This window comes from Mucilaginibacter mali (assembly GCF_013283875.1).
In the GTDB taxonomy this organism is placed as follows: domain Bacteria; phylum Bacteroidota; class Bacteroidia; order Sphingobacteriales; family Sphingobacteriaceae; genus Mucilaginibacter; species Mucilaginibacter mali.
Map to the genome: position 1 here is coordinate 1,609,651 of NZ_CP054139.1, position 57,671 is coordinate 1,667,321.

Annotated in this window: 41 protein-coding genes (2 of these 41 only partly in view); 29 read left to right on the forward strand and 12 right to left on the reverse strand. The window is 47.3% G+C overall.

Features of this window, described 5'->3' with window-relative positions; all coding sequences use genetic code 11:
* The 4 genes from HQ865_RS06920 to HQ865_RS06935 form a co-directional block, all read right to left on the reverse strand.
* Positions 1–3,664: the 5' portion of a beta-propeller fold lactonase family protein gene (locus HQ865_RS06920; RefSeq protein WP_173414189.1), read on the reverse strand. Its footprint begins 275 nt before the window's first position; 3,664 of the gene's 3,939 nt are visible here — the first part of the coding sequence; it begins with the start codon at positions 3,662–3,664; its stop codon lies beyond the left edge, outside the window.
* A gap of 206 nt (positions 3,665–3,870) precedes the next feature.
* A complete protein-coding gene (locus HQ865_RS06925) occupies positions 3,871–5,043 on the reverse strand; it encodes a DUF418 domain-containing protein (RefSeq protein WP_173414190.1) in 1,173 nt (390 codons plus the stop codon).
* Between the two features lie 190 nt (positions 5,044–5,233).
* Positions 5,234–5,773 carry a hypothetical protein gene (locus HQ865_RS06930; protein ID WP_173414191.1) on the reverse strand — a complete coding sequence of 180 codons (540 nt, stop codon included), beginning with the start codon at positions 5,771–5,773 and terminating at the stop codon, positions 5,234–5,236.
* Between the two features lie 99 nt (positions 5,774–5,872).
* Positions 5,873–6,550: a hypothetical protein gene (locus HQ865_RS06935; protein ID WP_173414192.1), complete on the reverse strand. Its 678-nt coding sequence runs from the start codon at positions 6,548–6,550 to the stop codon at positions 5,873–5,875.
* Positions 6,551–6,734: 184 nt separating this feature from the next.
* Here HQ865_RS06935 and HQ865_RS06940 point away from each other — a divergent pair, with 184 nt between their 5' ends.
* The 5 genes from HQ865_RS06940 to HQ865_RS06960 all read left to right on the forward strand — a co-directional run bounded on the left by HQ865_RS06940 (position 6,735) and on the right by HQ865_RS06960 (position 12,077).
* The gene (locus tag HQ865_RS06940; protein ID WP_173414193.1) at positions 6,735–7,961 is read left to right on the forward strand and encodes an NADP-dependent isocitrate dehydrogenase; all 1,227 of its coding nucleotides are present in this window, start codon (positions 6,735–6,737) and stop codon (positions 7,959–7,961) included.
* Positions 7,962–8,050: 89 nt separating this feature from the next.
* Complete coding sequence (locus tag HQ865_RS06945) at positions 8,051–9,577, forward strand: IS1182 family transposase (RefSeq protein ID WP_173413881.1); 1,527 nt, start codon at positions 8,051–8,053, stop codon at positions 9,575–9,577.
* A gap of 453 nt (positions 9,578–10,030) precedes the next feature.
* Positions 10,031–10,486, forward strand: coding sequence for a hypothetical protein (locus tag HQ865_RS06950; protein ID WP_173414194.1), 456 nt, complete (start codon positions 10,031–10,033; stop codon positions 10,484–10,486).
* Between the two features lies 1 nt (position 10,487).
* Entirely contained in the window at positions 10,488–11,003 is a 516-nt protein-coding gene (locus HQ865_RS06955) for a hypothetical protein (RefSeq protein WP_173414195.1), read from the forward strand.
* A 93-nt stretch (positions 11,004–11,096) separates the two neighbouring features.
* Complete coding sequence (locus HQ865_RS06960; protein WP_173414196.1) at positions 11,097–12,077, forward strand: type I phosphomannose isomerase catalytic subunit; 981 nt, start codon at positions 11,097–11,099, stop codon at positions 12,075–12,077.
* A gap of 150 nt (positions 12,078–12,227) precedes the next feature.
* Here HQ865_RS06960 and mnmD read toward each other — a convergent pair whose 3' ends face one another.
* Both mnmD and HQ865_RS06970 read right to left on the reverse strand, forming a co-directional pair.
* Entirely contained in the window at positions 12,228–12,959 is a 732-nt protein-coding gene (gene mnmD / locus HQ865_RS06965; RefSeq protein ID WP_173414197.1) for a tRNA (5-methylaminomethyl-2-thiouridine)(34)-methyltransferase MnmD, read from the reverse strand.
* A gap of 224 nt (positions 12,960–13,183) precedes the next feature.
* On the reverse strand, positions 13,184–14,527 hold the full coding sequence (locus HQ865_RS06970) for an MBL fold metallo-hydrolase (protein ID WP_173414198.1): 1,344 nt from the start codon (positions 14,525–14,527) through the stop codon (positions 13,184–13,186).
* Between the two features lie 307 nt (positions 14,528–14,834).
* On the opposite strand from HQ865_RS06970, the gene HQ865_RS06975 reads away from it, so the two are divergent.
* The gene (locus tag HQ865_RS06975; RefSeq protein WP_173414199.1) at positions 14,835–16,259 is read left to right on the forward strand and encodes a DUF3943 domain-containing protein; all 1,425 of its coding nucleotides are present in this window, start codon (positions 14,835–14,837) and stop codon (positions 16,257–16,259) included.
* 277 nt (positions 16,260–16,536) lie between these two features.
* Here the strand turns inward: HQ865_RS06975 and HQ865_RS06980 are convergent, their stop codons facing one another.
* Together HQ865_RS06980 and HQ865_RS06985 are read right to left on the reverse strand one after the other, a co-directional pair.
* Positions 16,537–17,871, reverse strand: coding sequence for an SGNH/GDSL hydrolase family protein (locus HQ865_RS06980; protein WP_173414200.1), 1,335 nt, complete (start codon positions 17,869–17,871; stop codon positions 16,537–16,539).
* A 20-nt stretch (positions 17,872–17,891) separates the two neighbouring features.
* Entirely contained in the window at positions 17,892–19,115 is a 1,224-nt protein-coding gene (locus HQ865_RS06985) for an OmpP1/FadL family transporter (RefSeq protein WP_173414201.1), read from the reverse strand.
* Positions 19,116–19,417: 302 nt separating this feature from the next.
* On the opposite strand from HQ865_RS06985, the gene HQ865_RS06990 reads away from it, so the two are divergent.
* Positions 19,418–20,302: a helix-turn-helix domain-containing protein gene (locus tag HQ865_RS06990; RefSeq protein ID WP_173414202.1), complete on the forward strand. Its 885-nt coding sequence runs from the start codon at positions 19,418–19,420 to the stop codon at positions 20,300–20,302.
* A gap of 5 nt (positions 20,303–20,307) precedes the next feature.
* On the forward strand, positions 20,308–20,787 hold the full coding sequence (locus tag HQ865_RS06995) for a hypothetical protein (protein WP_173414203.1): 480 nt from the start codon (positions 20,308–20,310) through the stop codon (positions 20,785–20,787).
* A 400-nt stretch (positions 20,788–21,187) separates the two neighbouring features.
* Here the strand turns inward: HQ865_RS06995 and HQ865_RS07000 are convergent, their stop codons facing one another.
* The gene (locus tag HQ865_RS07000) at positions 21,188–21,958 is read right to left on the reverse strand and encodes a heparin lyase I family protein (RefSeq protein ID WP_173414204.1); all 771 of its coding nucleotides are present in this window, start codon (positions 21,956–21,958) and stop codon (positions 21,188–21,190) included.
* A gap of 238 nt (positions 21,959–22,196) precedes the next feature.
* Here HQ865_RS07000 and HQ865_RS07005 point away from each other — a divergent pair, with 238 nt between their 5' ends.
* The 13 genes from HQ865_RS07005 (at position 22,197) to HQ865_RS07065 (ending at position 39,549) form a co-directional block, all read left to right on the forward strand.
* On the forward strand, positions 22,197–23,222 hold the full coding sequence (locus HQ865_RS07005; protein WP_173414205.1) for a LacI family DNA-binding transcriptional regulator: 1,026 nt from the start codon (positions 22,197–22,199) through the stop codon (positions 23,220–23,222).
* A gap of 634 nt (positions 23,223–23,856) precedes the next feature.
* Positions 23,857–25,653: an acyl-CoA dehydrogenase family protein gene (locus tag HQ865_RS07010; RefSeq protein ID WP_173414206.1), complete on the forward strand. Its 1,797-nt coding sequence runs from the start codon at positions 23,857–23,859 to the stop codon at positions 25,651–25,653.
* Positions 25,654–26,120: 467 nt separating this feature from the next.
* Positions 26,121–26,864 (forward strand): electron transfer flavoprotein subunit beta/FixA family protein, encoded by a 744-nt coding sequence (locus tag HQ865_RS07015; RefSeq protein ID WP_173414207.1) that lies wholly within the window; start codon positions 26,121–26,123, stop codon positions 26,862–26,864.
* A 105-nt stretch (positions 26,865–26,969) separates the two neighbouring features.
* Positions 26,970–27,947: an electron transfer flavoprotein subunit alpha/FixB family protein gene (locus HQ865_RS07020; protein ID WP_173414208.1), complete on the forward strand. Its 978-nt coding sequence runs from the start codon at positions 26,970–26,972 to the stop codon at positions 27,945–27,947.
* A gap of 7 nt (positions 27,948–27,954) precedes the next feature.
* Entirely contained in the window at positions 27,955–28,407 is a 453-nt protein-coding gene (locus HQ865_RS07025) for an acyl-CoA thioesterase (RefSeq protein WP_173414209.1), read from the forward strand.
* A gap of 43 nt (positions 28,408–28,450) precedes the next feature.
* The gene (locus HQ865_RS07030) at positions 28,451–28,717 is read left to right on the forward strand and encodes an acyl-CoA-binding protein (protein ID WP_173414210.1); all 267 of its coding nucleotides are present in this window, start codon (positions 28,451–28,453) and stop codon (positions 28,715–28,717) included.
* A 268-nt stretch (positions 28,718–28,985) separates the two neighbouring features.
* Positions 28,986–29,435, forward strand: coding sequence for a DUF2147 domain-containing protein (locus HQ865_RS07035; RefSeq protein ID WP_173414211.1), 450 nt, complete (start codon positions 28,986–28,988; stop codon positions 29,433–29,435).
* Between the two features lie 183 nt (positions 29,436–29,618).
* A complete protein-coding gene (locus HQ865_RS07040) occupies positions 29,619–31,997 on the forward strand; it encodes a 3-hydroxyacyl-CoA dehydrogenase/enoyl-CoA hydratase family protein (RefSeq protein WP_173414212.1) in 2,379 nt (792 codons plus the stop codon).
* A gap of 100 nt (positions 31,998–32,097) precedes the next feature.
* Positions 32,098–33,273, forward strand: coding sequence for an acetyl-CoA C-acyltransferase (locus HQ865_RS07045; protein ID WP_173414213.1), 1,176 nt, complete (start codon positions 32,098–32,100; stop codon positions 33,271–33,273).
* A 90-nt stretch (positions 33,274–33,363) separates the two neighbouring features.
* The gene (locus tag HQ865_RS07050; protein ID WP_173414214.1) at positions 33,364–35,187 is read left to right on the forward strand and encodes an AMP-dependent synthetase/ligase; all 1,824 of its coding nucleotides are present in this window, start codon (positions 33,364–33,366) and stop codon (positions 35,185–35,187) included.
* Positions 35,187–35,954: an enoyl-CoA hydratase/isomerase family protein gene (locus HQ865_RS07055; protein ID WP_173414215.1), complete on the forward strand. Its 768-nt coding sequence runs from the start codon at positions 35,187–35,189 to the stop codon at positions 35,952–35,954. Before HQ865_RS07050 ends, HQ865_RS07055 begins: the two co-directional genes overlap by 1 nt.
* 13 nt (positions 35,955–35,967) lie before the next feature.
* Positions 35,968–36,840: an SDR family oxidoreductase gene (locus HQ865_RS07060; protein ID WP_237073762.1), complete on the forward strand. Its 873-nt coding sequence runs from the start codon at positions 35,968–35,970 to the stop codon at positions 36,838–36,840.
* A 42-nt stretch (positions 36,841–36,882) separates the two neighbouring features.
* Complete coding sequence (locus HQ865_RS07065; protein WP_173414216.1) at positions 36,883–39,549, forward strand: alpha-L-rhamnosidase; 2,667 nt, start codon at positions 36,883–36,885, stop codon at positions 39,547–39,549.
* A 2-nt stretch (positions 39,550–39,551) separates the two neighbouring features.
* Here HQ865_RS07065 and HQ865_RS07070 read toward each other — a convergent pair whose 3' ends face one another.
* The 3 genes from HQ865_RS07070 to HQ865_RS07080 all read right to left on the reverse strand — a co-directional run bounded on the left by HQ865_RS07070 (position 39,552) and on the right by HQ865_RS07080 (position 45,451).
* A complete protein-coding gene (locus HQ865_RS07070; RefSeq protein WP_237073763.1) occupies positions 39,552–40,721 on the reverse strand; it encodes a serine hydrolase domain-containing protein in 1,170 nt (389 codons plus the stop codon).
* 88 nt (positions 40,722–40,809) lie between these two features.
* Positions 40,810–42,441 (reverse strand): RagB/SusD family nutrient uptake outer membrane protein, encoded by a 1,632-nt coding sequence (locus tag HQ865_RS07075; protein ID WP_173414217.1) that lies wholly within the window; start codon positions 42,439–42,441, stop codon positions 40,810–40,812.
* A gap of 19 nt (positions 42,442–42,460) precedes the next feature.
* Positions 42,461–45,451, reverse strand: a complete 2,991-nt coding sequence (locus HQ865_RS07080) for a SusC/RagA family TonB-linked outer membrane protein (protein WP_173414218.1) — start codon at positions 45,449–45,451, stop codon at positions 42,461–42,463.
* 370 nt (positions 45,452–45,821) lie between these two features.
* Between HQ865_RS07080 and HQ865_RS07085 the strand changes: the two genes are divergently transcribed.
* From HQ865_RS07085 to HQ865_RS07120, 8 genes are all read left to right on the forward strand, one after another.
* The gene (locus HQ865_RS07085; protein WP_173414219.1) at positions 45,822–49,895 is read left to right on the forward strand and encodes a hybrid sensor histidine kinase/response regulator transcription factor; all 4,074 of its coding nucleotides are present in this window, start codon (positions 45,822–45,824) and stop codon (positions 49,893–49,895) included.
* Positions 49,896–50,036: 141 nt separating this feature from the next.
* Positions 50,037–51,374, forward strand: coding sequence for a BNR repeat-containing protein (locus HQ865_RS07090; RefSeq protein ID WP_237073764.1), 1,338 nt, complete (start codon positions 50,037–50,039; stop codon positions 51,372–51,374).
* 18 nt (positions 51,375–51,392) lie between these two features.
* Complete coding sequence (locus HQ865_RS07095; protein ID WP_173414220.1) at positions 51,393–52,502, forward strand: glycoside hydrolase family 43 protein; 1,110 nt, start codon at positions 51,393–51,395, stop codon at positions 52,500–52,502.
* 1 nt (position 52,503) lies between these two features.
* Positions 52,504–54,351: a glycoside hydrolase family 2 protein gene (locus HQ865_RS07100; protein WP_173414221.1), complete on the forward strand. Its 1,848-nt coding sequence runs from the start codon at positions 52,504–52,506 to the stop codon at positions 54,349–54,351.
* A 7-nt stretch (positions 54,352–54,358) separates the two neighbouring features.
* Positions 54,359–56,191: a glycoside hydrolase family 35 protein gene (locus tag HQ865_RS07105; RefSeq protein ID WP_202020457.1), complete on the forward strand. Its 1,833-nt coding sequence runs from the start codon at positions 54,359–54,361 to the stop codon at positions 56,189–56,191.
* A gap of 8 nt (positions 56,192–56,199) precedes the next feature.
* On the forward strand, positions 56,200–57,027 hold the full coding sequence (locus HQ865_RS07110; RefSeq protein WP_173414222.1) for a glycoside hydrolase family 16 protein: 828 nt from the start codon (positions 56,200–56,202) through the stop codon (positions 57,025–57,027).
* Positions 57,028–57,108: 81 nt separating this feature from the next.
* Positions 57,109–57,522 (forward strand): c-type cytochrome, encoded by a 414-nt coding sequence (locus HQ865_RS07115; protein WP_173414223.1) that lies wholly within the window; start codon positions 57,109–57,111, stop codon positions 57,520–57,522.
* A 59-nt stretch (positions 57,523–57,581) separates the two neighbouring features.
* Positions 57,582–57,671, forward strand: partial view of a GNAT family N-acetyltransferase gene (locus HQ865_RS07120; RefSeq protein WP_173414224.1) — the beginning only. Its footprint extends 423 nt past the window's final position; 90 of the gene's 513 nt are visible here — the first part of the coding sequence; the start codon lies at positions 57,582–57,584; the stop codon falls past the right edge of the window.

Genomic DNA, 57,671 nt, shown 5'->3' on the forward strand with positions numbered 1-57,671 from the left:
CATCAAGCACCGTGAGTGATCCGGGTTTGGTGTCGATGGCGTAATTATCGGCCGCGCCGCCGCTAACGGTAATAGGGTAAGTGCCCGGGGCCGATGTTTTGATGGCCGTGGTGCTGATGCTGGGCAGGGCGGTTAAAACAGTTTCGTCCTCGCCATTTACAAAGCCGGCATAGGTGGCGGTCAGCACCGGGTTATCTGTTCCGTATTTGCGCTGCTGATCGTCGGCGGTAATGGTGAGCGGGGCTTTGTCTACCGTGCTTTTGGCGGTGGCGATGAAGGCATCGGGCACGTTGGTGCTGGTGAGCAGCACATCGCCCGCGTAATTATTGCCCACGGGCGTGGTAGCCGCCAGCCTGATGTAAATCGTGGTAGATGGGATTGCACCTGGCCCGCCTATCTGCGCGGTACTGCCATAAGTGTTTCTGTCGGTACTGACCTCGAAACCGGTGGGCGGGATCACTTTTATGGCCTCGGTCATATCGGTAGCCGATACGCTGAAACTAATCTCCGCCGAAGGTGTACCATAAGTAGTGCGGAGCGCGGTGAGCGTACCCGTTGGGAAAATATGCTGCACGGCCGGTTTTACGGTGATAGTAAACTGTGCGCTGTTACCCACGCAACCTGTGCCGGCCACAATAAAATCGCCAAAGGAAACGGGTGAACCAAGTAATGGAATAGTAGTATTCAGGCTGTTATCGGCTGTGTTAATTACCATTACGCTGTTCGAACCATAATTGGCTACATAAACCAGCTTACCATCGGGACTAACGGAAATACCCTCGGGTTTGCTGCCGGCACCGGTAGGCACTGTTTTGATAATGCTCCTGTCGGATGTACGGATAATAGATACACTGTTGGAGCCAAAGTTGGTTACATAAAGTATACTGCCATCCTTGTTAATAGCTATGCCTGTAGGATTAGTTCCAATCTGTATATCGTCTATTTTTCTCTGCTCAACGGTACTGATCACCGAAACCGACGCGCTGTTATAATTGGTTACATAAACATAGTTACCATCGGGGCTAACCGCAATATACTGGGGGCTGCTGCCTACCGTTACAGAATATATTACTTGTTTTGAAGCCGCGCTGGCCACAGATACGGTATTATTTTTGTTAGCCACATAAACCCAACTACCATCGGGGCTTACCGCTACGCCAAGTGGGTTTTGCTGTACTATAATACTACCCAATATACCGTGACTGTTGGCATCTATTACCAAAACAGTGTTAGAGTTGCCGTTTGTTACGTATAAAGTGCTTCCATCGGGACTTAAGGCTAAACCAGAGGGGTTGCTGCCGACAGGGATACCGCCAGTTGCTTTATTAGCCGCCGTATTTATAATGGATACTGTGCCGGAATTTTGATTAGCAACAAAAACGGTAGTGCCATCGGGGCTTACTACCGTAGCGTAGGGCTTTTGCCCTACACGTATGGTATTTACTTTTTTCCCGGTAAGCGTATTAATAACCGCTACGCTGTCCAGATTCCACATAGCTACATAGGCCAGCGGGTCGTTATGCGGCGTTACGGTAATGGTGGCTACGGCATCTGTGCTGCCTTTGTTAATGGTTTTAAAGGCGGCGATATTGCCGTCGCCGCTGGCGGGCAGACCGATTGAGGGATCGCTATTGGTCCAGCTATATGATGTACCTGTCCCGGTAAAATTAACGGCGGCAGTATTTTGCCCTGCAAAACGACTTTGCGGGGCAACATCATCTACCTTAGGCGGGGCGGCAACCACACCGTTTACAGCTACCTGCAATGGAGTAGCTCCGGCCGACTGTACATCTACCTGGCCCGAGATTAGTCCTTTGGCCGATGCTGCGGAACGCACAAAAATGGTGGTGCTGGTCACCGTTTCGCCGGTGGGGCTTAGGCTGATGGCGTTGCTGAAACCGCTGTTCGCGTCGCGCGATATTTCAAAACTTGCCGGGGCGGTGAGGTTGATATTGCCGGTAAGCAAAGTGCCAGATACCGTAAACTGCTGCAATTTGGGATTGGCCGAGGCGTTACCCTCGCAGGCTGTAATAGTGCCGCCTGCCACACTGGCAATAACATAGGGGATAGCTGGGGTAACCGTGCCGGTAATTTTTATTTCCTGATTAGCTGCGCCAGCGCTTTTTAAGGTGATGGTGCCGCTCAGCGGGCCTACGGGGTTACCAGCTGCTATGCGGATATAAAGGTGCACAGGTGGTGGTGTCCCGCCATTGCCGATGACGATAGGCACCGATGTGTAAGTGATATCATCCAAACTCATTTCGAAACCCGATGGCGGTGTAAAGGTAGCCGCTATACCCTCGGTCAAATTAACGCCCGAAATATCAACATAAGTTGATTTGGAGGGGATATTTGCCGGTGTGCTTAACACATCGGGAGTGCCATCAACCACAATAGTTGGCGGGGTAGGGTTAATGGTGAAGGTGTAGGTGATAGGCGTACTGCTGGTGCAGGTGTTGCCGGTAATGAAGTTGCCGAAGGCGATTGGGGCGGTATCAGTAAACGGGATCTTTTTTAAAACTGTGTTGCTTATCGGTTCTATCGCCCACACATCATTCGAATCGTAATTAACAACAAAAAGTATCCCCTTTTGCGTCATCGCGATACCATTGGGGTTTTGCCCTACATTGATCACGCCGACAGGTAGGTTGCTAAGTGTGTTTACAACAGATACCGCATTATTTCCGGGGTACGTCATATAAAGGCGGCTGCCATCAGGGTTTAAAGTCCCGCCAAAATTAAGGTCGGCAATGCCAGCGTTTACGCGTTTTAACTCGTGGGTTTGGGTATTAACAGTTGCAAAGGTTTGTTCATAAATAAGCCTGTTATTATCAAGCGCATCGCGGGATATAGCATAGTTAATAAGGTAAGCCGTTGCCCCATCAGGGCTGAACAATATTTGATGCGCATCGGCGCCCCCTGAGTCGGTAATGACACTAAGTTTGTTTGTAAATGGTGTATATTCGTGAAGATGGTCATCGCCTGCTATATAGACCGAACTGCCATCGTTGTTCACCGTTACAGCAGTTGGATGTCCCGGAAATGGTACTAACCTGTAAAGGCCATATGCGGGGTCGGTAGTATCAATAACGTAAATACTTTGATCGTCGGAGTTGGCCACATAAAGCCTTGTGCCATCAGGGCTGACATCTAAACCCATTGGTTTTTGACCAACTGGGATATCGGTTATCCATTTATTGTTTACACCATCAATCACCGAAACGGTATTACTATTTAAATTACTTACATACACCCGTGTACCATCCTTGCTTACCGCTACGCCATAAGGGTTGTTACCTACACGTATTTGGGTTACTATGCTGTAGTCGTCGGTATTTATTACGGTAACCCTGTTAGCAACCCGGCTGGGGATATAGGCATAAATAGGCCGCGGTGTGGGTGTAGCGGTGATGGTAACCATAATAGGCGTACTGGTATTATTAATAGCTTTAAACGGCGCAATATCCCCCGTGCCATTTGCAGTCAAGCCGATGCCGGTGGTGGGATTAAACCAGTTATACACACAGCCCGATGGCCCGCCCCAAATAATGGGTGCGGTCATTTGCCCGTTGGTAACAGCCGGGCCGGTAATTTGGGCAATAGCCGACCGGGGCAGTAAAAAAACCACCAGCAGGGTATATACAATAAGCCAAAATCGCTTCATGCAGGTTTATTTACATGGCAGGCATTAATGTATAAATATATTAAATGCAGGTGAAAGCTTAAAGGCGAAAGGTGAAAGCAGGATGGTTAGCGGGATGCTTTTAGTTTAAAGCCGAAAGACCAAAGCAGAAAGCAGGATTCGTGTCCCCTGTAGCTTTCCGCTTTGGTCTTTCGGCCTTATGTGCTCTGTTTTTCTGCTTTAGACTTTTAATTTTTGACTTTCCTCAACGGCAGGTGTTTGTTGTAGCTCAACTGTCGCCATATCCACTCAACCAAACCATAGTTATACCGCGCCAGCCACCATTTGCTAAAGTATATTTGCGCAATGTAAATGCTTAGCGGCAGCGCCCAGTAAAACCAAAACGGCATGGTTGATCCCAGCGCTAAACCCACCCCGCCAAAAACAAAGAACGAGATGATGTTTTGCACCATATAATTGGTCAGCGTCATTTTACCAATGGCTTCCAGCGCGCGGAAAAAGGCTTTCAGTTTACCGTTAACATACAGGCAGCACAGGGCCGATACGGTGCACAGCATGGTAACGATGATATACGGATAGCGGACATTATAGTACTTGAAAAACTCCCATTTCATTTTTTGAGAGAGCGGGAAGAAGATGGTCAGTAACATAAAACCAACCAGGGTACACCAAAAAATGCGCTTCACCTGCTTTTTGTTATCGGCCAGATTCTCGAAAAAATTAACGCGCTGCGCCGCGAAGCCCAGCATAAAACACAGTAACTGCACCAGGTGCACCATATATAGGTACCCGGGCGATATCATCTCGCGGTACCATGTACCCAGCAGGTTAAATTTTACGTTATCAAAAAAGTTTTTGCTGTGGTAAAGCGGCAGTAATTCGCCAAAGTACTTTTCGCCATCGCTGGGTATCTTATATATCCATGGCGCCAAAGCCGGCAAAATGAAAAACAAAACAACGGCGAAGATAAATGCCGGTTTGGGTTTAATTTTATAAAACAATAGCATCACTAAACCCATAAAGGCGTAATCCTTTAAAATATCGCCCCACCAAAAACAACAGTTCACAAAGGCTATCACAAACAGCCAAAGCATGCGCACGGTGAAAAACTTTACCGGGTTATAGCCCTTATCGGCAATATTGCGTATCAGCACCGCGAAGCCATAGCCGAAGAGCATGCTCAGCATCGTCCACGATTTAGCGGCGAAAACGATCCATCCGGTGTACTGCAGGATATTGGTCAGCAGATCGGCATGGTAGGTTTTAGGCGGGTTCCAGCCTACATCGTGATAGTCTACATAGTTCATCAGTACTACGCCTAACAAAGCCCAGCCACGCAGCATATCTACAATGGCCGTACGTTTTGAAGGGGCTATAGGTTGAATTTGTTCAGCCGGCATAAATGGTTGATTATTAAATTGTGACAGGATAAAAATAGCTTTTTTATTTAAACGGATGAGGGCCCGGATAAGATATTGTTATCAACACAAAAGCGCATCGCAAAACATAGGAATGACGCAGAAAATGGTGCTCATTTGGCTTGTTGCTAATCAGCGAAATCAAAAAAATCAGCGGTCGGAATCAGCGCGGTCAAAACATCGTCTTCAAGCCATCCAAAATGCTTTCAAAAAACGTATGCAGGTTAAGCCCGCTGTGATGATTGAAGTAAATAAAGATGAGGAAGATAATGATGGCGATAATGATAAAGCGCTTAAACAGGTAACCCAGCAACACCAGCGAGAGGGGGATTACCAGCAGCCAGCCCCAGCCAATGTGCAGTGGCAGCAGCTTATCATTACTTTTATAAACGTAGTATAGTTTGGCATGGGTGCCTGTATCGTTATTATGGCGGATGTACAGGAAGATGGATTTCTCTATTTTGGGACTGTAAAAAGCTACGCCCTTGGTAAAGGTAAGGGGCTGCTCGAACCCATTCACCGCGAAGGTGAAAATACCGTTCACGTTTTCCTGCACCACATCGGCGCTGTCGGTAGCAACAATGGCCACCTGGCTTTGGCCAAAGGGATTATCTTTTATAATAAAGTGATTAATGGTAATCGCATCGGCCCAGGCGAAACAGCCGGTGGCCAGCAGTAATACCAGTGTAAGATAAAAGCGTTTCGGTGTCATTTCAATTGATTAACCAATGTCTAATTTAATCATTTTAATGGCCCGGCATGTAATTACCGGTCTGGAAACATCAACAATTATGATGAACAGAAGTTTGCTTTAATAAGTAATGGATTTACGATAGGAAGTTTCGCCGCCCAGCGCGAATTTTAACCCGATAACAAACTGGCTGAACGAGTCCTTGTTAGACCCATAGCTTATCCCGTCGAAAGCGTCGCTCATGATCAGGTTGCGCTGGTAACCAAAATCCAGTTTCATGCGTGGTTCGTTAAAACTGTTGAAAAACTTAAACTCGTAGCCCAGTTTTACCGGGATAAAAACATTACTACCCTTGCTTTCGCCCGAGAGGAATCCCGAATCATAGATCTTCAGGTCGGTATAAATTACGCCAACGCCGCCGCTCACGTAGATATTTTTCAGAAAGTTTGCAAACTGGCTTTGCGAATAATCCATTATCTCGCCCATTTGCAACTGCGCACGGAATGAAACCGTAGTATAATCGTTAGTAAAAGTTAAAGCAGAACCGGGGATAACCGACAGCGAATCGGCCTTTACGCCACCAACCTGCAATTCGGCTATGTAATTAATAAAAGGGGTGTAATTATAGGTGAAGCTTGCCATGGCGGCGTAACCTGTTTTTGGGATGCGGAAATCGGTTTTAGCTTTATTGATGCCTGCCGATAAGCCGAACTCGTATTGCGAGTAATTATAACCAAACTGGGCCTTTGCCGCGACGGATAAAACGCAAATCAACAGGGTAAGGATAATATTTTTCAAGAGACAGGTTTTAAGTTTAAATGCAATAATTTGTTACAATAACACGGTGCGCACTTGTACCTTACCAAATGTATATAAATTTTTATTCTGATGGTAAAAAATCTACGGTTAAATTGAAAAAGGAGTGAAGCCAATTTTTATATATTTGGGGAATTTTAAAAAAGGTATTCAAAAAAGAACAGATATGTCGAAAATTAAAGTAGCAAACCCCGTAGTTGAACTGGATGGCGATGAAATGACCCGCATTATATGGCAATTTATCAAGGATAAACTGATTTTGCCTTATTTAGAACTGGATATTAAATATTACGATCTGGGCATTGAATATCGCGATGAAACTAACGACCAGGTAACCATCGACGCGGCTAACGCTATTAAACAATATGGTGTGGGCATTAAATGCGCAACCATCACCCCGGATGAGCAGCGTGTTGAAGAGTTTGGCCTGAAACAAATGTGGAAATCGCCAAACGGCACTATCCGTAACATTTTGGACGGTACCGTATTCCGCGAGCCGATTGTGATGAGCAATGTGCCACGCTTAGTACCAAACTGGACAGCGCCTATCTGCATTGGCCGTCATGCTTTTGGCGACCAGTACCGCGCTACCGACTTTTTAACTAAAGGCAAAGGCAAGCTGACCGTAACCTTCACTCCTGAAGATGGCGGCGAAGCACAATCTTTTGAAGTATTTAACTTTAAAGGTGATGGCGTGGCGCTAACCATGTACAACACCGACGAATCTATCAAAGGCTTCGCGCATGCCTGCTTTAACCAGGCGCTGATGAAGGGCTGGCCTTTATACCTGTCGACCAAAAACACCATCCTGAAAAAATACGATGGCCGTTTTAAAGACATTTTTGAAGAGATCTACAAAAACGAATATAAAGCTAAGTTCGACGCAGCCGGTATCACTTACGAACACCGTTTGATCGATGACATGGTTGCATCGGCCCTGAAATGGAACGGTAACTTTGTTTGGGCTTGTAAAAACTATGATGGCGACGTACAGAGCGATACCGTAGCACAAGGTTTCGGCTCCTTAGGTTTGATGACATCTACCCTGGTTACCCCTGATGGCAAAACTATGGAAGCTGAGGCTGCCCACGGTACCGTAACCCGCCACTACCGCGAGCACCAGAAAGGCCGCCCAACTTCAACCAATCCTATCGCGTCTATCTTTGCATGGACACGCGGTTTGGAGTTCCGTGGTATTCTGGATAACAACCAGGAACTGATCAACTTCTGCAAAACTTTAGAGCAGGTTTGTATCGAAACCGTAGAAAGCGGCAAAATGACCAAGGATTTGGCCATCACCATTAAACCAAAGGTTGAACACGGTACCGATTACCTGTACACCGAAGAGTTTTTGGAAGCCATTAACGAAAACCTGAAAGCTAAACTGGCATAAGCTGCTGGCTTTTAAATAATAAAAAGAGGCTGTCTCAAAAGCGAGGCAGCCTCTTTGTTTTTGAGCGTAATTTTCAGTAACTTAAAGGCATGGGAGGAAAAGTAGTCTTTAAGGAATATGATCCTGACCAGTTAACCTTTTTACCGTATAAACTGGAGGAACTGGTACCGCAGGGTCATCCGGTACGTATTGTATCGAAGGTGGTCGATCAGGTAGATGTTAAACCGATTAACCGCAAGTATAAAGGCGGCGGGGCATCCAGCTTTCATCCGCGGCTGATGCTCAAGCTGCTGATCTACGGTTATCTGACCAACACGTATTCTTCACGGAAGTTGGAAGACCAGGCCGCGCAGAATGTACATTTCATGTGGCTTTTAGGCATGAAAAAGCCTGATCACAATACCATCAACCGTTTCCGGAGCGAGAAGCTGTCGGGTGTTTTAAAGGAGATCTTCTCACAGATCGTATTGTTATTACAGCAGGAAGGTATCGTCTCGCTGAAAGAAGCTGTTTTTACCGATGGTACCAAGATCGAATCGGTAGCGAACAAGTACACTTTTGTATGGGGCAAAAGCATTAAGAACAGCAAGGAGAAGATGAAAGCCCAATTGGATGAACTGTGGAGTTATGCGCAAACCATCGCTGCCGAAGAACTTAAAGACACCGCACCGCTGGAATACAGCGAGATCAACCCGGAAAAAGTAAAAGAAACGATCTCAAAGATCAACGCCGCCCTGGACGATAAGGAAGATGTCGATAAGAAAGTAAGGCAGAAGCTGAACTATGCCAAAAAGCACTGGCCGGAGAACCTGGCCCGGTATGACGAGCAGGAAAAGCTGTTAGGCGGTCGCAACAGCTTTTCGAAGACCGACCCGGGTGCCACCTTCATGCGGATGAAAGAAGACCCTATGCTGAACGGGCAGCTTAAACCCGGATACAATCTGCAGATCTCCACCCAGGAGCAGTTCATCTTGAACTATAGCCTGCACCAAACCACAACCGATTACCAGACCCTTCCATCACACATCGAACAATACGAAACTTTATATCATGCACTTCCAAAAGCGGTAGTGGCCGATGCGGGCTACGGTTCGGACGAGAACTATGGCGTATTACAGCAAAAAGGCATTGAAGCTTATATCAAATACAACACGTTCGACCAGGAACAAAATAAAGGCATCAAAGCATTCGGTAATGACAGTTTGCACTATAATGAACAGGAAGATTACCTGGTATGTCCGATGGGACAACACATGCAGCATATCGGCACCGGGCAGCGGGTCTCCACATCCGGCTATGTGCAACTGATCAGCCGCTATCAGGCGCAGAATTGTGAAAACTGCCCCATGCGGGGCGTTTGTCACCAAGCAGCCGGTAACCGCGTGGTGGAGATCAACCACAGCCTTAGAATACACAAGCAGATAGCGAAAGAAAGATTGAATACCGAACAGGGCATCAAATACCGAAAGCGACGGCCCGCAGATGTCGAACCGGTGTTCGCCAACCTGAAGCATAATCACGGCTTCAGGCGATTCCTGCTGAAGGGAATGTCCAAAACCGAGGTCGAAATAGGGTTATTATCCATCGCACATAACCTCAGAAAGTGGAAAGCCTGATAAAAAAGGCTTTTTATCCGATAAAAACACCTGAACCAACTCAAAAAAATCGAAAGCAGGCTGATACAGTCCCGCTTTCCTAATAACTCATCTAAATCGGCATCAACGAAAAAACCGCCTCATAATTGACTTATGAGACGGCCTCTTTTTATTATACCATATTGTAGCGTAATCGCGTTATCACCCGTAACTTTATATAATTGATCTATTTGCTATTTGTTTAACCACAAAGGTCGCAAAGGGAGAAACACAAAGGCCACAAAGATTTTAGTTGAGATTTTAAGTTTTAAAGGTCGCAAAGTTCATTTTTGTCTTTGTGAGTTTTTGTATCTTATCTTCTTTTTTCAATTCTCTGTGCACTTGTGGAATCAACAACACGAAGATCTTAGTGTACTTTGTGGTTAAATCACCAATTAAATATAATCGCAACTTGAGTTAATTACCGGAATGTTTATGAAGTATCTGAAAATTACCCTTATTGTTTTTGCCATAGCAATATTCTTCTATTCGTGCGGTACCAAGTGCGATGGGGTAGCCTGCACCACATCGCCGCCAGTAATGATACTCGACTTTAGGGATAAAGCAGGCCGCGATCTGCTGAACCCCACAACCCCCTTTCATTACGATACGTTAAGGATGAAACTGCTGAATGCCAGCGGGCTGATCAGCTTTATAAAACAAGGGACCGTAGCGCCAAATAAAGAACGCATAAAGATGGTGCTGAACTGGAGCATGGGCGAGAACATCACCTACCTGAAACTGACCGACAACGATCAGGATACCATTTTTACCAATTATCAAAAAACAACTGCGGGCTGCTGCGCCAATTACCAGCTGCAATTGTTTAAATACAATACCAAAACCTATACCGATTCGGTAGCGAACCGGTATTTTACCATTAATAAGTAGTATGAAAAAGGTAGTTTATTTTTTGATGATCGTACTGATAGCAGCCGCATCATGTAAAAAAACAAAAGGTGTTGATAGTACTCCGTCTACCGATCTGCAGAAAGCTTATGCCGATAATAGCGCCAAAGTAACCATAAGCAATGGGGTATGGGGCACCGTATCTACCATACAAGGCAACTGCATGCCTACTACCGATCCTAAAACATCCACCTGCACATCGTTTGTGATACAGCGCGAAGTGCGGATTTACGCTTATACTAAAAATACAAATGCAACGCCGACCACTCCGCTGGGGGGCTTATACGATAATTTTAGCACCCAGCTTATTAAAACAATAAACACCGACGCGCAGGGCTTTTACCAGGCCCAATTGCCCGACGGCGCCTATACCGTAGTTTTTGTTGAAAGTGGCAAACTATACGCCAACAGCGGCGACAGCCAGGGCGGCATATCGCCGGTAACCGTAAGCCAAAACAAGGCAAATCTTAATTTAATACTTAATAGGGCTGCTTATTAATGCAGGCTTAAAGTGATTTTAAAATTTAAAAAACTAAATTTGGCCTTCACCTATTATCAATTTAGTTTTTAAATATTTACTATCTATCACGGCATGTCAGCATTATATCCCTTACAGTTTAAAACCATTTATAAAGACAAGATCTGGGGCGGTCAGAAGATCAAAACCTACCTGCATAAAGATTTTGGTGATCTGCCCAATTGTGGCGAGACCTGGGAGATTTCGGGCGTAAAGTCGGATGTATCGGTGGTGGCCAATGGCGCGCTGGCAGGGGAATCGCTGGCCGGCTTGCTGGAGCAATATAAAGATGAGTTGGTAGGTAAGCATGTGTACGATCACTTCGGTAATATTTTCCCCCTGCTGGTGAAATTTATTGATGCTAACGACGATCTTTCCATACAGGTGCACCCTAATGACGAACTGGCCAAAAAACGCCATAACTCGTTCGGCAAAACCGAAATGTGGTATGTGATAGAGGCCGATCCGGGTTCTACGCTGATTGCCGGTTTCAGCCAGAAAGTTGATGAGCAAAGTTATGTAGACAAGCTGAACAGCGGCCATTTGATGGATATCCTGAACAAAGAGGATGTAAATGCGGGCGATGTGTTCTTCCTGCCCGCCGGCCGCGTGCACACCATTGGCAAGGGCCTGCTGATTGCCGAGATCCAGCAAACATCAGACATTACTTACCGCATTTACGATTTTGACCGTGTAGACGATAAAGGCCAAAAACGCGAACTGCATACCGAACTGGCCTTAGCCGCGCTTGATTACAACGTTTACCCCGAATATAAAACCCAATATACCCCTGCTAAAAACCAGGATGTACATTTGGTAAGCTGCCCATACTTCACCACCAATGTGATGGATTACACCGAAAACGTAACGAAGGATTACAATACTTTAGATTCGTTTGTGATACATGTTTGTGTAGATGGCGCATATACGCTGAAATGCAACGGCGAAAGCTACGAAGTGAAAATGGGCGAATGCCTGCTGCTGCCAAAGATAATTGACCAGGTGGAGTTGGTTACCGAGGGGGGCTTTAAGATTTTGGAGAGTTATATTGAGTAAAAAACAAAGTCGTCATGCTGAGCATAGCGAAGCATCCCCGATAAGTGGAGCGGTAATGCATGACCGACCTGCCTACCGGGGATGCTTCGCTATGCTCAGCATGATGATGGTTTATTATGCTTCGCTATCGCTTAGGAAGACGATTTTGGGTTACAACTTCACCGCCCTTAACATTTCCCGCTTTCCTGGCGCACCCGGCGCTTTTTCTACTTTAAAACCAAGCGCTTTTAGCATACGTTTCAGGTTACCGGTGATGGCATAGGTAACAAATACGCCGCCAGGTTTCAAAAAGCTTGCGGTATGATTGATCACCTCCTCGCTCCACATCTCGGGCTGGTGCAGCGCCGCAAAGGCATCAAAGTAAATTACATCGTAAAGTTCGGCACTTTGAAAGGCCGATAGGGTAGTATGCGCGGTTTTAAGCTTGCAGTAAGGATTGATATCAACCAAATGATTGATGGACGACGGATACCAATCCAGAAAATCGGCCCATAATTTTGGCGATACGTAATCATTATAGCCGGTTTGGCTGATCATTTCCAGGCTCAGCGGATAAGCCTCGATGCCGGTATGCTCCAGTTTGATGTTTTTGGCAGTACAAAAATCGGCGCTGAGCAAAAAATTGAGTCCTGTGCCCAGGCCCACTTCCAGTACAGATACCTGTTGCATATCCATCCCCGCTAAAAAATAGCGTAAGCCCGAATTTAGAAATACGTGTATACTTTCCTGTAAAGCCCCGTGCTTCGAGTGGTAATTTTCGCCAACCATGAGGTTGTAGATGGTTTTAGAACCATCGGCGGTGGTGACGAACGAAAGTTCAGGCCCCCCGGCCCCCTGAAGGGGGAGCTGATCTGCCTGATGATTGCCAGTTTCTTCTGTCATTTATCCTAAACTCTTGCCAGATCAAGCGTCCACGCTTGATCTATATCCTAATTAAGCGTCCACGCTTAATTTTTACGTGAGTGCGGACGCTCAAATATACTTACAATCAAGCGTGGACGCTTGATTGGGCGATGCGAAGTAGTCGCGCAGCAATCTATAGATACCCCTCCCAGCCACCGCACAAGCTATCGCGCTCCTCCCAAGGGAAGGAACTGTCTTGCGTATTAGTGTGCTTGGAGAAACTTCGTCACCACCTGTCCCATATCATAAACCGGCACATTAGTAATTTTGGCAGCGATAATACTGGCAGCCGCTGCCGAGCGGTACCCGGCGGCGCAATGTACTACAATGGGTTTATCGGTTGGTATCTCATTTAGGCGCTCGCGCAGTTCGGGCAGGGGGATGGCCAGGGCGTTTTCAAATGGCATGCCGCTGTTTATCTCTGTCCAGTTGCGGGCATCGATGATGGTATAGTTATCGGGATTAGCTTCAAAAGCATCCAGATCAAACGTAGGTGTGGTTGCTGCCGTTAAATTAGCAGGTGCAACCTGTGCCGATCTGATATTCTTTTCATAGCCGATCTTGGCCGTTTTCCTGATCACCTTTTCAAGGCTTTCCGCGTCGGCAGCCATCAGGTAAAATTCTTCGGTTGGGTTAATTACCGAACCCAGCCATGTTTCGAATTTGCCGCCATCCTGTAGATTGATTGCGCCTGCGATATGGCCTTGTTTAAACGCTGTGGCCGGGCGGGTATCTATAATAGGTACACCATCCTTAAAAACACGGTGATCTATGCGAGGTACGGCTGCTATGTTGATTTCAAGTGTATCGGCACCAGCTTTGTTCATCTCTACATCGTAACCGAAGTAACGGGGCATAAAGGGCTGATCGGCGGTGAGCAGTTGCACAAACTGCAATTCGTCCATTAATTGCAACGCATAGTTCTCGCGGATCTCCCTGCCGATGGTGCTGTGCAGATCGGGACTCATGTTTTTGCCGCAAAGCGAGCCGGGGCCGTGCGCCGGGTAAACGGTAACATGGTGGGGCAGCTTCATTAGTTTATCGCGGGTGCTATGGTACATCTGGCGGGCCAGGTCTTCTTTCTGGGCGGTGATATTGCCCGCGCTCTCACGCAGGTCGGGGCGACCGACATCGCCTACAAAAAGGGTATCGCCGGTGAAAACATCCGTTTGGCGGCCATTCTCGTCCTCCACCAAAATACATATCGAATCGGGCGAATGGCCCGGGGTATTGATGGCTTTCAGTTTGATATCGCTCAGGCTGATCACATCACCATCATCAAAGGTTTGGTGCGGGTATTCGGCACCAACCAGCTTGCTCACATAAATGGTAGCGCCGGTAGTTTCGTGTATCTCCAGGTGCGAGCTTACAAAATCGGCATGCGGATGCGTTTCTATCACGCCGGTTATCTGCGCCTGGTGCAGGGTAGCGAAATCATAATAAGGCTGCGGATCGCGGGCGGGGTCAATCACCACCATGCTGCCATTGCGGATGACCGCGTACGATGCATGTGCCAGGCCGGTATCGTAAAACTGATGTATAACCATATGTGTGGCAAAGATATACAATTACAACTATTCGGTTTAGTGATGTTGGTCATTGGGTGTTCATCTTTTTGGAGATGTTATGATTTGGCTAAATCCCTTTTGCTTTTACAATAGTTCCGTCCCATAAATGGGATGGCAATGATTTTTTTAATTGCCGTTGATTTAACCAACAAGACTATACGGTATAGATGCCTGGGTTTTAGCCCAACGCGAAGAGCGATAAAACCAAAACCCTATTTTGTAGTTTAACACTAATATCACACTAAAATAACCTTGCAGCTTTATAGCTGCACAAATGTTCAACCAGATGGAACTAAAAAAATACCTGCTGATCCCTATACTGCTGTTAAGTGGCTTGCTGACCGATTTTACGGCATCGGCCCAACAAGTACCATTTTATACCCCTACACCGGTAAACAGCCGGCTGCGCAGGCGCGAGATACGCGACAGCCTGCTTAACCATAAGCACCTGCAACGCGCTTTTATCGAATTTGGTATTACGGAACTGGCCCCCTTCTCCTTAGATAGATTTATACGGCATGCCGATTTTGCCCAGATCACCTGGAAAACCACGGGCTACAACCTTAACCCGGCGCATTGGGCCTGGGATAACGACCCTTTTCAAACCAATCAGTTCGGGCACCCTTATCATGGCAGCTTGTTTTATAACGCTTTCCGTACCAATGGTTACAGTTTTTGGCAATCGGTGCCGGCGGCTTTCGCGGGTAGTTACCTGTGGGAAACTTTTGCCGAGAGCCAGCCGCCCGCGCCCAACGATTTTATTAATACCAGCTTTGGCGGCATCGTTCTGGGCGAAATGACCTATCGCATGTCTAACAAAATTGTAAACAACCATACCCGCGGCTTTCACCGGCAAATGAGTGAGGTGGTGGCATTATTGGTATCGCCAACAAACGGCCTGAACCGCATATTGGATGGTAAATGGGGGAGGGTGAGCCCTAATACGCTGGAGGTGGATTCCTCAAAGATCAGCGCCGAGTTTGATCTTGGTTACCGTAAATTCAATACGGGTAACCAAAGCTTGTTTGGCAGTAACGGGCAAACCGGCTGGTATGCGCACGCTAAACTATTGTATGGTAGCAGGTATCAAAATTTCAGCAAGCCCTTTAGTAATATTATTATTAATGCCGAGGTGGGTAAGGATGACAGTACGTTCCTGAATACAGTAAGCGTTTATGGATCGATAGCCGGCTGGCAACTGGATACCGCCGAGACCATTAAGCACCTGCTGGTGATATCGGCCAATTACGATTACATTGCCAATTCCTCCTTCTTTTATGGCGGCGAAAGCGTAAAGGCCAACCTGTATTCGCAATTTGTACCTTTCAGGAAGGTGAAGTTGAGTACCCAGTTATCTGCCGGGCCGATACTACTGGCAGCCATACCAAGCCCATACTCCGATAGCGGCCGTAATTATGATTATGGTTCGGGTTTTGGTATTGGTGGCGGCGCCACCTTAAGTTTGCTGGATAAATTTTTCTTCACGGCCAATTATCGCGGGGGATATTCTAAAACGCTGAATGGCAGTCATTCTCATTATTTCCTGCATTCCGTTTCGGGCGAGTTTAGTTATATGCCTATTCCGCACGTTTCGGCCAATATCGAGCCGGGTTACGTAACGCTGGAGGGCAACTACCGGGATCATCCCGAGTTTAACCGTAATTATCCTTATGTGAAGATCTCGGCAAGGTGGGCGGTGAATATCAGGTAATACCTCTCCCCAACCTCTCCTTCGGAGATGGGCTTAGGAAATAAAATAGGTTGTCATCGATAGAGCATGGGAGGAAAGTGTGTTGGGGGGAGAAAGAGAAACCTTATACGGCTTTGCACATCGCACGTATAAGATCTCTCCTCACACCATCACGCAGGCCCGGCCCGGTTCGTTCGAGATGACAAACTGTATAAGCTCGGCTTAACAAAAGTTAAAACAAAAAAAGGCAGGTATCTTCCGATAACCCGCCTCTCTTTATAGATCAGTTAAATTTTCCTTATGGGAATTTTACGCCGCTATAGGCCGATACATCTGCCAGCGGAACGCTTGAGCCATATTTACTGTTGATGGCTTTAATAAACTCGTTGGCCACAATGGCATAACCGCGCGGGGTTAAGTGCACACCATCTAAGGAGAAGATACCACCGCTCACAAAGTTAGAGCTTAAGCTGATGCCGTTTACTACCAAGCCGTTTGCTTTTACATTGGTTAGGAAGGTATAGGCATCAAATACAGCCAGGCCGTTGGTTGCAGCAATGCTTTTGATGGTGTTATTGTACGATACCACATAATCCTTAACCATCGCCTGCTCTGCCGCATCTAAAACGTATTGGTTTTCGATAGGGTTAAGCGGATGCAAACCGTAAGGGATGCCACCCGTTGGTACGCCCATTTTAGAGGTAGGGAAGGTCAGTACGATCAGGTCGTTGGCAGTAGCCAGTCTCGGCGCGTAAGTTGAGGTAGTACCCGGAACCAGCGCATTGATATACAAACCGGTTACGGTAGGCGCGCTTTTCTGTACGTTAGCCAAAATAAGGGGAACAGTTACCGTAGTAAAGTACGGAATGGTAGTAACATCCGGAATGGTAGCCACAGCGCCTTTAGCGCCGCTGCCGCCTGTGCCGCCAGCCACTAATTTAGCTATAGATGCCTGGTATAAGGCAGCGAATTGCGCTTTATCCGTCAGTACATCGCCCGCACCGCCTGAGGTAGCATAGCCTAAAGCATCGTTATTACCCAGCCAGTCGGTAAAGAAAGTGAAGGGCTTGGCGGTAACAAAATCTAAATAAGTGGTGTTGTTGGTAGGCGTTGGATTAGGCAGTAAGCGCTCGAAGTAACCATTCAGGTTGCCGTAAGGGGCGTAAGTGATCTGCTGTAACTTAATTCCCGGTACACCGTAATTGTTCAAGTCGCCGGTGTATTTGGTATAAGTGGTTACGTTGCCAAAGCCCGGAACCGCAGTTACACCTGTTACAGCCAGGTTAGTAGTTACCGGCGTAGTGATTGGCGAACCGGTGGTCGGGTCGAAGCCTGTCAGTTTAACATAGCCCGAACCATTAGCCTGCGCTTCGGTAAACAGGGGTTGGGTAAACGTGCCGCCGCCAACGCTTGCCATTTGTTTGGCAATGATGCTGGGGTATGAATTTAGCTGCCCATCGCGATAAAGGCCGCCATCGGCATAACCGGCAGTAAGCGAGTTACCCACCGCTATGTATCTTGAAAAATTGGCCGAGCCTGCTGTTGGCGTAGGCGTGGTAATATTGGTTTTGCAAGCTGTAAAGGCCAGTAAACCTGCAAATACGAGTATATGGTGTGATTTGAAATTTTTCATGCGATTAAATTAATGAGGTACTACCAGTGATAAGCAAGTGATAATCCGGGAATGTAAACATTGGTACGGAACGTGCCCGACAGTTGCGACTCGATATTGGTTTGCTTGCGTGCCGAAACGTTTTCGTATTCAAACGACAGATCCAGATCCAGGTGGTTAGCCAGTTTGTAACCTAAGCCGGCGGTCAGGTAATAGCGGTTGGCATCAGGTGCTTCGGGTGTAACATATCCGTCGATAACGGCAGTGCTGGCGAAGCCGCCACCAAGGCGCAAGGCTAGTTTATCGGTGGTTTTGTATTCGGTACCTACACGCAGGTCTAAAGCATCCTTATAATTACGTGGCGAATAAGTATCGGCCAAAACAGCGGTGTTTTTAGCATAATCAAATGCTAAGGCTTTGTAAACGCTCCAGTGTACAAAGTTCATGTCGAAGGCCAAAGTCCATTTTGAGGTAGGATAGAAGCCAAAACCCAGCGAGGTGGTTGATGGCAGCGGGATGCCCGATGAAAATGTGTTTGGCTGTGGGAAGTTAGCCTGTACCGAAGCTGGTACGGTAAACACAGCGTTGCCGGCATCGATAGTGGTATTTACCTTCGAACGGTGGGTGATACCAACGGTTACGCCCGATTCGGTTTTGAAGTAAACACCGGCGTTCCAGCCGTAGCCTTTGCCATCGCCTGATAGCTGCGCCTGGCCATCGGCACCTGCCGAGTTTGACAGCGGGATGGCACGGGTAAGGTTAACGCTTGCGCGGTTATACACAAAACCACCGCCAATGCTCATAAAGTCGGCCAGCTTAATGCTGATGGTTGGCTGGATGTAAATTGCCTTAAGGTCAAGGCTTTCCAGCGAGTATTTGCCGGTCCAGCTGGTGCCCCAGTCGGTTAAACCACCAAATGGCGTATAAACGCCCAGGCCTAATTTCCAGAACGAATTTTTTGGTCCCCAAACCGCGTAGGCAGTAAACGGCGTAGCTATTTTGTTTGAGTTATTGTAAACGGTATTGGTACCGGCCGGGTTAAAAGCCGATTTAAACATCAATGGACTAACGCCGGCCTGGATATAATTTTCGGGTAACATGGCTACAGCGCCGGGGTTAAACAGTACCGATGCGCCATCCTGCAACAAGCCGGTGCCGGTATGGCCCATGCCAATTTGCTTCTGTCCGTGTAAGTTTACCTGGAAGCCCTGGGCAAATGCCATAACCGGCACGGTTGCCAAAAGCAAGAGTAAGAGTTTTCTCATAATTTAAAAAAATGGTTTATAATTATTGATGTTTAAACGTGGGGCGCAAACATACAGTTTTAAAAAAATAAAATTACTGCGGATTAAAATGAAAAAAAGGGCTATTATGCGGATAGATTAGTCAAAAAGTCGGAGAAACCGGGAGAGGTGGCAATTTAACCACAAAGTATACAAAGAGAGAAATCACAAAGAAGCACTAAGACATATTTGTAATAATAAATGCCGGGGGATAAAATCTTTATGACCTTTGTGCAAAATCTTTGTGTACTTTGTGGTTAAATTGCCACCGCATATTTCAACCTATGAGTAAAAAGATCGCCCAATTAAGCTTATCTAAATTTGCCGACCTATATGCCGATAATTTTGTAAGCGCCGATTTTTTTATCGCTGACGAAAAACAGCTGCTCACCCTTAGCGAATACCCCTACCGATCAGATGGTTACATTATTGGTATCTGTACCCGTGGCACCGCCCAGGTAGAAGTAAACCTGCAGGTGTACGAGGCCCGGCCCGATGCCATGCTGCTGGCCACGCCTTTCCATGTGCTGAGGATCTATAATGCCAGTCCCGATTTTTTGTGCCGTTTCCTGGTTTTTTCCAAAGCATTCCTGACCGAGAATAACGGCAACAGCCATTTTTTAGAATCGTTCAGCTATTTTAAAAATACTTCCATCCCTGTTATCTATCCCGATAACGATGATGCCCGAATGGTGCTGGATATCTACCTGCTGATGCAACAAAAATTGGAGCGCGATCATCCGTACCGTATGCAGATCTCACGAAGCATGCTAACCGGGATGCTGTACGAAGTGCAGGCCGTGTACGAGAAGCAGCACACCATTATTAAAGGCAAGCAAACCCGTAAACAGGAGTTGAACGTGTTGTTCCAGGACCTGGTGTTTCAGCAATATAAAGAGCACCGTAACGTACAGTACTATGCCGAATCGTTGTTTGTATCGCCCAAGCACTTAACCGAAACTATAAAGGAAGTCACCGGCCGCACAGCCGGCGAGTGGATAGACGATGCCGTGATACTGGAAGCCAAGGTACTGCTGCGCAATAACGATATCAGTATAGCCAACGTGGCCGATGCGATCCATTTCCCTGATCAATCTACCTTCGGCAAGTATTTTAAAAAGCATACAGGCATGTCGCCGTCGGATTATAGGGTAGTGAGCGGGAATTAAGGATTATGAAAATAAACTACATTTTACTTTTCTTTATACTCTGCGCCATGCTTACTGCAAGTTGTGAGAGTGCAAAGGACAAAAAGCAAAATACCGCCGTTAATGAACGGGATACATCGAAAATTGTACCGTTTGATGGGCCTGATGATACACCATCGCAAACAGAAGAGCGGGCTGCATTAATAAAAAGGTATGATGAAGTGCAAATTATAGACACAACGTTTATTGATGGCACTGATAGCCTGCACTTTTATTTGAAATATTATTGTTTGAAAAATGACAAGATAAAAGTCCCTAAAAAATATCAATCAGATGAAAAAGTCCCTTATTTGTTTGTAACGCATCCATTTGCATCTGATATTACGTTGATCCGTAATGCTGACACAGTTCTAAAGAAACAATTTACGGCTAATGATTTTAAGCCCTTTTATAATGATCCTTTTGTTGGTGCTTTAAAAAAAATATGGATCGATCTTAATGCCTGAAATATCCAGAATGAATAAGGATAAAAGCTGGGTGGTTTTGGGATATTCAGTGGCTATACCCGCAACCGATTTGGGATTGGGTTTTAAATTAATTATTTCAAAAGACGGAACTTATAAAATTAGTGGAAATCAATAAAGGAAGATAAAGTCACAGACTTTAATTTATCCGAGGTTTCAGTCACAGACTAAGATCAATAGGGGGAAATCAGTGGGACTTCGAAGCAACTATTCCGTCATTCTGAGCGATAGCGAAGAATCTCCGATATGCAGGGCAGACCTGTATAGTTTGGGATTCTTCGCTATCGCTCAGCATGACGGGGTGAAGAATTTTTAAAAACAAAATCCCCCTGCTGTTTACCGGTTCAACAGCAGGGGGATTTAATATTCAGGTGTAAAACTGTTATTGCGCCACATCGGCATAGCTGCTGCCAATGCGTATCTTCTTCACAATGTTGGTAGCCTGCGCTTCATCGCCACCGTAAACGCCCCATTTAGGATCGCAATAGTCCGAATCCATGGTGCGGCAGTAGTAGCGTTGACTGCCATTGCTAAAGGTTTGCTTTACGCCGTTGTACCAAAGTTCGATATAGCCGGTAGTGGCGCTGTACGACAGGTTCATGCGCAGCACAAATTTTTGCCAGGTGCCGGTAGATAAGGCGATAGACCATGGTACCGATGCTACGTGATTGATATCGAAGTATTGCAGATCGAGGTTACCGTTTTTGGTACGCAACATAATAGGGTGGTTGGCCGTAGTGCTGGTCGGGTACGATTTCCATTGAAATACCGCGTCGGTTTGCAGGGTTGTCGGCATATATAGTTTGCAGGTCCAGCCAATATAGATCTCCGAACCTGACGCAGCCTGGTAGTTTTTAGCGCCATGGCCTTCAGCACGGTGGCTGCCTGCGGGTTTCAGGAATTTCCAGCATAATGTGCCGGTTTCGTCGTTAATGGTAGTTACGCTGCCGTCCTGTTCAACATTAATGTCTTTCCATACCGCTGCCGATCCGTTCGAGGCGTCACCGTTAAATAGTACCGATTCGGTACGCAATGCAGGGTTGGTGTTGTTGGTTGGTTCGGTACTTGCCGCGCTGTTTTCTTTCTTGCAGTTTGATAGTAGCATCATACCTGCGGCACCCAGTGCCAGGGCTGTAATTTTCATTTTTCTCATAATAAATGGTTTTAGTTTGGTTAATATGCTTTACGCAACCGGTTGCGTAAAATTAGGGATATAAAAATTACATCCAATTCTTTTTTATTGGCTTATTTATCAACTCGTTTGGCAAGCGGTGATCATGTGAGATAGTTTAAAATAAGTGAACACCTGGTAATTGTAAATTTTACACTTTGGATTATGGTATCTGCAAAACAATTATAAATTTGCTTAACCAAATTATACTACCCCTGATATGAAGCGCCCAAGCGGTACAGCTACTAAAACCGAAATTACGATACTGGATATGGCAAAAGAGTTGCAGGTATCCAAGTCTACCATATCCCGGGCGCTTCAGGATCATCATTCTATAGGCGCCGCCATGAAGCAAGCCGTGCGCGATCTGGCGGCTAAGTATAACTATCAGCCCAACGCTATCGCGTCCAGCTTATCAAACCGGTCTACCAAAACCATTGGTGTTATTATACCTATATTATATCACTATTTTTTCGCGGCAGCTATAGCCGGTATCGAGGAAACGGCCTATGCGCATGGTTACAAAGTGATCATTTGCCAGTCGGGCGAATCGTACGAGCGGGAAGTTATCGCTGCCCGCACCCTGTTTTCGGCCAGGGTAGATGGGCTGATCGTCTCCGTTTCGCGCAAGACAAGTGATATGGAGCACTTCAAACTTTTCCAGGATAAGAACATCCCCCTGATATTTTTCGACCGCTTGCCCGTTGGAATAGAGAGCGACAGTATATCGGTTGATGATTACCAGGGCGCATACAAAGTGGTAGAGCACCTGGTTAAGCGCGGCTATAAAAAGATAGCCCATTTTGCCGGGCCGCTAAACATTACCCTTTGCCAAAACAGGTTGCGCGGATACAAAGACGCGCTGCAGGACAATGGTTTACCATTTGATGAAAGCCTGGTATACGAATGTGGTTTCGAACGTAGGCATGGCGTACAAACCGCAAAGCAACTCCAAAAAAGCAATTTGCCCGATGCTATTTTCGCGGTGTGCGACGCGGTTGCAGTAGGCGTGATCCTTACCTTAAAGGAGCGGGGGATCAGCGTACCCAAAACTGTAGCCGTTGCCGGATTTAATGATGACCCGATAGCTACCATTGTCGATCCGCCGTTAACCACTACCGTGCAACCCGCCTTTGCCATGGGTGAGGAGGCTGCCAAAATATTCTTCAAAAAGGTAGACGGAAAAGCCAAAAAGCCGGTGAAGAAAATATTGAAGACGAGCTTGGTGGTGAGGAAATCAACTTGATCACCATCATAATGCAGGAGGACACTGGCTTCAGTTTATAACTGAAGCCTACAGATAGCAGCAAGTCTGTGACTTACATTATTCTAAGTCTCAGACTTTTATTTATCCATAGACTTCAGTCGCAGACCGAAGTCAGTAGTAGGTAACACGACCGACGCTTTTTTGAAACACATCAATCAATTTGTCTATAGGTAGCATTTTGCCTATTCCCAATATATCTTTAATTTCCATATTTAAATATATGAATTTCGATTAATATGCGCCGATGAAAGAGCACGCGTGCTGAAAATCAAACTCAATAAACCCCTCCCTGCAATCACACATTCAACCGCACCCCTCCCCAAGGAGGGAAATTAGAAAATCTTCTGTGCCCTCCGTGTTCCTCCCTCTGTGTCCTTTGTGTTTAAATTGCCCCAAAACGCAGCCCAAAGCCAATCCTCCGACATTTTGACCAACATCTCCGCATTGCTGCCCTTTTATCGCTTTGCCCGCGCTTCTACTTTTACCCTAAATTATAATACCGGGAAAAGCTGCCGCATCAGCTTCAATTTATCTATTTAAAAAACAACCCTGCACAAACCCTTGTTGGTTTGCTGTTGTACAACAAAAATTATAACCAAAAATATCAACCAAAATGAGTACCAACGAAACTGCAAGCGCCATTAAAGGGGGCGAATTCCTGATCAGGGAAACCCCGGCCAACAGCATTTTTATCCCCGAGGAATGGAACGAAGAACAGCAGATGATAGCCCAAACCTGTACGGATTTTTTGGCGCAGAACGTGGTCCCCAACCTTGCCCGTATAGATGAACAAGAAGAAGGCCTGATGCCGCACCTGATGGAAGAAGCTGGTCAGTTGGGTTTACTGAGCATCTCTATCCCCGAGGAATACGGCGGTTTCGGTAAAGATTTTAAAACATCGATGCTGGTTACCGAAAAACTGGGCGCGGGCAACTCGTTCTCGGTAGCGTTTTCGGCGCATACGGGTATCGGCACGCTGCCTATCCTGTATTATGGTAACGAGGAGCAAAAGGCCAAATACATCCCCAAACTGGCCAGCGGCGAGTGGAAGGGCGCTTATTGTTTGACCGAGCCGGGTGCAGGGTCGGATGCCAACTCGGGTAAATCGAGGGCTAAACTATCGGCCGATGGTAAGCACTACCTTATCACCGGGCAAAAAATGTGGATCACCAATGCCGGCTTCGCCGATGTGTTTACCGTTTTTGCCAAGATAGACGATGATGAGAACCTGAGTGCGTTCATCGTAGAGAAAGGCTTTGAAGGCTTATCGCTGAATACCGAGGAACATAAAATGGGTATCAAGGGTAGCTCTACCCGCCAGGTATTCTTTAACGATTGCAAAGTGCCGGTAGAGAACCTGCTGTCCGAGCGCCAGAACGGCTTTAAGATAGCCGTAAATATCCTTAACATTGGCCGTATCAAGCTGGGCGGTGCTACCATTGGTGCCAGTAAAGAGATCATCAACCTGGCCGTTAAATACGCTAACGAACGCGAGCAATTCGGTCGCCCTATCTCTAAATATGGGGCTATCCGTTATAAAATAGCGCAGCAGGTGATCCGTACCTACGCTTCCGAATCAGCCATTTACCGCGCCAGTCAGAATATGGAAGAAGCGACCGAACACCTGATCGCCACCGGTATGGACCCGATCAAAGCCAAACTGAAAGGTACCGAACAATTCGCCATCGAAGCGGCTATTATTAAGGTAGATGCCTCTGAAACGTTGGATTATGTAGTAGACGAAGGCGTACAGATCTACGGCGGCATGGGCTACAGCGCCGAAGCGCCGATGGACCGTGCCTATCGCGACTCGCGCATTAACCGCATTTTTGAGGGTACTAACGAGATCAACCGTATGCTTACGGTAGATATGATGCTGAAACGCGCCATGAAAGGCGAATTGGACCTGATGGGCCCCGCCCAGCAAGTGGCCGGCGAGTTGATGAGCATCCCGGACTTCGGCGCATCGGAAGAAGAAACGCTGTTTAGCAAAGAGAAGAAATACATCGCCAATTTTAAAAAAGCGGTGCTGATGGTGGCTGGTGCTGCCGTACAAAAACTGATGATGCAACTGGCCAAAGAGCAGGAAGTGCTGATGAACCTGGCCGATATGCTGATAGAGTTGTACGTAGCCGAATCGCTGCAATTACGGGTTGAAAAACTGGTAGGCATGCGCGGCGAAGAAGCCTGTGCCCTGCAACTGGATATGATGCGCGTGTTCATAAATGATGCCGCCGAAAAGATCATGCACTCGGGCAAGGAAGCGCTGAACTCGTTCGCCGAAGGCGATGAACGCCGCATGATGATGATGGGCTTGCGCCGCTTCACCAAAACCGAAGATGTGAACACCACCGCCGCCCGCAGAAACATAGCGGCTAAGGTGATCGAAGAAAATAAGTATTGTTTTTGACCCCTCCCAACCCTCCCCGGGGGGGAGGGCTTTAACAGGCGAGTCGAAGCCGCACATGCTTACTCACCCCGACGACGCTACGCTGGTCGGCCCTCTCTTCGCTGCGCGTAAAGAGGGCAGGAGTAGTATTGAGAGACTTACGAAGTTTTTAAAACTTCGTAAGTCTGGTTTCCCCAATCCCTCTTTCCGCGCAGCGAAGAGAGGGTGGTCGGGCGAAGCCACGACCGGGTGAGTCAAACGACAATGCAGAGCCGATAACAGAGCGACCGGGTTAAGTATAACAACCGCCTCATCATAAACCTGATAGCAGTAGAAAAACCGTAGCGTGGGCAGGAAAGGGAGTAGGGAAAGCGAGGCTTTGGAATGGATAGCAGGAGCAGACAATAATAGTAGCAGTAGCCCTGCTTTTCAAAAGAATAAATAACGGGAGACACGAAGTATCGTGTCTCTACAATAAACACAACCAAATGAAAATATTAGTGTGTATTAGCCAGGTGCCGGATACCAGCACCAAAATTATACTGAAAGATAGCGATACCGCCATTAACAGCCAGGGTACCACCTGGATAATTAACCCTTACGATGAGTGGTACGCCTTGGTGCGTGCGCTGGAATTAAAAGAAGCCGGTACAGCAAGTGATGTGCATTTGGTGACCGTCGGCCGTGCCGATGTGGATCCGGTGATCCGTAAGGCGCTGGCACTGGGTGGCGATGAGGCTATCCGTATTGATGCCGATAGCAACGACCCTTACGAGACCGCCCATTACATTGCCGAGTATGCAAAGACCGGTGGCTACGACCTGGTGCTGTGCGGTAAGGAATCGATAGATTATAACAACGGTACCGCAGGTGCCATGCTGGCCGAATTGTTAGATGCCGACTACGTAGGCTTCGCTACAGATATACAAATAGCCGGAACAACAGCTACCATAAAACGCGAGATAGAAGGTGGCGAGGAGACCGATACCTGCAGCCTGCCGGTAGTGATATCGTGCCAAAAAGGTGTGGCCGAAGCCCGTATCCCTAACATGCGCGGCATTATGGCGGCGCGTACCCGTCCGCTTAAAGTGGTTACCCCAACGGCCGTTGGCGCGGTAACGCAAATTAAAAGCTACCAGTTGCCGCCTGCAAAGGCCGGGGTAAAACTGGTTAGCCCGGACGATATGGATGCGCTGGTAGAAATGCTGCACAGCGATGCAAAGGTTATCTGATCTTTTGATATGCGTATTGAGATGTGAGTATTGAGATTTGCTTACATCGCGATACAACGAAAACTTACCTCAGATCTCAAGTCTAACATCTCATATCTTAAAAATATGTCTGTATTAGTATTGGTAGAACATACCGAAGGAACGATAAAAAAGAAAAGTTTTGAAGCCGTGCAGTATGCTGCCGGCATTGCAAAACAACAAAATACAAGCGTAACGGCCCTGGTATTAGGCACTGTTGCCGATGGCGAAATGACCGCCCTTGGCCAGTACGGTGCGCAAAAAGTATTACATGTAGCCGACGCTCGTTTAAACGAATTACACGGTCGTGCTTATGCTGCCGCGGTAACTGCCGCAGCCCAAAAAGAAGGCAGCAAAGTAATTGTAACCCTGAATGACGTTAACGGTCGCGCTGTAGCCCCGCGTGTGGCAGTGAAGCTACAGGCCGGTTTGGTTGCAGGGGCTTTATCGTACCCCGATACCGAAAAAGGGTTTGTGGTTAAAAAAACCGTATTCTCGGGCAAGGCCTTCGCTTTTGTGGATGTTACCAGCCCCGTAAAAGTAATTATGCTGATGCCAAACACTTTCCAGTTGCAAAAGGTTGATGGTACAGCTACGGTTGAAAAACTGGATGTTGCCTTTGGCGATAAAGCCTTTGGCGTAACCGTTAAAGAAGTAAACAAAGTAAAAGGCGAAGTGCCATTGGCCGAAGCCGAACTGGTGGTATCGGGTGGTCGCGGTATGAAAGGCCCGGAGAACTGGGGCCTGATCGAAGACTTGGCTAAGGAGCTGGGTGCCGCTACAGCCTGCTCGCGCCCGGTAGCCGATTCGCACTGGCGTCCGCATCATGAGCACGTTGGCCAAACCGGCGGAACGATACGCCCGAACCTGTACATTGCTGTGGGTATATCGGGCGCAATTCAGCATCTGGCCGGGGTAAATGGCTCTAAAACCATTGTGGTGATAAACAAAGACCCCGAAGCGCCGTTCTTTAAAGCGGCTACTTATGGTGTGGTTGGCGATGCGATGGAGATATTGCCGCGGTTAACAACTGCCGTAAAAAAGTTTAAAGAGAACCATAAATAAACGATACATGGAAAATGTATTTTTTGAAGGCCCGGTGCTGTGGGCGCAGATAGATGCCAACATGCATATGCGCCATTCTGCCTATGCCGATTTTGCCGCGCAGACCCGCCTGGCCATGATGGAAAGTGTGGGGCTGAAGCCCGATAAACTATTTGAACATAAGATAGGGCCGGTACTGTTTCGCGAAGAATTGTTTTATTTGCGCGAAGTTGGTTTTAACGACCATATTAAGGTGACCTGCGAGGTAATCAAATCGCGTGCCGATGGTTCACGGTGGAGCATCCGCCACGAAGTTTACCGGCAGGATGGTGTTAAAGCGGCCATCATTATTGCCGATGGATCGTGGATAGATATGGAAAAACGTAAACTGGCTGTATTACCTACGGAAATAAGCGCCCTTTTCGCGCAGGCACCCCGAAGCATTGACTATACCGAGGAACAACCTAAAGTGAAGGAATAAGTTAAAAGTATAAGACCAAAAGAAGATACATCTGTAAATAGCTATGAGCAACCTGAAGGAAAACTTTGAACAAGCAGTTAAGGAAAGTAAAGAATTAAGTAAACGTCCTGATAACGAAACGCTGCTGAAATTATATAGTCTGTACAAGCAAGCCACCGATGGCGATATGCCCGATGATACCGAGAAACCCAAAATGTTCGATTTTGTGGCGCAGGCTAAGTATGATGCCTGGAAGAACCGCAAAGGAACATCGGGTGATGAGGCGATGCAGGCTTATGTGGATCTGGTGACGGCGTTGAAGGAAAAATAACAATTTGTCATTGCGAGGAGCGTAGCGACGTGGCAATCCCATAGGCAGGTCCACGTTGCTTGTCCTATGAGATTGCCGCGCTATCGCTCGCAATGACAAAGTGGTGGGACACCCGAAATTTTAACCAATGTTTCCGCCATATAAACCTTTGTAATTTGCGTTCTATTGCTTTATTTGCCTGTATAAACCAATACTAAATTATTTAATAACGGCAATCTGTTTATCTACCTGCACCAGGCAATAAACACCTGCCTTAAACTTTGTAACCATGACCGCATTTAAAAAGAATTTCATTGGCTTCGCATTTGCACTGCTGGCCATTATTTGTGTAAACATTGCCGCTAAGGCACAGGACAAGATAGAAGGCCTGTGGTATAATGCGGAAAAAACCGGCAAGATCGATATTAAAAAAGATGCCAACGGCAAATTCAACGGCAAGGTAGTTTGGCTGAAAGAACCATTAAAAGACGGCAAACCCAAGCTTGACGAAATGAACAGCGACGAGAAGCTGCGTACGCGTCCGCGTTTAGGTCTGCCCGTACTGAACGGCTTTGTAAAAGATGGCGAAAATAAATACACCGATGGTACCATTTACGATCCGCTGAACGGCAAAACCTATTCCTGCAAAATGACCTATAAAGGCAAAACGCTGGATATCCGCGGGTATATCGGTATATCGCTCTTCGGGCGTACTACTACGTGGACGCGGGCGGAGTAGGGAGAGGTGGCAATTTAACCACAAAGGGCGCAAAGATTTTTGCACGAAGACCACAAAGCCTTAGTGACCTGTTAAAAAGTAAAAGAAGAGGAATTTATTCTTTGTGCTCTTTGTGATTTTCCCTCTGTGCTCTTTGTGGTTAGATCACCACCACAACAAAATATAAAACAACAAGCATAAAAAATGAGTGTTAAACGAGTAATAAAAAAAGTAGCCGTGCTGGGTTCAGGTGTGATGGGGAGCAGGATAGCCTGCCACTTCGCCAATATTGGAGTACAGGTGCTGCTGCTGGATATTGTACCAAAAGATGCCGCTGCCGATAAAAAAAGCAGGAATAAGATCGTAGACGATGCGCTGGCATTCGCGCTGAAATCTAACCCATCGCCTATTTACCTTAAGTCGTTCGCTAAGCGTATCACTACCGGCAATTTTGACGATGATATGCCCAAAATTGCCGAATGCGATTGGGTGATAGAAGTAGTAGTGGAGCGCCTGGATATCAAACAACAGGTATTTGCCAAAGTAGAGCAGTTCCGCAAGCAAGGTATGCTCATCACCAGCAATACATCGGGTATACCTATTCACCTGATGACCGAAGGCCGTAGCGACGACTTTAAGAAACACTTTTGCGGAAGCCACTTCTTTAACCCGCCTCGTTATCTGAAACTGCTGGAGATCATTCCAACAAAAGATACGCTGCCCGAGGTTACAGATTTCCTGATGCACTTCGGTGAGAAGTTCCTGGGCAAGACCACCGTATTGGCCAAAGATACTCCCGCCTTTATCGGCAACCGTATCGGGGTGTTCAGTATCATGAGCATCCTGCATTATGTGGAGAAGACCGGTATGACAGTTGAAGAAGTGGATAAGCTGACCGGCCCGGTTATCGGTCACCCCAAATCGGCTACGTTCCGTACCACGGATGTGGTGGGTTTGGATACAATGATCCATGTAGCTAATGGCCTGCACGAAAACGCGCCCAATGACGAGGCTAACGCCCTGTTCAACATCCCCGCATATGTAAGCGGGATGCAAACGAACAACTGGCTGGGCAGCAAGACCAATCAGGGTTTCTACAAAAAAGAGAAAGTTAACGGCAAGAACGAGTTCTATGCCTTAGACCTGAAAACGCTGGAATACAAGCCATCGCAAAAAGTAAAATTCCCGGTGCTGGAAACCACCAAAACGGTGGATAATATGAGCGACAGGCTGAAAATGTTGTTCGCTGCGAAAGATAAGGCTGGTGATTTTTACCGTGATGTATTTTTCCAGTTGTTCGCTTATGCTAGCAACCGTATCCCCGAGATATCCGACGAGTTATACAAAATAGATGCCGCCATGAACGCCGGTTTCGGCTGGGAAATGGGGCCGTTCGAAAAATGGGATGCCTTGGGTGTGGAATCTACGGTTAAAGCCATGGAAGCCGCGGGTAACAAACCTGCGCAATGGGTATACGATATGTTGGAAAGCGGCGCTAGGTCGTTCTATAAAGTAGAGGACGGGCATAAAAGGTATTACGATATCCCATCCAAAACCTACAAGATCATCCCGGGTACCGAGCAGTTCATCCTGCTGGATAATATTCGAGCCAATAAAACCATCTGGAAGAACAGCGGTACTACCATTACCGATATTGGCGATGGTATCATCAACCTGGAGTTCCATACCAAAATGAATACCATTGGCGGTGAGGTGATAGAAGGCATTAACAAAGCCATCACCCTTGCCGAAAAGGATTATAAAGGTTTGGTGATCAGTAACGAAGGGGCCAACTTCAGCGCCGGTGCCAACGTGGGCATGATCTTTATGATGGCGGTAGAACAGGAGTACGACGAACTGAGCATGGTGATCCGTGCTTTCCAAAATACTATGATGCGTATCCGCTACTCATCTATCCCGGTGGTCATCGCTCCACACCAAATGGCCTTAGGCGGCGGTTGCGAAATGTGTCTGCATGCCGATAAAGTAGTTGCCCATGCCGAAACCTATATGGGCCTGGTGGAGTTTGGCGTAGGCCTGATCCCCGGCGGCGGCGGTACTAAAGAATTCGCTCTAAGGTTATCAGACGAGTTACAGGATGGCGATATCGAAATGAACAACTTCCGTGAGCGCTTCCTTACTATCGGCCAAGCCAAGGTATCCACATCAGCCTACGAAGCTTTTGAACTTGGGTACCTGAAAAAAGGCCGCGATGTGGTAGTCGTATCCGAAAAGCGTTTACTGGCCGAAGCTAAAAATCAATGCTTATTACTGGCCGATGAGGGATATGTACAGCCCATTAAACGTGCCGATATCAGGGTACTGGGCCGGCAGGCTTTAGGTTTGGGGTATGTGGGAGCCAACAGCATGTACAGCGGCAATTATATTAGCGAACACGATGTAAAGATATCGCAAAAACTGGCCTACGTACTTTGCGGCGGCGACCTTTCGCAACCCACCACGGTGAGCGAAGATTACCTGCTTGATCTGGAGCGCGAAGCCTTTTTACAGCTATGCACCGAGCGTAAAACGCTGGAGCGTATACAGAGTATTATTACGGGTGGTAAGGTGCTGAGAAATTAAGTTAGATTCAAGATGTTAGAATCAGGAATAAAGACAAGAGTTGAGCAGTTGCGTCTTGACTCTTGGATCTTTAATTCTTGGTTCTCTAAAAATAAAGCAAATGAACGCATATATAGTGGCGGCCAGCCGCAGCGCAGTAGGTAAGGCAACAAGAGGGGGCTTCAGGTTTACCCGGCCCGATACTTTGGCTGCCGACGTAATTAAGGCGCTGATAGCATCGGTGCCTAATGTTGATAAGGAACAGATAGATGATGTGATAGTAGGTAATGCTACGCCCGAGGCGGAGCAGGGCCTTAATGTGGCGCGACTGATATCGCTGATGGCTTTGGATACCGATAAAGTACCGGGCATGACGGTGAACCGTTATTGCGCGTCAGGCCTGGAAACCATTGCCATCGCTTCGGCCAAGATACATGCCGGGATATCCGATTGCATTATTGCAGGCGGGGTAGAGAGCATGAGCATGCTGCCTATGGGCGGCTGGCGTATCGTCCCTAATACCGATATCGCGCTAAGCAATCCCGATTACTACTGGGGCATGGGTTTAACTGCCGAGGCTGTTGCCAAAGAGTACAATGTTGGTCGCGAGGAACAGGACCTGTTCGCATTCAACTCGCACCAGAAGGCCATAAAAGCTATTGCTGATGGCAAATTTGCCAATGAGATAGTTCCGGTAAACGTGACCGAAGTTTATGTGGATGAAAGCGGCAAGAAAAAGAAGCGCGACTTTACGGTAGCAACCGACGAAGGCCCTCGTGCAGATACATCGCTGGATGCGTTGGCTAAACTGAAACCGGTATTTGATGCCAAGGGTGTGGTTACAGCAGGTAATTCATCGCAAACCAGCGACGGCGCTGCTTTTGTGATGGTGGTATCCGAAAAATTTATGAAGGAAAATAACCTTACGCCAATAGCCCGTATGGTTAACTATGCCGCTGCCGGTGTACCGCCAAGGATAATGGGTATCGGTCCGCTGGTTGCTATACCTAAAGTGCTGAAAGCCGCGGGTATGAAACAGCAGGATATCGACCTGATAGAACTGAACGAAGCCTTCGCATCGCAATCCTTAGCGGTAATAAAAGGGCTTGATCTTAACCCGGATATTATTAATGTTAACGGTGGTGCTATCGCCTTAGGCCACCCGCTGGGTTGCACAGGTGCTAAATTATCCGTACAGTTGTTTAACGAACTAAAGCGCCGCGATAAAAAATATGGTATGGTAACCATGTGTGTGGGCACCGGCCAGGGCGCTGCAGGGATATTTGAATTGTTATAGTGATCAGTTAATTAGTGATTAGAGATCAGTGCTTTGCATTCCTAACTAATCACTGATTAACTGATCACCGATCACTATGAGCAAAGCGAAATGAAAGCTACAAGATTATTCGATTGTATGGCCCTGCAGGCCGCCACGCCGGTTGCCGGGCTGCTTAACGCTAAAGAAAATGGCGTGTGGAAGCTTTATAGTACCGAAACGGTGCACCGGTTGGTGAACGAACTTTCTATGGCGCTTTTAAACCTGGGCATATCCGCCGGGGATGGAACGACCGAGGGCCGCGATAAGATCGCTTTGATCAGCAATGGCAGGCCCGAATGGCTGATAACCGACCTGGCCGTACAGCAGATCGGCGCTATCCTGGTGCCGCTTTATCCTAACAGCAATGCTAAGGAGCTGGAGCAGATCTTGAATGAGTCGGCCGTAAAATATGTTTTTGTTAGCGGTACCGAACTGTGCGATAAGATAACTGAGGTAAAGGCCAATATCCCATCGTTAAAGCAGATATATTCTTTTGATAGAATAGATGACTGCGCGCATTGGCTGGAGTTGTTAAAGCCGCTGCAAGCGGGTGATATCGAACGGATCAAAACCATTAGCGATACCGTTAAGGCAGATGATGTAACTACGATAATCTATACGTCCGGTACCACCGGTCGACCAAAAGGGGTGATGCTTACCCATAAAAACATCCTCACCAACGTAATGGATTCGGGCGAGGTGTTGAAGCAGATACCGGTTGAGGCCCGCACGGCGCTTAGCTTTTTGCCGCTTAACCACATCTTCGAAAAGATGTGTACCTATATCTATTTCTTCTTCGGCTTTTCTATTTCCTATGCCGAAAGTATGGATACCATTGGCCCCAACCTGCGCGAAGTGAAGCCTTATATCTTCACCGCTGTTCCGCGTTTATTAGAAAAGGTATTTGAACGGATAATGGATGCCGGCCAAAAGCTGGAAGGCATGAAAAAGAAGATCTTCCTGTGGTCGATAGCCGTTGCCGAGGAATTTGAGATACATGGCAAAAGCCCCTGGTATAAAATTAAGCTGGCTATTGCCGATAAGCTGGTGTACAGCAAATGGCGCGAAGCAGTGGGCGGGAATGTGAAGGCTATTGTGGTGGGTAGTTCGGCTACGCCCATTAAGTTAGAGAAGATATTTACCGCGGCCAAAATTGTGATACTGGAAGGTTACGGACTTACCGAAACATCACCCGTTATTGCGGTGAACCAGTATATCCCTGCCATGCGCAAATTTGGTACGGTTGGCCCGCTGCTGGGCAATGTACAGGTGAAGATAGCCGAGGACGGCGAGATACTGTGCAAAGGCGATAACGTGATGGCCGGCTACTATAAAAATCCCGAAATGACCGCCGAAGTAATACAGGATGGCTGGTTCCACACAGGCGATATCGGTATGTTAGATGAGGGTAAATTCCTGAAGATAACCGACCGCAAGAAAGAGATCTTCAAAACATCGGGCGGTAAATACGTGGCCCCGCTGCCTATCGAAAATAAAATGAAGGAAAATCATTTTATCGAGCAGATGATGGTGATCGGGTCTGAACGGAAATTTGTTTCGGCGCTCATCGTACCATCTTATACCAACCTTCTGCCCTGGTGTAAAGAGAATGATATCCTTTTTGTAGGGCATGATCAGTTGATGCAAAATCCACGGGTGATCGCTTTGTTCAATGGGATCATCGCGGGATTTAATCCCGAGTTTAACCACGTAGAGCAGGTGAAAAAAATAGCCTTACTATCTAACGAATGGTCGGTGGAAAGCGGTGAGTTAACCCCTACCGGGAAAATGAAGCGTAAGGTAATCATGGAGAAATATCAAAAAGAGATAGATAAACTATACTCGGGCGAGGCCGGGGATAGCACTTGCGATATCATTACGCCGGCGCACTGATGGAAACCATTAAACTTACCATAACCGACCGCCTGGCCGTTATTCAGCTGGATAGGGGACGGTCTAATCCCATCAACCACCAGATGGTGAAGGAACTGGTGGCTTGTGTACAGGAATTGGACAGCAATAAAGATGTTGGCGGACTGATCATCACCGGCAAGGAGAACTTTTTCTCGTCAGGTATCGACCTGATTGAAGCCTACAATTACGATGAAGAGCAGATCCGTGCTTTTTGGACAGATTTTATGCGGTTACCCGCGGCATTGGCTTCGTTCAGGAAACCATTGGTGGCCGCTATCAGCGGGCATAGCCCGGCAGGCGGCTGCGTAGTAGCTATCTGTGCCGATTACCGGGTGATGGCTGACGGCCCGTACATCATCGGGTTAAACGAGATCCCAGTTGGTATTATCGTACCCGATAGCATTTTTAACCTGTATGCCTTTTGGCTGGGTAAGCGCCGTGCATATCAATACCTGATGGAAGGTAAACTGGTGAAGGCCCCGGATGCACTGGAAATAGGTTTGGTTGATGAAGTAACAACCGCGCTGAATGTAATGTCGGCTGCCGAAGCTAAAATGCGGGAATATATGAAATTTAGCGCCCCAACGTGGATACGCAGCAAACAAAACCTGCGCCGCGAACTGGTTGGCCAGCTTAATGCCGACCAAAGCCAAACCCTGGATGCCATGCTGAAACAGTGGTGGGCACCTGCCACCCGCAAAGGTTTGGAAATGATGATACAGCAACTCAAATCAAAAAATAGTTAATCCCTAAAATACCATGACAGCTACCGGAATGTTAAAAGATGATGCCCTGAAAGGGAAAACCATTATTGTTACCGGCGGCGGCACGGGTTTGGGGAAGGCCATGGGCACCTACTTTTTGCAACTGGGCGCCAACTTAGTCATTACCAGCCGCAAACTGGATGTGCTGAAAAAAACAGCTACCGAAATGGAAGCTGCTACTGGCGGCAAAGTTTTGGCTGTGGCCTGCGACGTTCGCGACTATGATCAGGTTGAAGTAATGCTGAAACAGTCGATAGATACGTTTGGACAGGTTGATGCCTTATTGAATAACGCCGCGGGTAATTTCATTTCGCCGACTGAAAGATTATCTGCCAATGCTTTCTCAGCCGTGATAGATATCGTTTTAAAAGGTTCGGCTAACTGCTCGCTAGCCTTAGGAAAGTATTGGATCGCTAACAAAATGCCCGGCAATATCCTGAATATCGTTACTACTTATGCCTTCACCGGTTCGGCCTATGTTGTGCCGTCGGCTTGTGCTAAGGGCGGTGTGCTGGCTATGACACGATCGCTGGCTGTAGAGTGGGGCAGGCATGGCATCCGTACCAATGCTATAGCACCGGGGCCGTTTCCAACCAAAGGTGCCTGGGAGCGACTGCTACCCGGCGATATGGCGCAGAAATTTGACTTTAAGAACCGTGTGCCGCTTAAACGTGTAGGCGAACACCAGGAACTGGCTAATTTGGCGGCATTCCTTGTGTCCGATTTTTCGGGCTATATCAATGGTGAGGTAATTACTATAGATGGCGGCGAATGGTTGCAGGGCGCGGGCCAGTTCAGCGCGCTGGAAATGATACCCGACAATATGTGGGATGCCATTGAGATGGCTACCCGTTCGGCTAAATCTTAATAAAATCCGTATAAATAAAAACAGATTAGTTAGGTTTGGTTTATGATCAAATCACAATCGCTGCTGTTTTGCTTACTCCTGTTTATTTGTTCGTTTGCACATGGCGCTACCCCCCAGGTTGGCGGTTTAAAGTGCGAATATCTAATTAACCCTATCGGTATTGATGCGAAACATCCCCGCTTAACATGGGTGTTATTGGACGATAACCGTGGCGCCCGGCAAACCGCTTACCAGTTATTTGTAGGGACGGACTCTGCATTGGTAAGTAGAGGCACAGGCGATCACTGGCAAACTAACAAACTCACATCCGATCTTAACCTTATTAACTACCAGGGCAAGCCCCTGCAACCATTCACCAAATACTACTGGCGGGTTATGGTATGGGGCAACAACGGCAAAAGTATAGCATCACATGTTGCCGTATTCGAGACCGGCATGGTAGATAAAAGCAACTGGCAGGGCAACTGGATAAGCGACAACAAGGATGTGAACGAAAAGGCCGCGCCATATTTCAGACATACGTTTTCAACAGCCAAAAAGATAGCTTCAGCGCGGGTTTATATCGCCGTAGCCGGTTTGTACGAGTTGTACATCAACGGGCAAAAGATAGGTAACCACCGCCTCGACCCGATGTATACCCGGTTCGACAGGCGCAACCTTTATGTTTCGTACGATGTAACCTCGCAATTGCAAAGTGGTCAAAATGCTATTGGCGTTTTGTTAGGCAACGGCTGGTATAATCACCAAAGTACGGCGGTATGGTATTTTCATAAAGCGCCATGGCGCGGCAGACCTGCGTTTTGCTTAGATCTGCGCGTTACTTATACCGACGGCAGCACCGAAACCATCACATCCGATACCAAATGGAAAACAGCGTTAAGCCCCATTATTTTCAACAGCATTTACACCGCCGAACATTACGATGCCCGCCTGGAGCAACCCGGCTGGAATACCGCCAACTTTGATGATAAGGGCTGGAAAGGCGTTATCAACCGCTCGGCACCATCGGGGAGTGTGGTAGCGCAGGCCATGCAACCTATTCGTGATGTGGAGTCTATCCCGGCCAAAAGCATGACAAAACTGGCAGATAATGTTTACCTGTTCGATCTGGGTCGCAATATATCCGGCGTGAGCCACATTACGGTATCGGGTGAAAAGGGCACGGTCATCAGGTTGAAGCATGCCGAAAAGCTGGGCAAAACAGGCTATGCCGACCAATCCAATATTGATATCCATTATCGCCCTACCGATGATAAGGATCCGTTCCAAACTGATATTTTTATTCTTGGCGGCAAAGGGCAGGAAAGCTTTATGCCCCGCTTCAATTACAAGGGTTTTCAGTATGTGGAGGTGAGCAGCGATAAGCCCGTCAGCATCAACAAGGAAAGCCTCACCGGGTATTTTATGCATAGCGATGTGGAGGCCATCGGGCAGATCGGTTCATCAAACCAAACGATCAACAAAATATGGTCGGCTACCAATAACTCATACCTGTCAAACTTTTTTGGTTACCCTACCGATTGCCCGCAGCGCGAAAAGAATGGCTGGACGGGCGATGCGCATATAGCCAGTGAGACCGGTTTGTATAATTTCGATGGTATTACCATTTACGAAAAATGGATGGCCGATCACCGCGACGAGCAGCAGCCCAACGGTGTGCTACCCTCAATTGTACCCTCTGACGGTTGGGGTTATGAGTGGGGGAACGGCCCCGACTGGACAAGCACCATCGCCATTATCCCCTGGAACTTGTACCTGTTTTATGGCGACAGCAAAACGCTGGCTGATAATTATGATAACATTAAACGCTATGTGAACCATATCGATCAGTTGTATCCATCGGGTTTAACCACCTGGGGTTTGGGCGATTGGGTGCCGGTAAAATCGGTATCACCGGTGGAGTTTACCTCTACAGCTTACTATTTTACCGATGTAAGCATCCTGGCTAAAGCGGCCGCGATGTTCCACAACAAAGCCGACGAGGCCAAATACACCGCCCTTGCCCTGAAGATTAAAAACGCATTTAATGCCAAATACTTGAACACAGCTACGGGAATGTACGATAAGGGCTATCAAACCGAATTGAGCGTACCCCTGTACTGGAACATGGTGCCCGAAAATATGAAGGGCAAGGTTGCTGCCAATTTAGCCGGGCGTGTTAAAGCCGATAACTATCATTTAGATGCCGGTATCCTCGGCGCCAAAGCCATATTGGGTGCTTTGAGTGATAACGGTTATGCTGATGTGGCTTACCGCATTGCTTCGCAGGAAACTTACCCATCCTGGGGGTGGTGGATAATAAACGGGGCGACCTCGCTGTACGAGAATTGGAATATCGAGGCCAAATCCGACCTGTCGCTTAACCACATTATGTTTGGCGAGATAGGGGCCTGGCTATACAAGGGCATCGGCGGCATCAAGACTGATCCGCTGAATCCCGGCTTTAAGAATGTATTGCTCGAACCGAACTTTGTACCCGGATTATCTCATTTCGAATCATCGCACAAAGGGCCGTTAGGGCAGATCGTATCTAACTGGAAGCGTGATGGCGGGGTGATCCGCTATTCGGTAACCATCCCGGCTAATTCGACGGCAAGCATCAAGTTGCCGCATGTTGCCGGTAAAAAGGTTTATTTAGATGGGAAGCTGATAGCTGCCGACCAACCGTTTAAACAAGCTGCCGGGCATTATGAGTTTGAGATCCGGTAGCATTATTTGATGAAGTTATCATACAAAATATTCATCACGTCCTTTAGAAAGGGGTTTACACCGTCGTATTCGCCAACATTGCAGCCGTTGGTGATCACCACGAAGCCAAACTTTTCATCGGGCTGAAAGAACATGGCGCTGTACAATCCGTAAGCAGATCCGGTATGGCCTTTCATTATATAGCCAGGGATCAGATCGGGTTTGGTCATGATGGCTAAGCCGTAGTTATCTTTTTCGGCAACCACAGTTTGCATTTCCTTAGCGCTCTTTTTGGATATGATCTTTACGCCGTGATAGTTACCTTTGTTCATGTGCATGGTCATGTATTTGGCCAGATCGGTGGCTGAGATCTTCATGCCGCCGGTGGGCGAGAAGATGGGCGTACTGTAGCCTATCTGGTATTTGGCTATCTCATCACTGCGCGGATTGTAGGCGGCAGGAGATGGGTTTAATTTCTTCGCTTTGGCATCATACTCGTACAATGTGGCGAACCGCGATTTATCCAGCGAGTCTACACAATAGCCGCCATAAAGCCCCAGGGGATCAAGGATGTGGTGTTTTACATACTGGTCAAAGCGTTCGCCTGATATTTTTTCTATCACCGTACCCACCATGTTAAAATCAAGGTTACAATATTGGTAACCTGTGCCGGGTTCATAATTGTTATAACATTTGGCAAAGTCGGGGTTTTTGTCAGGGTTGATCGCATCCAGGCTAAAATATCCCTGGCTGTCGTTAATACTGGCTGTATGCGACATCACCATCTTCAGGGTGATCACTGTTTCGGGAAACTTCGGGTTACGTATCTTAAAGCCTACCAATTTACTGAAATCATCTTTAAGCGATAGCTTCTTAGCCTCGGCCAGTTGCATAATGGAAGTAGCAGAGAACGATTTAGATATGGATGCTATCCGGAAAATATCTTTATCTGTAAGCTGCGTATTGCTTTCCGCGTCTTTTAAACCGAAGGCATGTGTGTAACTGATCTCGCCTTTCTTTACCACCACCACTTGTAGGCCCATGGCCTGGTATTGCAGCATTTTGGCCATGATATCAGTCCCGGCTTTTGTGGCCTGTGCATGGCTTTGTGTAGCAATCAATGCAATTAATAATGTGATGGAGATACCTTTTAAGATGTGAAGTTTCATCATAGCGTCTGATAATATCATCATGAAGATAGTAAAAGCAATGTTATCTGCCCGCATAAAAAATGGGCTGCCCTTTTGAGGCAGCCCATTTCTGGTTTAGATGAGGTGTTACTTAATAGCCGGGGTTTTGTTCCAGAACCGCGTCCTTATTCAGCTGTATTTCCGACAGTGGGATAGGCAGTAATAAGTTTTTAGCAGTTAAGCCAACGGTTGGGTGTACCGCGTCGTTCGAGTTTAAACGGGTAGCGCGATCAACCAGCGTACCTGTACGCATCAGCGTCATACGGCGGTTTTCTTCACCTATCAACTCGCGGGCGCGCTCGTCCAATATAAAATCAAGCGTCATTTGCGCGGCGGTAACCTGTGGCGCGTTGGCGCGGGTACGCAGCGCATTAATGCTGGTAGCGGCGCCGGCCAAATTCCCTTGTTTAAATTGTGCTTCGGCCAGCAACAGGTAGGTTTCACCTAAACGCATCATAATAAAATCTTTTATCATGGCGTAGCCAAAGGTGTCGTTAGGATCAAACTGCCCCCATTTGGTAGTGCTTGGGCAAATACGGAAGGCGGTATCGGCGCCGGCAAAAGGCACCGGTTTGCCATAAATTGATTTATAGGTAGCCGATGGGTCGTTATAATAGTAATGGCGTTTGATGTTATTCTCGGAGTTACGGATATCGCCGGTTGGATATAAACCATAAAGCACCCAGTTACTTAAACGCAAACGGGCAATACCACGGCCGCCTAACGAGTCGCATGGTAACATGCCGGGGATTGCATAGTAAGCAGCACCCCAAACGCGGCGTTGCTGCGCGTTGTCAACATTACCGCCAACAACGGCAGTTGGGTTTTCCTGCTCCAGCACCCAAATAGCTTCAGAACTGCCTTGTGCACGGCGTTGGTTGCCGTAAACAAACATATCCGAATAATAATCGCCGGCACCGCCTGCACGTACACCGTAGCGGGCTTTAACCAGGCTGAATTTGGTGCTGCTGATAATGGCTTGAGCCTGTGCTTCGGCCAGCGAGTTTTTACCCATACGCAGGTAAGCTTCGGCCAGTAGCTGCATGGCCATATACTTATTGGCCCTACTGGTTGGTTTGCCCTGGGTATTGGTTTTACCACCCACAGGGTTCAGATCGGCCAGGTTTGTGCTGGCGTAGGTAAGGTCGGCGATAATTAAATTATCCACGTCGGCTATCGGCGAGCGCACAAAATCGGTTTTGGCGCTGGTTAAAGCATGATCAACCAGTGGCACTTTACCAAACAGGGTTACAAGGTTATTATAAGCGTAGGCACGGAAGAATTTAGCTTCGGCTTCCACCTGTTTTTTACCGGTCGCGCCAATTTTCGTGGTCGATGGGTTTTCGGCAGCATCAATAATAATATTAGCATTATTGATCATAGAATAGTATTTACCCCAGGTAAAGCTTGCAGCTGCATCGGTTGGCGTTAAGGTAGCATAATTGTAATAGGGTACCTCTATGCCCTCCTGCTGGGCGGTTACGTTAGCCACATCGGTACCGGCCTGCCAAACACTTGGCCAGCCCTGGCGACCAGAGTAGGTGAGGAAACCAGTCTCTAAATTATATAAGCCTACGGCCGACGCTTCGAACCCTAACGAATCGGTAAGGGTAAGCGGCGTGAATGACGAATACGGTTTTTCATCCAGGAAAGATCTTTTACAGGATACAGCAACCACCATCAACACGGCAATTAGTGAAATGAATATCGAATACTTTTTCATGTTATTGTGTTTAACGGGTTTATTTCAAAGAGATATTTGCACCTAAAACAAATGTGCGTGTTTGCGGATAGTTGTTGGTCCAATCGCCCGAACCGCGGGTAGAGTAATTATTCTCCGGATCCCAGCCTATCCAATTGGTAAAGGTTTTAAGGTTACGACCGCTTAAATAAAACATCAGGCTGGCAACATGTATTTTATCTAAAAACTTTTGTGGCACAGTATAGCTCAGGGTAACATCCTTTATGCGGGTGTACGATGCATCGTGCACATAACCATAACCACGGGTGTTAGTGTATGATAGTGCCTGGAATTGCTGGCTACCATTGGTAGGTGTCCAGTAACCAATTTCGGCCGGGGTATTCCTGCGGCCCGACTCATCGGCATAGTTATAATCCGGGTTGTTCTTCAGCATACCCTGCGCGGTTTGGATAAACACACTCAGGTTAAACGATTTGTAGCGGAAGGTGTTGGTTAAGCCGCCTGTCCATTTTGGCGCTGTTTGGCCAAGGATGGTTTTATCGCCATCGGCAGTGATCTTGCCGTCGCCGTTCAGGTCGGCAAATTTCAGGTCGCCGGGTTTAGCGCCGGGATCCTGCTTAGATGCATCTTCGCCTGTTTGCCAAACGCCGGTCATCTTATAATCGTAAATTACGCTGATGGGTTGACCGATGAACCAGCGGTTACCCAAATCGTCTTTACCATCACCATACAAGTCGATAATACGGTTGCGGTTAACCGCGTAAACGATATTGCTTTCCCATTTAAAATCCTTTAATGATACGTTTCGGGTGTTTAAGGTAACCTCGATACCACGGTTGCCTATCTTGCCGATATTATCAAGCACGTTACCATAACCTGTAATAGCAGGCAGGTTGCGGCGTAAGATCAGGTCGGTTGTTTTTGAACTGTAAGCATCAATAACACCGTTAATGCGGCTGTTGAACAAAGAGAATTCGACACCGATGTTGGTGCTTTGCGTATTTTCCCAGTGCAGGTTAGCATTACCCAGGTTGCTGGCTAATACACCCACATAGCTGGTACCATTGAATGGGAAGCGGTTAGTACCATCGGTAGTGATGGTTTGGTAAACCGAAATAGCCTCGTTACCCGAACGGCCATATGAACCTCTAAGTTTTAAGTTGTTCACGATCTTAGAGTTCTTCATGAAATCCTCGTTAGATATATTCCAGCCCAAAGCTGCCGATGGGAAATAACCATATTTACTGGTATTGGCGCCAAATACCGACGAACCATCGCGGCGAACGGTAAACGTGGCCAGGTAGCGGCTATCGTACGAGTAATTGATACGGCCCATCTGCGAGTTCAGCGCATACCTGTCCTGGTATGATGACGCGGTTTGGGTAGAGCCTGCGCCAAGGTTGTTAAACGATAACTCATCGTTGATAAAATTGGTGGCGCCGGCGGTAGAGGTAAAGTACTTACGCTGTTGCGAACTGTACAGACCGGTAAAGTCGATACGGTGTTTACCGAAATCGCGGGTATAAAGCAACAGGTGATCCAGCGTGTACGACTGCGTTTCTGAGCTGGCCGCGCTTGCCGAACCCAGTGGCGTATTGGCCAAACGGCCGCTGTAGGTATCGTTGCGGGTTGGCAGGTAGGTGTAACCGGCATTCAGGCGGTAGCGCAAGCCTTTCAGCACACCACCAAATTTGATCTCGGCATAACCGTTACCGTTCAGGTTAACGCTACGGCTGATCACATCGGTAGTTAAACCTAACAGCGGGTTAACATATAATTGTTCGGGTGCCATTGGATAAATGGTGTAAGTGCCATCGGCATTGTATACATTGCCGTAAGGGCTCATCGCGGTTGCGTTCAGTAAGTTGGCACGGCCACCATCGTAATTGTTGTTGGCTAAAAATGCAGTAGCGCCTACCGACAGGTAATTGGTAACCTTTACATCCAGGTTTGAGCGGATGCCTACGCGGTTGTACTGGTAGCCTTTAATTACACCCTTCTGTTTCATGTAATCGCCCGAAAGGAAATATTTCACATCCTCGGTACCACCTGATACGCTAACGTTATGATCCTGGATGATACCGGTTTGCGTAGTTTCTTTCACCCAATCAATGATGTGGCCGGCAGTGTAATTAGCCCTTTCCGAATTGTTGTAAACCGGTTCAGGAAATTGCTGGGTCAGTTTATTTTGCGATTCGTAATCAAGGAATTTTTGGGTAAATGATGCCGGATCGCGCGGAGTAAGGATATGGCCCAGCTTTTCGGTACCTGCATAGCCGTTATAGCGGATAACCGGTTTACCCATAGTACCACGTTTGGTAGTGATCAGAATTACGCCGTTTGAGCCGTTGGCACCATAGATAGCCACGGCCGAAGCATCTTTTAATATTTCCATCGACGCGATATCGTTAGGATTGATATCATTCAGCGAGCCTCCGCTTTTGCTCAGCGGGATCCCATCGACAACTACAAACGGACTTGAACTTGCAGTGATAGAGTTTTGACCGCGAACGGTTGTTGATGGCTGCGCGCCCGGAACGCTTGAAGTTGTAGTGATGTTAACACCGGCCACAGCACCTTCAAGCGCTTGTAATACGTTGGTAACCGGCAATTGCTCTAAGCGGGCCTTAGGTACCGAGGCTACCGAACCGGTAACATCCGAACGTTTTTGCTGGCCGTAACCTACAACTACTACTTCGTTAAGCCCCTTGCGGCTATCAGCAAGCGTAATAGTAATGTTATGGTTTGTGCTGCTTACCTGCACACTTTTGGTTTCCATACCCACAAATGAGATACTGAGGGTAGCAGGTGCGGTAAATACCATTCTGAAAGTTCCGTCCGGACCGGCGGTAGCGCCTTGTGTTTTGCCGGCCACCGCTACAGAAGCCCCGGGCAATGGCGACCCGGTTTCGTCTACCACCTTGCCGGTAACCGTATAGGCGGTTTGCGCGAAGGTGTTTTGCGTGAAAACATTAATTATTACGCTTATAAGTAAGGTGATAATTAATAGATGCGTAAATTTTTTTCTCATAATTTTTAATTAATTAGCTTAATAGTTTGGTTTTTTTAGCGGCTGGTGTTTGTAACCGGTCGCGGTGGTTTTACAGCAGGTTGATTTAACTCATTGGCTTTTCAGGAATAATTAAAATATATTTGGTTATAATAAGCCCGGTGGTTGTCCCGGTAACAATTGGCAAGAACGAAATAAGGTGATTTCCGATTACTGCATGGGGGGTATAATCGTAATTTAAAGGGGGGGATTTTTTAACACCGCAAATAATGCTGTAAATGATGCGCTTAGCTTGTTTTACCTATAAAATGCAGCACATGTGCATAATTTATTAGTATAACTGTCAACAAAACATTAAATTTGAAATACCAATTTTCAAATCCACCATTTTTTGACTGATCTGCTACGCCGTACGGTACTTTTTTTAGGGATGCTTTGCCTGTTGACCGGCATGGCAGATGCGGCTTTGGCAACAGACCATCCCGTCCGTTATTTGGGCATCGAACAAGGCTTATCAAACAACGCCGTAACCAGTATATATAAGGATAGCCATGGCTTTGTATGGATAAGCACCTACGATGGGCTTAACCGCTTTGACGGCAGCACGGTAAAGATCTATCGGAATGTTTGGGGCGACAACCGTTCGCTTAACAATAATCACTTGAATCGGATAACCGGCTACGGTAACCGCATTTACGTAGGCACCCAAAGCGGGCCGATGTATTACGATTATGCCGACGCGCGCTTTCATTCCATATTATATCAGCCCGCCAAAGGCAATCTGCCGCAAAAAATAACGCATAACGTTAATGCCCTATACTGCGGGGCAGGCGGAAAGCTGTATATCGGTACGGATTACGCCGGCCTTTTTATTTGCAACCCGGGCGATAGCGTAGCGCGACAGATAACGCTTGATAATGCTAATACCTGGTTTTCGGTACAGGCTATCGCGGCAGATAAGTATAAGCAGGTTTGGCTGTTCATTCGCGATGTTGGGCTTTGCCGCCTAAACACGCCAAACCATATCGAGGTGATCGACGCCACATTAAAATCGGCTAATTGCTTATTGATCGACGCTTATGGAAAGATTTGGATAGGTACCGATAATGGCCTTTTTGTATATAACCGTGCTGCTAAAAGTATCAGCCGGGTAATTAACAGCGCGCTCACCAGCGAAAATGTGGTGGATCTCCGTTTTTCCCGGTCGCGGCAACTGTGGATAGGCACCAATGGCGGCGGCGTAAATATTATGGATACCACAAGTCATCGCATCAGGCATATTGTAAGCGGTAACGAAAATGGCTCGCTGCATAGCGATGCCATCAGCATGATATACGAGGATAACGGGGGATTAACCTGGGTAGCCACCCTGCGCGGCGGCGTAAACATCATCGACAACAACCCAGCGCCTTTTAAACTCATCACACACGATCCTTTTAATAAGAATAGCGTGGTCAACAATTTCGCGCTTTCCTTTTGCGAGGACGAAGCCCATAATTTATGGATAGGCACCGATGGCGGGGGGCTAAGTTACTGGAACCGCAAGGCCGATCAGTACACCAGTTATGTGCATAGCGCGTCGTCAGGTTCGTTAAGCAGTAATTTTGTGGTGAGTGTATTGAAGGATAAGGCCAATCAAATATGGGTAGCTACGTTTAGTGGTGGGATCGACAGGTTTAATAAAACCGGCAATAGCTTCATACATTATACCTGCTACAATCCGTATACCAAAACCGAGGATAAAAGCCTGTGGAAGCTGTTTTTAGATTCGCGTGGTGATATTTGGGCGGGCACTACCCGTGGCGGCGCCTTATATAAGTATAACCGTGCGACAGACCGCTTTGAGGTGTTTGATAAAAATCTCATCAACATCCATGCCTTGTTTGAAGATAGCAAGGGCAACCTTTGGGCGGGTGATTATTCCAGGCTGATCAAAATAGACATCGCCAATAAGAACCATCAGTACACCGAGATCAAAAACGCGGTGCGCTCCATAAACCAGGACCGGCAGGGGCGGCTATGGCTGGGTACCGAGGGCGGCGGCTTGATAAGTTACGACAGTAAAACCCAGGCCATAAAACGCTACACCCGTGCCGATGGCCTGCCCAGTAACTCGGTATTGAACGTATTGGTAGATAATAACGGCAATCTGTGGGGCAGCACCTACAATGGCTTAACCGAATACAATACTGCCACCGGTAAATTCAAAAACTTTTACGCTGCCGATGGCTTGCAAAGTAACCAGTTCAACTTCAACGCGGCGCTAAAGCTGCAATCGGGCGAGCTGGCTTTTGGGGGGATCAACGGCTTTAACCTGTTTTATCCGGATAGTGTAAAGCTGGCGGTTCATCAACCACAGTTAACTTTCACCGGCTTGCGTATCAGTAATAAAAACGTAGAGGGTACAACCAACTATACCGGCAACCAGGCCATCGTAGATCTGAAAGAGATCAGCGTGCCTTATGATCAGGCTACCCTGGCTGTCGATTATACCGCTTTAGAATATTCCTTTCCGGATAAGATCAGCTATTCGTATTACCTGGATAACTGGGATCACGGCTGGAATAATGTAGGAACACTGAAAACCGCTTACTACACCCGCCTTAACGAGGGTACCTACACCTTATATATACGCGCCACCAACACAGCCGGTAACTGGAGCGATAACCAGTTACGCTTAAAGCTCATCGTGCTGCCGCCATGGTACCGCACCTGGTGGGCATGGCTGCTGTATATATCGGCCATTTGCGCGGTTATTTATTGGTACTGGCAATACCGTATCAGGCAAACGCACCTGCAATACGAAATTGAGATAGCCAATCTGAAAGTGGAAAAAGAGAAGGAAGCGAACGAAAAGAAGCTGTCGTTCTTTACCAACGTATCGCACGAATTCCGTACGCCATTAACGCTCATTATCAACCCGATAAAAGACCTGCTGCGACAGGATAAAACGCATAACGAAGAATTGAACATCGTTTACCGCAACGCCCGCCGCCTGCTGGGTTTGGTAGACCACCTGCTGCTGTTCCGCAAAACCGAAAGCGAAAATGCCGATCTGAAAGTAAGCAAGGTAAACTTTGCCGATCTGAGCCGGGATGTATACACCTGTTTCCTTCACCAGGCCAAGATCAAGAACATCAGCTATCAATTCGAGAACGCCAGCGACCAGATAGAATTGTATGTAGACCGCGAGAAGATAGAGATAGCGCTGTTCAACCTTATCTCCAATGCGGTGAAATTTACACCCGATGGAGGCAGCATCCATATTAATATTAAACAGGATGAGCGCTTTGTGTATTTTGAGATTACCGATAGCGGCATCGGCATTACCGCCGAGGTAGGGGAGCGTTTATTTGATAAATTTTACCAGGTAAAGGATGCCAACTCCCTGAAAACAGGTTTCGGAATAGGTTTATACCTTGTGAAAACGTTTATGGAAAGCCATAGCGGTACCATCAATTACAAAAGCACGGCAGGTGGTGGCGGTACTACATTTACTTTATGCTTACCAAAAGGTAAGGAGCATTTGGGCGCCTATCCGATAGTGGAGTCGGCAACGGAGGGCTACTCATACGCTGCCGAGGAACTGATCGATTACGATAACACACTCGAAAAACCCCTTGAAAACGGCGTTACGGATCTGAACCTGCTGATATCGGATAAGCAATCGGTGTTGGTGATAGACGACAATAACGAGATCCGCACTTATATTAAAAAGATCTTCGCGGCAGAATACGAAGTGTTTGAAGCCGAGAACGGCGAGCGTGGACTGGAACTGATCAAAAAGCACCTGCCCGATGTGATCATCAGCGATATTGTAATGCCCGGTTTAAGCGGCATGGAACTGATCCGTATCGTTAAGCAGGATTCGACCCTTAGCCATATCCCCATCATCCTGTTAACCGGCGAGGCCGCGCCGGCTATCCGTTTGCAGGGTATAGAAGAAGGCGCGGTTGATTTTATGAACAAACCTTTTGACAAGGACCTGTTGGTAGCCCGGGTGAAAGGCATCATCAAAAACAAAAGCGAACTGCAAAATTATTTCTTCAGCGAGATCACACTGAAAGGCAAAAGCCGAAACGTATCCGAAGAGCATAAGGACTTTCTGTATCGCTGTATCGAAATTATCGAGAACTCGCTGACGGATCCCGAACTGGAGGTTAACGCCATTGCCGATAAGATGGGGATGAGCTATTCCAGCCTGTATAAAAAAATAAGGCAGGTAACAGGGCAATCTATCAACGGCTTCATTAGGTTCGTTCGTTTGCGTAAGGCTGCCGAATTGATGATCAATACCAACTGCAATGTTAACGAGGCGGCTTTTAGGGTAGGGTTTAACGATATCAAATATTTCCGCGAGCATTTCCACAAGCAGTTCGGCATTAACCCGTCCGAGTTTATTAAGCAACACCGGGTGGCTTTCCAAAAATCATACAGCCTGAAGCAGCGTAAGGTGAAAGGATAAGCGCTTATTAAGAATATCCCCCGCAAAATGCGATTTTACCCCCTTACCATGCGCTTAAAAAGTGTGTAATTAGCAAATCAATTATAAATTTACGTACCAGTATGTAAGGCTGTGCTATCGTAAAAACTAAATCAAATTGAAGTGCTAAAAAAACTAATCATTACGCTGGTATTCGCAATAATAATTTGCGCTGTAATGCCGTTGTGTACCCATGCGCAGCAAGCCGCCAAAATTATACCGATACCCACCGCCGGGGCCTGGGCAAATAACAGCGTTAATACGGTCATCTTCCGTAAAAATTCGCTGGTTACGGCAGGCGGTTATCAGTATGCCGCCTTTTATGATAACGATCAGTTTGTGGTGCTGGCCAAACGCAAAACCGGCGCCGAAGGCTGGCAGATCAACCGCACCCAATATAAAGGTGATGCTACCGACGCGCATAAATCTATCAGTATCATGGTAGATGGCGCGGGTTTCCTGCATGTAGTTTGGGGCCTGCATAATAACCCTGTTAATTATGCTAAAAGCCAGTCGCCCGGTTCGCTCACTTTGGGCGATAAACTAAGCATGACCGGCGACCATGAACAAAAGGTAAGCTACCCCGAATTTTACAAACAAGCCAACGGCGATCTGCTTTTCTTTTACCGGGATGGTGCATCGGGTAACGGCAACCTGCTGGTAGATACCTATCATACCAAAACTCAAAAATGGGAACGCCTGCAGGATAACCTGATAGACGGCGAAGGCCAGCGTAGCGCCTACTGGCAAATTACGGTTGATGTTAAGGGCACTATCCATATCTCGTGGGTATGGCGCGAATCGCCCGATGTGGCCAGTAACCACGATATTGCCTATGCCTGTTCAAAAGATGGCGGCAAGACCTGGCAAAAGTCTACAGGTGAAATTTACCACCTGCCCATCACCGCTTCCAACGCCGAATATGCCTGCCGCATCCCGCAAAAAAGCGAACTGATCAACCAAACATCCATGTTTGCCGATGCGCAGGGGCAGCCCTTTATTGCCACCTACTGGCGCGAGCAGGGGCAAACCGTGCCACAGTATCATATTGTTTACAAAACCGGTGCAACATGGCAGGTAAATAACCTGTCTTTTCGCAAAGGCGCGTTTAGTTTAAGCGGTGGTGGTACCAAGCAGATCCCGATATCAAGGCCACAAATTATTGCCTGGCCTGTTAAAGGACAAATGGCTGCCGCGCTGATATTCAGAGATGCCGATCTGGGTGATAAGGTTTCGATTGCGGTAACGGCCGATATTAAACAAGGTAAATGGCAGGTAAGCAATCTTACTGATGCATCGGTAGGATCGTGGGAGCCTACTTACGATACCGAGTTGTGGAAGCAAAGCCGTGTGCTGAACCTCTTCGTGCAGAAAAATGTGCAGGTTGATGGGGAAGGACGCGCCAATATCCCACCGCAACCAGTACAGGTGATAGAATGGAAGCCTACAGCCATAAAATAAATTCGACGCTAAAAACCTATGATAAAACGATACCAACTAACGACTTTCGCGCTGCTGCTTACCGGCAGTATACTGAGGGCACAAACCAAGGTTGCCGAATTTACCCCCGGCGCCATCTGGCCCGATGATAAGGGCGTGCACATTAATGCCCACGGCGGCGGCATGCTCTATCAAAAAGGGACCTATTACTGGTACGGTGAACATAAAATAGAAGGCGGCGCCGGTAACCGGGCCATGGTGGGAGTGCACTGCTATTCATCAAAAGACCTTTATAACTGGAAGGATGAGGGCATTGCCCTAAGCGTATCGCCCGATAGTACCAACGATATTGCCAAAGGCTGCATACTGGAGCGCCCCAAGGTGGTTTATAATAAAAAAACTAAAAAATATGTGATGTGGTTCCATTTGGAATTGCGCGGACAAGGTTACAAGGCCGCCCGGGCAGGCGTCGCTACTGCTGATAAAGCCGCGGGGCCATTTAAGTTTATCCGCAGCTACCGCCCCAATGCAGGCTTTATGCCCATTTATCCCGAAGGAACCGCCGAAGCGGATAAAGTAAATTGTGATAAGCCAAAGGATAAAAGCGAAGGTTTCTTTTGCCGCGACTTGCCCGGCGGACAGATGGCCCGCGATATGAACGTATTTGTGGATGATGACGGCAAAGCCTACCACATCTTCTCGGCCGAGGAGAATTTTACACTGGATATTGCCGAACTGAATGATGATTACACCGGCCACACCGGCAAATTCGCACGGGTATATGCCGGTCACCAAACCGAAGCGCCGGCCATTTTTAAGCATAATGGTATTTATTATATGATCGGCTCGGGCACTACAGGTTGGGCACCGAACCCGGCAAGGTGGTTCACGGCTAAATCCATCTATGGCCCCTGGACTTACCACGGCAACCCATGCGTGGGCAACGCTGCTGAGATCACTTTTGGCGGACAAAGCACCTATGTATTGCCGGTTGAGGGTAAAAAGAATGCCTTTATTTTTATGGCCGATAAATGGACGCCAAAGAATGCCATCGACGGCCGTTACCTGTGGCTGCCAGTTACTTTTAAAGGCGACGACATCGAAATAAACTGGCTGGATAAGTGGAACCTGGATGTATTTAAAAAATAAAATGAAGAAACTATTTCTACTAATAACCTTGCTGGCCGGGGCAGTCTGCGTGCAGGCGCAGGATAGCCTGATCAGCAATATCGGGGCGCGCAAAGCCCTGTCGCTTAATGGCAAATGGCAATATATTGTCGATCCGTACGAAACCGGGTTTTACGATTACCGTTACAAAGAACTGGCGGAAAACAACGGCGATGCTTATTGGAATACCGACATCCCCAGAAACAAGACCGAGAAAAAAGAACACGGTTACAACGATAAATACAGCCTGCAGGTGCCCGGCGACTGGAACCATCAAAAGCCCGAGTTTTTATATTACGAGGGGACGGTATGGTATAAAAAATCGTTCGATTTTCATGCGGCCGATACTAAAAGCAGGTACTACCTGTATTTCGGAGCGGTAAATTACCGTGCCGATGTTTACCTGAACGGTAAAAAACTGGGTATGCATATTGGTGGTTTTACGCCGTTCAACTTCAGCGTGCCGGCATCGTTACTAAAAGAAAAAGGCAATTTCCTGGTAGTTAAGGTAGATAACAAGCGTGGTGCCGATGAAGTGCCTACCCTCAATACCGATTGGTGGAACTACGGCGGCATTACCCGCGATGTAAAACTGGTAGAGGTCCCCCAAAGTTTTATACAGGATTATGTGATCCAGCTTAAACGCGCCGAGCCGGGCAAAGCGCCATTGGCTACACCTGATGTATCTGGCTGGATAAAAGTGCGCAACGCCAAAACAGGCGATCCGATCAGCATCAGCATACCCGAACTGAACTTTAAAAAACAACTGACAGCAACCGGTGAACTAACCGAACTGAATTTCAAACTGCCCAAGCTACAGTTATGGTCGCCACAAACGCCAAAACTGTATAAAGTAATGGTATCTGCCGCGGGAGATGAGGTGAGTGATAAAATAGGGTTCCGTACTATCGAGGCTTTTGGAAAGCAGGTATTATTGAACGGCAAACCAATATTTATGCGGGGCATTTGTATACATGGCGAGATACCGCAGGAGGTACGCCGCGCTGTTGGCCAAAAAGATGCTTTGCAGTTATTGAACCAGGCCAAAGAACTGGGTTGCAACATGGTGCGTTTGGCCCACTACCCGCACGATGAAGCCATGACCCGCGCGGCCGATTCGCTGGGGATATTGGTATGGTCGGAAATACCGGTTTACTGGACCATCAATTTCGGTAACCCGGCGGTACTGGCTAAAGCTAAAGCGCAGTTGCAGGAAATGATCACCCGCGATCATAATCGCGCCAGTATCATCATCTGGTCGGTTGGGAACGAAACGCCCATCAGCCAAACCCGTACCGATTTTATGCACAGCCTGATCACCCGTGCTAAGGAATTTGACGGAACCCGAATGGTATCGGCCGCGCTTGAAGTAAATTATGGCGCATTGAAGAATGTAAACGTAGTGGACGATCCGCTGGGCGAATTTGTTGACCTGGTAGCCTTTAACGAATACCTGGGCTGGTACGGCGGTTTGCCCGATCAGTGCCGAACTACTAACTGGAGTACACCCTATAATAAACCATTGTTTATTAGCGAGACAGGCGCTGAAGGCAAAAGCGGTTTCCATGCCGATTCGCTTACCCGCTTTGACGAGGAATTTCAGGAATGGTATTTTAAAGAGCAAACCGACATGCTAAAGCGTATGCCCGATAACTATGTAGGCATAGCGCCCTGGGTGCTGAACGATTTCCGTTCGCCAAAACGCAATAACCCGCTATACCAGGAGGGCTGGAACCGTAAGGGCATGTACGATGATAAGGGCAACAAAAAGAAAGCCTTTTACATTATGCAGGCTTATTATAAAGAAATGAAACAGAAATACGACCATTAACCTAAATATGAATATAAAGAAAAGATGGATGGCGCTGCTTACCGGCGTTATCATGATGAGCCAGTTGAACGTAAACGCGCAAGCTAAACACACTTTTGCTTATGGCGATACCGACTTTTTGCTGGATGGCAAACCCTTCCAGATGATCAGCGGGGAGATCCATTACCCCCGTGTACCCCGCGAAGCCTGGCGCGCCCGGATGAAAATGGCCAAAGCGATGGGCCTGAATACGATAGGTACCTACGTTTTCTGGAATTTGCACGAGCCGCAAAAAGGCAAGTTTGATTTTACGGGGAATAACGATATTGCCGAGTTTGTGCGCATCGCGCAACAGGAGGGGTTATGGGTGATCTTGCGCCCCAGTCCGTATGTATGCGCCGAGTGGGAATTTGGCGGTTATCCGTATTGGCTACAGAACGAAAAAGGCCTGGTGGTGCGTAGTAAAGAAGAAAAATACCTGAAGGAATACGAGACCTATATTAAACAAGTAGGCAAGCAACTGGCCCCGCTGCAGGTTAATCACGGCGGCAACATCCTGATGGTACAGATCGAGAACGAATACGGATCGTACGCGAGTGATAAGGATTACCTGCGGATCAACGAGAAGTTGTTTAAAGAAGCTGGTTTTGATGGCCTGCTTTATACCTGCGATCCGGCCGGAGACCTGGCAAAAGGACACCTGCCGGGCATGCTGCCAGCCATAAACGGGATCGATAACCCGGCAAGGATAAAACGCATTATCAACCAAAATCATGATGGTAAAGGCCCCTACTACGTGGCCGAATGGTACCCGGCATGGTTCGATTGGTGGGGAACCAAGCACCATACCGTACCGGCATCACAGTACAGTGTGCATTTAGATACGGTACTGGCGGCGGGGATCTCCATCAATATGTACATGTTCCATGGCGGTACTACCCGTGGCTTTATGAATGGCGCTAATTATAAAGATGAAAGCCCATACGAACCACAGATCAGCAGTTATGATTACGACGCCCCGCTTGACGAAGCCGGTAACGCTACGCCAAAATTTATGGCTTTCCGCCAGGTGATCGAAAAGCATTTACCTGCAGGGGTAAAGCTGCCAACTGTTCCGGAAGCAAAACCGGCTATGGCTATTCCATCTATCAGCCTGAAACAGACCGGTACATTACTGGCTAATCTGCCAGTGCCAAAATTGAGCGCTAAACCATTAACTTTTGAAGATTTGAACCAGGCCTACGGCTTTGTACTATACCGCACCACCTTACAGGGCGGCAAAAACGGTATATTGAAATTACAACAACTGCGCGATTATGCCATTGTAATGGTGAATGGTAAAGAAATAGGTACGCTGGACAGGCGCATTAAGCAGGATAGTATGCAGATCGGCCTGCCGGCTGGAAAGGTAACGCTGGATATCCTGGTAGAGAATATGGGCCGGGTAAACTTCGGCAAATACCTGTTGCAGAATAAAAAGGGCATCACCGAAAAAGTACTGTTCAATAATACTGAAGTGAGTGGCTGGAAAATGTATAGCCTGCCTTTTTCAAATATCAGCACCATCAAATATCAACCGGGTACCAAAGCCGGAAACGCGCCGGTGGTTAAGAAAGGTACGTTTAACCTGGCTAAAGTTGCCGATACTTACCTGGATATGCGCGAGTGGGGCAAGGGTATGGTTTGGGTAAACGGACATAATTTGGGTAAATACTGGAGCATTGGCCCGCAGCAAACTTTATATGTGCCGGTAGAATGGCTAAAGAAGGGCGTAAACGAGATAGAAGTACTGGAATTATTAAAGCCCGATCAAACCAAATTAACAGCATTGGATAAACCAATATTGAACGAGTTGCGTTAAAAAAGCATATGCGGAAATTAATACTGACCATTGCCATGCTACCGGCCTTTGCTACTTATGCACAGGATAAGACAGATAAGGATAACTATAAACTGGTTTGGGCTGATGAATTTAACAACGAAGGCGCTCCCGACAGTACCAGCTGGAAATACGAGCATGGTTTTGTACGCAATAACGAGGCGCAATGGTATCAACAGCAAAACGCGGTATGCCATGATGGCATATTGACCATTGAGGCCCGGAGAGCGCATCTGCCTAACCCATATTATAAAGCGGACAGCAACAACTGGCGAACCAGCCGTGAGTTTATCGACTACACATCGGCCAGTATAAATACCCGGGGATTACATAGCTGGCAATATGGCCGTTTTGTAATGCGTGCCCGTATTGATGTATCTGCCGGGATGTGGCCCGCGTTTTGGACCCTGGGCGATAGCAAACCCTGGCCATCAAACGGGGAGATAGATATTATGGAGTATTACCGCAATATGCTGCTGGCCAATATTGCCTGCGGTACATCGGTGCCCAACAAGGCTAAATGGTACAGCAAAACTACAGCGGTTGATAGCTTAGGTAAGGATTGGAGCAAGGAGTTTCACATTTGGCGTATGGATTGGGACGAGCAGGCCATCAGTTTGTATGTGGATGATAAGCTGCTGAACCAGGTAGCTTTGTCAGAACTGGTAAACCGGGACGGTACTAATTTTAACCCGTTTATGCAGCCACACTATATTTTACTAAACCTGGCTATGGGCGGCGATAATGGCGGCGACCCCTCAAAAACGGAGTTCCCCCGCAAATACCAGATCGATTACGTGCGGGTGTATCAAAAATAATAGATGTTGCGCCGTATTTTTTTTATTACAAATTGTCATTGTTAAGTAAATTATATACATTAGTACCTCAATCTAATTAATATGATCGCACTAAACAAAAAAGCATTTATCACACTGGGCCTAACCTCGTTAGTGGTTTTTGGCGCTGTAGCTTCTATGCCCCAGGAGCAGGAGAAAAAAATGAATTTAAAAGTATTACCTAAAAAATTCACCCATCAGCAGGTAGAAACGGTAATGCGCCAGTGGACAAAAGCATTGGGAGTGCGTTGCAATTTTTGCCACGAGCGCGGCAATGAAGCAGCAGATACCAAACCAGAAAAACTGATGGCCCGCAAAATGTTTGAAATGACCGCCAAGATCAACAAAAAATATTTCGAAGCAGGTAAGGATTCTTTGGGTATGGTAATGAATACAGGTATCTCTTGTATCACCTGCCACCACGGCACTGCCCACCCTGAAGGTGGTACGCACACCGAAGGCGGCGAGAAAAAATAATTATCGTTTAATAACGCTACAGGTGCCCCGGTTATCCGGGGCATTTTTTTTGAATACCGATGGAAACTTCATTCATTATCCGTCATGCTAACGCGTCCGATCTTCCGGCTATACTGGAAATTTATAATCATGCGATCATCCATACCACG

Coding starts and splice junctions, on each gene's coding strand:
- HQ865_RS06925 (WP_173414190.1), bottom strand. CDS start 5,043: ATGCCGGCTGAACAAATTCAACCTATAGCCCCTTCAAAACGTACGGCC.
- HQ865_RS06930 (WP_173414191.1), bottom strand. CDS start 5,773: ATGACACCGAAACGCTTTTATCTTACACTGGTATTACTGCTGGCCACC.
- HQ865_RS06940 (WP_173414193.1), top strand. CDS start 6,735: ATGTCGAAAATTAAAGTAGCAAACCCCGTAGTTGAACTGGATGGCGAT.
- HQ865_RS06945 (WP_173413881.1), top strand. CDS start 8,051: ATGGGAGGAAAAGTAGTCTTTAAGGAATATGATCCTGACCAGTTAACC.
- HQ865_RS06950 (WP_173414194.1), top strand. CDS start 10,031: ATGAAGTATCTGAAAATTACCCTTATTGTTTTTGCCATAGCAATATTC.
- HQ865_RS06955 (WP_173414195.1), top strand. CDS start 10,488: ATGAAAAAGGTAGTTTATTTTTTGATGATCGTACTGATAGCAGCCGCA.
- HQ865_RS06960 (WP_173414196.1), top strand. CDS start 11,097: ATGTCAGCATTATATCCCTTACAGTTTAAAACCATTTATAAAGACAAG.
- mnmD (WP_173414197.1), bottom strand. CDS start 12,959: ATGACAGAAGAAACTGGCAATCATCAGGCAGATCAGCTCCCCCTTCAG.
- HQ865_RS06970 (WP_173414198.1), bottom strand. CDS start 14,527: ATGGTTATACATCAGTTTTACGATACCGGCCTGGCACATGCATCGTAC.
- HQ865_RS06975 (WP_173414199.1), top strand. CDS start 14,835: ATGGAACTAAAAAAATACCTGCTGATCCCTATACTGCTGTTAAGTGGC.
- HQ865_RS06980 (WP_173414200.1), bottom strand. CDS start 17,871: ATGAAAAATTTCAAATCACACCATATACTCGTATTTGCAGGTTTACTG.
- HQ865_RS06985 (WP_173414201.1), bottom strand. CDS start 19,115: ATGAGAAAACTCTTACTCTTGCTTTTGGCAACCGTGCCGGTTATGGCA.
- HQ865_RS06990 (WP_173414202.1), top strand. CDS start 19,418: ATGAGTAAAAAGATCGCCCAATTAAGCTTATCTAAATTTGCCGACCTA.
- HQ865_RS06995 (WP_173414203.1), top strand. CDS start 20,308: ATGAAAATAAACTACATTTTACTTTTCTTTATACTCTGCGCCATGCTT.
- HQ865_RS07000 (WP_173414204.1), bottom strand. CDS start 21,958: ATGAGAAAAATGAAAATTACAGCCCTGGCACTGGGTGCCGCAGGTATG.
- HQ865_RS07005 (WP_173414205.1), top strand. CDS start 22,197: ATGAAGCGCCCAAGCGGTACAGCTACTAAAACCGAAATTACGATACTG.
- HQ865_RS07010 (WP_173414206.1), top strand. CDS start 23,857: ATGAGTACCAACGAAACTGCAAGCGCCATTAAAGGGGGCGAATTCCTG.
- HQ865_RS07015 (WP_173414207.1), top strand. CDS start 26,121: ATGAAAATATTAGTGTGTATTAGCCAGGTGCCGGATACCAGCACCAAA.
- HQ865_RS07020 (WP_173414208.1), top strand. CDS start 26,970: ATGTCTGTATTAGTATTGGTAGAACATACCGAAGGAACGATAAAAAAG.
- HQ865_RS07025 (WP_173414209.1), top strand. CDS start 27,955: ATGGAAAATGTATTTTTTGAAGGCCCGGTGCTGTGGGCGCAGATAGAT.
- HQ865_RS07030 (WP_173414210.1), top strand. CDS start 28,451: ATGAGCAACCTGAAGGAAAACTTTGAACAAGCAGTTAAGGAAAGTAAA.
- HQ865_RS07035 (WP_173414211.1), top strand. CDS start 28,986: ATGACCGCATTTAAAAAGAATTTCATTGGCTTCGCATTTGCACTGCTG.
- HQ865_RS07040 (WP_173414212.1), top strand. CDS start 29,619: ATGAGTGTTAAACGAGTAATAAAAAAAGTAGCCGTGCTGGGTTCAGGT.
- HQ865_RS07045 (WP_173414213.1), top strand. CDS start 32,098: ATGAACGCATATATAGTGGCGGCCAGCCGCAGCGCAGTAGGTAAGGCA.
- HQ865_RS07050 (WP_173414214.1), top strand. CDS start 33,364: ATGAAAGCTACAAGATTATTCGATTGTATGGCCCTGCAGGCCGCCACG.
- HQ865_RS07055 (WP_173414215.1), top strand. CDS start 35,187: ATGGAAACCATTAAACTTACCATAACCGACCGCCTGGCCGTTATTCAG.
- HQ865_RS07060 (WP_237073762.1), top strand. CDS start 35,968: ATGACAGCTACCGGAATGTTAAAAGATGATGCCCTGAAAGGGAAAACC.
- HQ865_RS07065 (WP_173414216.1), top strand. CDS start 36,883: ATGATCAAATCACAATCGCTGCTGTTTTGCTTACTCCTGTTTATTTGT.
- HQ865_RS07070 (WP_237073763.1), bottom strand. CDS start 40,721: ATGATGATATTATCAGACGCTATGATGAAACTTCACATCTTAAAAGGT.
- HQ865_RS07075 (WP_173414217.1), bottom strand. CDS start 42,441: ATGAAAAAGTATTCGATATTCATTTCACTAATTGCCGTGTTGATGGTG.
- HQ865_RS07080 (WP_173414218.1), bottom strand. CDS start 45,451: ATGAGAAAAAAATTTACGCATCTATTAATTATCACCTTACTTATAAGC.
- HQ865_RS07095 (WP_173414220.1), top strand. CDS start 51,393: ATGATAAAACGATACCAACTAACGACTTTCGCGCTGCTGCTTACCGGC.
- HQ865_RS07100 (WP_173414221.1), top strand. CDS start 52,504: ATGAAGAAACTATTTCTACTAATAACCTTGCTGGCCGGGGCAGTCTGC.
- HQ865_RS07105 (WP_202020457.1), top strand. CDS start 54,359: ATGAATATAAAGAAAAGATGGATGGCGCTGCTTACCGGCGTTATCATG.
- HQ865_RS07110 (WP_173414222.1), top strand. CDS start 56,200: ATGCGGAAATTAATACTGACCATTGCCATGCTACCGGCCTTTGCTACT.
- HQ865_RS07115 (WP_173414223.1), top strand. CDS start 57,109: ATGATCGCACTAAACAAAAAAGCATTTATCACACTGGGCCTAACCTCG.